Genomic DNA, 54998 nt, shown 5'->3' with positions numbered 1-54998 from the left:
AGCAGATACTTCCTCCGAGCTGGCGGATACCTGCTCCGTTGCTGCAGATACCGTTTGAATCGTAGCATTGATCTTTTGCATAAGCTCACTTAGCTGGTTAAAGGCTGAGCTCGCTTGTTGAACCATTTCCGTTCCCGAATGAATTTCACGGCTCACTTGGGTCACAGAGTCCACAGATTGTTGCGATACTTCTTGAATGGTAACCAAATAGTCGGAAATTTCTTGTGTGGCTTCTTTAGATTGCTCGGCAAGCTTGCGTACTTCTCCAGCTACTACGGCAAAGCCCCGTCCATGTTCGCCCGCACGGGCGGCTTCAATGGAGGCATTCAGGGACAACATTTGAATTTGCTTCGTAATATCGAAGATAGCCGAAACGATACTGCCAATGGCTTCTGAGCGCTCATTCATACTATGGATGTATCGAAGCGATTCATCGGCAGCATGTCCTACCTGTGACATTTGAGCTACAGCCTTTTGAGCGAGCGTATTACCGTTAACTGTTTCTTTTGTCGCTTCACTGATTTGATCGGATACATCATTGGCAGAGGAGGCAATGTGCTGAACACCTTGAGCGATTTCCTCCATAGCCTGTGCATTTTCAGCAGCAGCAGTAGCTATGCTGGTACTGCCCTTTGCTACTTCCTCTGCGGCAACTGTAGAATCCTGCACTTTTACACTCATAGCCTCAGTCCGACGAAGTAGCTCGTCCGATCCTGCAACAACCGCACCGGATGTAGAAAGCACATGGCCGATCATTTCTTTCAAGTTATGAGACATGGATTGGAAGCTGCGGGCAAGTTGGGCAATTTCATTAACTCCATGAACCTTGGCTTCTTGTGAAAGATCACCTTGAGCAATTTTTTGGCTATGACGAACCAATTCAGCAATGGGTTCTACAACTTTACGTATCACGAGGGTAGAAATAATTCCGCCCAGCAGGAGCGTTGCCACTGTAATACCTATGCAAATCCATAGAATTTGTTGGGATTTTTCTTGTACAAATCCGACGTCTTCGTTCACACCCAGAACTAGATTACTACCTGATATAGCAAAGAAGGCGGTTTTGTGTACTCCGTATGAATCGCTGTAAATTTCACTGATATTCATCTCGCCTTGTTTTGCTTTTTTAATATCCTCAACAGGAATGAGTGCATCCTTGACCTTGTATACTGATTTTACATTCCGTGCGACGACTTCGGCTTTATCATCCTTCACTACCGCGATATATGCGGATTCTAATTTGAGGGTATCGACCTTGTCCTGAAGATAGGATTCCATCTGTATAGCGGAGCCGGAATCAGAACCGCTTCCTTGCCCAGCCTGAACAGCTAAGGAAATATTGAGATCCTGATACACATTTTTAGCTCCAATTTCTAGCAATTGGTCTACCTGAGGCATGACACTGTTATTAATGATACTCATGGATATTGCATAGAAACTGATGCTGAACAAAAGGGACGCAAAGAGCTGAATCAGCAAAAACATAATTCGTAATTTCGCGCCAATGGAACGATTAAAACTCTTCATGAAAAATCTCCTCTCACATGATGGTAATAAAATCAGACGAATTCCCTGCTTGAAGTAGGCCGCTTGTCCAATAGATACTTGACACGCCATGATCTACTTGTGTTCCTTTCCTTGCTTGAAGAAAAGACTGAAAATGTTCGGATTCTATGTATATTTCAGCTGAATTCAAGGGACAAGAATGTGAAAGGGAAGTAATCCATGATTTACTAAAAAGTAGGTTAGACCTATTTTACATAATTAACAGACGGTTGAATAGTCATATTTGCCCAAAAACAAACAAAAAATATATAACTATGGTCTTAGGTGTTTAGATGTAAGTTTGATGTAAATTATCAGGTGCATAAAAACGAATAGATTACTCCTTCTTTAAAACTATTGTAAAAAAGAAGTGATATAAGTAGCATAAGGAATACGGCTTTTTTACAATATTCTTCTAAGCTTGGTTTGTAAGTTCGAAAGTGGTCTTCAATATACATATAAAAGGGGAAAAGGTTGTTATGAATCGGGATTTACTTTCCAAAGAAGTGGTTTCGCAGGTCAGAGGAGAAGATACACAGGAGCTGACTTCCGGCAGTTATAGAGCTGCCACAGGGAGAAATCCGATAAGTCGACTATTAGATTATGTATCAGGCGTATTTACTCCGATCCTGCCGGCAATGATTGGTGCGGGAATGATCAAAGTAATTATATTAGTTTTAATGTCCTTCGGTTTATTGTTGTCTGATCCGCAGATATATACTATTTTAATGGCTATCAGCGATGGGATATTTTATTTTTTACCTATTTTTGTTGCGGCAAGTGCGGCAAGAAGGCTGCGCAGCAATGTGTTTGTTGCAGCAGCCATCGCAGCATCCGTATTCCATCCCCAATTAACAAGTTTACTCCAGTCTGGTGAGGAGGTACGTTTTGCCGGTCTGCCAGTTATAGACCCACAAGCTGCTTCATCTATAGTACTCATACTTGTTGTTGTCTGGATAGCATCGTATATCGAAAAATGGTTAGACAGGTATATCCCTTATTCACTTAAATTAATGGTTGTCCCGACTTTGACACTGATGATCACTATACCTTTAATGGTGTTCGCTTTCGGGCCACTGTGGAGTTATCTCGGCCAACATGTATCCGATGGACTAGGCTGGTTGTTTGACAATGCAGAAGTATTTACAGGGTTGTTGCTCGGAGGCACGATGTCTTTGCTTATTATTGCAGGTATGCAATATATAATGCTACCGATTATGATCAGCTCGCTGACAACATTGGGTTATGATCACCTTTTTCCCGTGGTCATTGCAGCGGCTTTCGCTCAGGCTGGCGCAACATTTGGCGTATGTGTTAAATCCAAAAATGCCAAAGTCAAAACGCTGGCTGCGTCCACAGGTTTGTTGGCCATGCTAGGAATCATTGAACCGGCCATGTATGGTGTCAATATCCGTTTCAAAAAACCGTTAATAGCAGTTATGATCGGTGGAGCCGTTGGTGGGGCTTGTATGTGTCTGTTTGAAACGGAGCTTACTAGTATTGGTGTCTCTGCTGGGCTGCTCAGCTTACCTTTATTTTCTGATACCACGCTTGTGTACGGTATTGTGGGTATGCTGATTTCGTTTGTTACAGCTGGCGTAATTACGTATTTTATGGGCTTTGTGGATGAAAAAGATGAGCATTCGCAAGGAGTATCTACATCTGGCATGAATGCTTCTCCGAACTCGGTTGTGGAAAAGAGCCCCGGCAGCTAAGTTGAATACATGTCGTTCTGTTCAGGACAAAAAAACAGCAAGCCCTCGAAAGATGAAGGCTTGCTGTTTGACGTTTCGATAAAATTCAAAGTTGAAGCTGCTTAATTATTTTATTGTTATAAAACCTACAAAAATAGTTGGTTTTGTGATATAGTAATCTTCGGATTGAAGATCACCTTATAAAACATATTAAGTATAAGTTTGGAGGAAATAATACATGGATACCTTCTTTATTATTTTAAATGTAATCGTGCTTCTTTTGCTGCTAGGCGTATTGGTCTGGATGCAGAAAAAGCACATCTCCTTTACAAAAAGGGTATTTGCCGGACTTGGCTTCGGACTGATCTACGGGGCTATTCTACAATATGCTTATGGGGCAGGCTCAGAGGTCATTACAAAATCGGTTGATTGGTTCAACCTCGCAGGTAACGGTTATGTCCGTTTGCTGCAAATGGTCGTTATTCCGCTTATCATGGTGTCGATTATTTCGGCTATTATGAATTTGAAGGGAAGACAGAACCTTGGCAAAATCAGCGTCTCCATTATTGCAGTACTACTGATTACAACGGCAATTGCTGCTTCAGTTAGTATTGTAACCAGCCTGTCGTTTGACCTAAAGGCAATTGAGATTCAAGGTGGGGAAAAGGAACAAGCACAGGGCTTGAAGATGGAAGAGCGCCTTGGAACAGTTCAGGACATGACCATTCCACAGCAGGTGCTGGAATTTATTCCTTCAAATCCTTTTGAGGATATGACGGGAGCACGTCGTACGTCGACGCTGGCGGTGGTTATTTTCTCGGCCTTTATCGGGGTGGCTGTACTCGGATTGGATCGTAAAAAACCGGAACAGGCGCAAACCTTCCGTAAGGTGATTGATGCAGTGTACGCTGTAGTGATGCGGATTGTAACGCTGGTGCTGAGATTGACTCCTTACGGTATTTTAGCACTGATCACTAAAGTAGTAGCTACGACCAATCCAGATGAAATTTTGAAGCTAATCAAGTTTGTGCTCGCTTCTTATGTGGCTCTGTTGGTCATGTTTATCATTCATCTTATTTTGCTGGCCTTGTTCGGCTACAATCCGGTGACGTATGTGAAAAAGGTATTGCCTACACTGGTTTTTGCTTTTACTTCTCGTTCCAGTGCGGCGACCATTCCATTAAATGTTGAAACACAAACGAAAAAGCTTGGTGTATCCGACGGCATCGCGAATCTGTCTGCGACCTTGGGAGCGACTATTGGGCAAAACGGCTGTGCTGGTATTTATCCGGCAATGCTGGCGGTTATGATTGCTCCAACCGTGGGTATTGATCCAACGAGCTGGGATTTTATCCTCACGCTGATTCTGGTCGTTACGGTCAGCTCGTTCGGCGTGGCGGGTGTAGGCGGTGGTGCCACTTTCGCTTCCCTGATCGTGCTTTCTACCATGAATCTTCCAGTAGCATTGGCAGGATTGCTTATCTCAGTCGAACCGTTGATTGATATGGGACGCACAGCGTTAAATGTCAATGATTCTATTACTGCAGGTCTCATTTCAGGCAAGGTGCTCAAGGAGAACGATCAAGACGTATTCAATAATCATGGTATGGATTTGGATGCAACGGCACACTCTTAAGTAATGATAAATGAAGGGTGTACGATCAGTCTCATATCACATCTGTAGCCTATATAACACACGTACTGTATGTACGCTGTACAAAGAGCCGGCCATAAGGTCGGCTCTTTGTATTGAGTTTAGGGCAGTGTAAATTATGGCTGTTCACAAATCCTAATCTATGATACATTAAAATAATGTTTTTCCGGCTTGCTTCGGATGAACCGCGGTTCGCAACCATCCCGCGCTATCAAAACTAGGAGGATTTCATGTTTAATCTGTTATGGGGGGCAGCTTTTGTCCTCGTCAATTTTATGTTCTTTTTGTTATGTTTTCGGTTGTTCGGTAAAAAAGGGCTGTACGCCTGGATTGGTGTTGCTACTGTACTGGCCAACATTCAGGTAACCAAAACGATTGATCTGGTCGGCATTACCACGACATTGGGAAATACGATGTATGTTTCTATGTATATGGCCAGCGACTTACTGAATGAAAAATATGGTCCTAAAGAAGCGCGTAAAGCTGTGTGGTTCGGCTTTTTCACTCTGATTATGACGACGATAACGATGCAGATGGTGCTGCAGTTCCAGCCTACTGCAACGGATTTTGCCCAGACACCGATGCAACAGCTGTTCGGATTGTTGCCAAGACTTGCGCTTGCCAGCTTGACAGCCTATGCGGTCAGTCAATTGCTGGACGTGCGTCTGTACGCCTGGATTCGCAAGTTCTTCCCGGAACGTCATCAGCTTTGGATTCGCGGCAATGGCAGCACGATGATCAGCTCGTTTATAGATACGCTCATTTTCTGTACTATTGCCTTTTACGGTTATGCGTGGGGGATATGGCTCGAGATATTATTCACCACCTACATCTTAAAATTTGTACTGACCGCGGCGGGTACACCCATTTTGTACATCGCACGCAATTTCCGCTTTATAGAAGAGGAGGGGCAAACCCTCAAGCCATGATGGCTTGGGGTTGCCCCTCCTTTTTCATCCTTTTTTACATACCAATATAATGAATAGCGATGGGTTTATCCGAGCACTGTCAGTTCTTTTGGAAAAGAGGTAAGCACTTCAACACCATTAGAGGTGACCAAAACGTCATCTTCAATCCGCACACCGCCGAGGCCTGGCACATAGATGCCGGGTTCGATGGTGAACACGAAGCCTTCATGAAGCAGATCGCTATTGCCTCCGTGTACAGATGGATATTCGTGAACACTCATACCAAGGCCGTGTCCAACTCGATGGTTAAAGGCAGGGCCGTATCCAGCGGCTTCAACAACAGCCCGTGCTGCCTGATCTACGGATGCGCAGGAAACTCCCGGGCGAATGGCGGCAATCCCCGCTTCGTTCGAGCGAAGAACCGTATCATAAATCGTCTCCAGCTCAGCCGACAGCTTTCCAAAAGCAAAAGTACGCGTAATATCCGAAGCATAACCATCGGAATATACGCCCATATCAAACATGAGCAGATCGCCAGGCTGTAGCTTGCGGGTGCCCGGAACACCATGAGGCAAGGCTGTTTTAGGTCCAGACAGCACTGTCGTGTCAAAGGACGGGCCATCCGCGCCGATTTTTTTCATCTGGTATTCGATTTCGGCCACCAGCTCGACTTCCGTCACTCCTTCGCGCACATGGGTGAGGCCGTGGCGAAGAGCATCTTCCACCAAACGAGCTGCATGTTTCAGACGTTGTACTTCCTCAGGAGTTTTTCTCACACGCATTTCTTGAAGCACAGGACCCAGATCCACATATTGAGCCGCGCCAATAGCAGTATGTAACTGTTCATAACGGAGGACGGAGACGTGCTCCTTTTCCAGCGCGAATGTTTTCACTCCGGTGCCTGTACGTTGACGCAACAGATCATATGGATTGTCCGTATCGGTGTGGGTGGATATACGAGTCACAGAAGAAGCAGCTTTGGCGGCTTCTGCATCCAGAGCGGGTACGATCAGTTCTGGTTCTTGGTCTCGAAGCAGCACGAGACCAAGAAAACGCTCATGCGGATCACTAGCAAAGCCCGTCAGATAGTAAATATGTTTGGGATCGGTCACAAGCAGGCCATCCCAAGATTGTGATTTCAGTTCATCATATAATCTTGTAATTTTATCATTCATAGAGTCTCATTCCTTTCTGTCCATGTATTCATTATAGCTCTTATTACATCATAATTTATAGCTTTGAATGGCTTACTCTCTTGCCTGACTTAATGTTTGCAGACGTGCTTGTACGTTCTGATCATAGTAGCCGCCATGGTAGCAGATTACCTTTTCAACATCCAATACCGTCAGCTTTTCGAGGCTCTTCAGAGCCAATGGCATATCCGGCGTAGCCGACTCAGCAGGACCGACCAGTTCACCTTCGACTACCAGCAGTTCATCTGCTGCCAATAGTAGCTTTTGTGCGGGCACATACAAGCTGATATGCCCGGGCGTGTGACCGGGTGTATGAATAATCTGTATGCCCCCACCATAAGGCAGATGCTCACCGTCCTCAAGAATATGAGCAAAGCGCAAATCTGGCAGGCGGCGAATCATATCCTCTGCTTGCTGCTTGAGCACAGTATCCATTTGTTTAATCCGTTCCGACGTCAGCTTCACAAACGGTCGCTCCCCTGTCATATAAGGAACGTCATCCTTATGGGCTAACAGGGCAGTATTCGGCAGCAGATCCAGCAGTGCATGAACATTTCCGATATGGTCAATATCCTGATGTGTTAAAATAATTCTTTTCACGCGGCTGATATCCTCACCCACATCTGAGATAGCCTTGCGTAATAGCTCAAATTGGCCGAGCATTCCCGTGTCAATCAGTGTAAGTCCATCCTCGTCCTTGAGCAGTACAGGATAAATAGTCGTTTTTCCAAAAAAAGATTCCATAGGTATTTCCAAAATCAAGAGTTGAGTTCCAATATTCATATTAAGCTGCTTCAGAATCCTTGACTCCGAAACATACCTCCCGTCTCATCGTGTTAAATCGCTTTCCCCGTTTTTATTTTTCCTTATCTTCAAGCTCTATTATAAAACCCTTTGGGACTAATCCGCAAAACAACTCGATATGGCTGATCGGGCGCTTGTCTTGTACAATAAATAAATCACACCATAGGAGGCGGATACGAATAATGAATCAGGACCAATCTTTTTCCATTGAATTTGCGTGCAGAGAGGATCTTCCCGATATTGTGGATATTTATAATTCTACGATTGCAGGACGAATGGTTACCGCAGATCTGGAACCGGTGACAGTGGAGAGCCGCATTCCATGGTTTGAGGCTCATCAGGAGAACCACCGCCCTTTGTGGGTTTTAAAGCAAAAGGGGACAATTGCCGGTTGGGCCAGCCTTCAGTCCTTTTATGGGCGTCCAGCTTATAACGGTACAGCAGAAATTAGTATTTACGTCCATGAGGATTCTCGTGGAACCGGAACAGGAAGTCGACTGGTACAGCATTTGCTAAATGAATGTCCGAGACTGGGGATTACAACGTTGTTGGGATTTGTTTTTGGTCATAATGAGCCAAGTATTGGGCTGCTGCGGAAGTTTGGTTTTGAGCAATGGGGGTACTATCCGCGTGTAGCTGTGCTGGACAGCATAGAGCGAGATTTGGCGATATTGGGCAAGCGAGTGGATGAATAATAGCTTATGACAGTTAAATATTTTTTGTAATGTGTACAGAAAAAGGCTGTTTCCAAAATCGTCTCATACACTGCGGATGATTTTGGGAGCAGCCTCTTTTATTTTGCTATTTTCATCGCTTTTAACGCTGAGGTCTAAAACGTATGTTGTGAAAAATTTGATTAAGCACCTCAGACAGCACCAAACCGACAGCAATAGCTCCTGCGATCATCAGCGTGCTCATGGCCAGCTCTAGTGCCTGAGGATAATGTTGTTGTACGAACTGGCGCATGGCATTATAGGCCATTCCCCCTGGAACGAGCGGAATCATGCCTGCCACACTGAAAATAATCACAGGCATTTTGTACAGCCGCGCAAAGCCTTGACTGACGATGCCGATGAGGATCGTTGCCAAAAGGCTGGCGCTCACAGGTCCCATGCTGTCCGTGGTTGAATAATAGACCAGCCAACCTAGCATACCAACAAAACCACATTGCAGCAGCGAGCGCCGGGGGGCGTGGAAAAGTATGCCGAAACCAGCGGTGGCAATAAAGCTTGTGAATAATTGTGCAAGCATAGACTTGAATCTCCTCCGAATCACATATAAGAAATGATAACCGCAACGCCAGCTCCAATGCCGAAAGACGTCAGGCAAGCATCGGCTCCCTTGGAAAGACCCGAAACAAGGTGCCCGGACATTAAATCACGAATGGCATTTGTAATTAACAAGCCTGGAACCAGTGGCATGACGGAGCCAATTATAATTTTATCCATCATCTGTCCCCAGCCTATTATCGTTAACAGAGCCGCCAGCAAGCCGATTAGAAAAGATGCAGAAAACTCTGAGAAAAACTTGACCTTAACGAGCCTGTGAAAATACTGTACGGCTGCAAATCCGATACCGCCGCATAACACAGCTGCGGGGAAGTCTCGCCAGACACCACCAAACATAATCATAAAGCAACCGCTGGCCAACGCAGCAGCCATCAGCTGTACACGGTTGGAATAGCGGAGGGGGCCACGCTCAATTTCCGCAAGCTCCTTGACGGCAGCGCGGGGAGACAAATCACCTGTGCTGATTTTACGTGAAATGGAATTGACCTCTGTCACCTTGTGCAAATCGGTGGTCCGCTCTACGATGCGGATGAGCTTGGCAGGCTCCGAATCATTAATGGCAAAAAAAATCCCAGTTGGTGTTACATAGCTATGGGACTGGGATATGCCATAGGCTGAAGCAATGCGGGACATCGTGTCTTCAACACGATAGGTTTCGGCTCCATTTTGCATCATCAGTTTGCCCGCCAACAGACAAACTTCAATGATTTCAGGAGTAGGATAGGAATGATTATTCATACTCGCTCTCTTTCATTCGTACCGGGCCGTTCGACCCTATTATTTTCATTTATTGTAGCACAAAAAGCCGCCTTTTCAGAGGCGGTTATGTTAGGGGGAATCGAAGTTTTCGTCAAGATTCTATCATATCGGGAATAACGGTATAGTAGGACTCTTCCAGATATGTTGCGGCCTCAGATAGGCCCATCAACTTAAGCTGTCCAGCTACAAAAGCACGAAGGGCAGAATGGGTGAACAGATGCCGTGTCTGGGCATCCCGAATAAAGGCCAGTCTGGCTTCACGCGAACCGTTATAGAACAATTCACGCACAGCTTCGCCTTGTTGTTCCCAAAGGAAAGGCTCCGTTACGGTCAAGAGGGTACTTTCCATAGAAGAGCTATGCTTCGCGGAAGAAGATACCTGAATGCCCAAGCCGTTCAGCGTAGGAGCTGCTTCATTGTGCTTCCGTTCTGCTCGCAAGCTGTCGATATAGGCAGCCATATCCTGAATCGGTTCGATACCAAATCGTTCCCGAAAGCATTCGCGTACAAACGCGGTACGTTCATCTACAAGCTGAGGCAGTCGCTGACCTGCATGTCCAGAATAGTCGTCTCCGCTGGCGTAGTATCGTTTTAATGAACTGTTCTCTGTATAAACAACGCTTAAAAAATCCTGCAAATGACGGGCAACCACCCATACACCCGTCCAATCGACGGGAGATACGCATACGATAGGGGCCTGTGAAAGGTCCTTTTCAAGACCAAAATCCGTTAAAAAGCCATAATGTATTCCGTCCACTCCTGCGTGGGCAAAAGGAATAACATCTGGTGGTGTAGCCATATATCGTGGCGCGCGGCCCTGCTCCATAATCAATCCCAAATCAAAACTCAGAGAATGCCGGTTCGCTTCGAGCTCCTTTTCAAATTCTATAAGTGCCTCAATCAAAGGTGTAGCTGATCCATAGGCTAGGTTAGAACCGGAATCCATCGTGTATGCCTCCCTTATCCAATACATCCATTAAAGCGTTCATCCCTAAAAGGTACGTGATTTTACACGAAATGTAAACCTGTATGACGAATATTTTCAAAAATGTGACCTTTTACCCGTGTGTTGTCAAATAAAACGCTTTCGAGCAAAGCAGGACAAGATACCTATGTTAGCTCGGTAGAGAAGTAAAGTGGGTTTGCGAAAATGCGGTCTTTTCAGTGTATGTTAGCAACCGTGAAGTGTGATTGCAGGATGCGCAGTGTGAAGGACAGGGTGCAACGTAGCAGGCCAACGGGTATAATATCAGGACAAGGTGAAAAGGAGCGTCATCCGAAGATTTAACAGAAAGAAGTGGGCATATGAACTTGCAAAAGAAGGCTGTATTTTTTGATGTAGATGATACGATGTACGATCATTTGCACCCTACACGCGATGCATTGCGTACAGTATTAGGATTGAATGAGCGTTTTCCTTATGAGAAAGCCTACCATCGTATTCGCTATTACAGCGACGCACTATCGGCTAAAGGAGGACTATTGGAGGGGAAGGCAGGGCCGGATGAACTGGATGAGATGAGGGAAGGCCGTTTCATTCTGGCTTTACAAGAATTCGGGGTAGAAATCACCCGTGAGCAGGCAGTACATGTTCAGCAAGAATACTTGGATCGTCAGTACCGAATTGAGCCTTTTGAGGGGGCTACCTCGTTAATAAATGAATTGAGCTCAGCTGGCTTTTTGGTTGGATTGATTACGAATGGTCTTGAAGAGCACCAGATGAGCAAGATCAAGGCCATGGCGTTGGAAAATCATGTTGCGGCAGAGCATATCTTTGTATCTGGGACCGTTGGCTATGCCAAGCCTGATCCGCGCATCTTCGAAGTAGTGAATGAGCGGACAGGAACGTTAGCAGAGCATTGCTGCTACATTGGGGATTCCTGGCGTAATGACGTGGCGGGAGCTATAGCTGCAAATTGGCAGGTGATCTGGTTCAATCACAGGAATGCTCTCCCGGAAACTGATGTGCTGGGGGACTATAAAACAGCAGCAAGCTATGCAGAGTTAAGAAGGTTGCTGCTGCCGGACGCTCGTTAGACACGGTACATACCGTATTTTTTTAAAGAATTAACCTATTTTGAAGCCATTCCAAAAGATAAACCGTAATACTATTTATCTGTTATAGAACTAACTTCATTGGTAAAGGTTTAGAACAGAGAAGGAGGGGATCGCGCATGGTAGAACAATGGAGGCAGGCAGAAGACATCATAAGTCACGTGACCGTATACAGTACAGAGGATAATGATCCGGTTACCATTAAAACAGCTACTCAAGACGTCCGCTGTATTGGCATCGGGACAGATGCGGCCGTATTTACGCTCGATACGTTGCCAGGCTACGCGTTCAAGGTGTACTCAGACATGGCGATCGAGAAGAAAGATGCGGAGGCCGACGTATATGAGCGTTTGCGAGGGTCTGACTTTTTTCCTCATTATTACGGAAAAGGCGACAAGTATATTGTCATAAGTTATGAATCTGGTATTACGCTGCTGGATTGTTTGCTGCAAGGAATTCCTGTGCCAGAGCAGGTCATTCTGGATGTGGAAAAGGCGAGGGAATTTGTCCGGTCCAAGGGGCTGAATCCCCGTGATATTCACCTCAAGAATGTACTTATGCAAGACGGGCGTGCCAAGGTATTGGACGTATCGGAATACGTGAAGGAAGGCGATGACAAGCGCTGGGAGCATTTGGTGTGGGCATATCATACGTTTTATTCCGGTATCTCGGAGGTTAAAGTGCCCTCATGGATTTTGGATACGATTAAAAAATGGTACTACAAGTTGGATAACTCCAACTTTAATCTGGAGGAGTTTGCTCAGCGTGCCAGCCAATTGTTCTCTAAATGGAGGTCATAACCGCTGTAAAGATAACGGATATGAAGTTTGATCTCTCGATAGCAAAAAGGATTGCACCCGCATTAGGGGAGCAATCCTTTTCTTTTATCTGAAATCCCGAGGCACTCTTCTGGCTGTACCGCTCGCAATCGCGGCTTGGATTACCTTTTCACGTACCCGCTGAACCGCACTCTCGTTAAATACACCTGGGATAATATACAACTTGTTTAGTTCTTCAGGACGGATCGTGCCTGCGATGGCCTCTGCGGCCGCCAGCTTCATCTCTTCGTTGATTTCACGGGCACGGCAGTCGAGCGCTGCTCGAAAGATGCCAGGGAAACAAAGTACATTGTTAATTTGGTTGGGATAGTCCGAACGTCCGGTGGCGATGACACCTGCAATGTCCTCGACGTCCTCTGGCGCAATTTCAGGAACCGGGTTAGCCATAGTGAACAGCACCGGGGCTTCTTTCATACGTTTCACGTCTTCTCGTTGCAGTATTCCACCTGCCGACAGACCGATAAACACGTCAGCGTCCTTCAGAACCTCGGACAGCGTGCCCGACAGCCGATCAGGGTTGGTATGCTGTGCATACCAGTTCCACATTGGATGCTCGTATGTTTCATCAGCTGTAAGAGCCCCATGGCGATCTACGCCAATGATGTTGACAGCCCCTGCAGATAGCAAAATTTTGGTGCAAGCCACACCCGCAGCCCCGATACCACAGACGACAATTTTGACGTCAGACAGGGCTTTGCCGACAACTTTGAGCGCATTGATCAGCCCTGCGTATAAAACGACAGCTGTGCCGTGCTGATCGTCATGAAAAACAGGTATGTCCAGCTCTTTACGTAACCGCTGTTCAATCTCAAAGCATCGTGGCGATGAAATATCCTCCAGATTAATACCGCCAAAAGCTGGGGCCATTTGCTTAATGGCCTTAATGATCTCTTCGGTGTCCTGCGTATCCAGACAGATTGGAAAGGCATCGACGGAGCCGAGCTGCTTGAACAGCATGGCTTTGCCTTCCATAACCGGCATGGCTGCATAGGGACCGATGTTACCTAGCCCGAGGACAGCGCTTCCGTCAGAGACGACAGCGACCGTGTTGCGCTTGATCGTCAAACGGAAAGCTTTGTCGGGTTCCTCGTGAATCGCCATGCATACGCGTGCCACATCGGGGGTATATACCCGGGATAAGTCATCGCGGTTTTGAATTGGGACTTTGGGCTGCATTTCAATTTTGCCCCCGAGGTGTAATAGGAAGGTACGATCAGAGATGGATAATACCTTAACACCTTGTGTTTTTTTAATTCGGGCAATCATACGGTCGATTTCTGCTGGATCGGCAATGGTCACCGTAATATCCCTCACGGTGACCTTCTCAGAGGTGCTAATGACGTCAATGGCAATCACATCTCCGCCATGTTCGTTTACCAGCGTAATCAATTGACCAAATTGGATGTGCCCGGTGGAAATTTCCAATCGTAAAATGATGTTTTTACCGCCAATACCGCCTTGCATACAAATTCCTCCTTTGTTTTCCATAACAAAATCATACGTAGGATCAATTGATTGCGCTTACAATAAGAAGCGGATGTAAAATCCATGCTGTTATTTTAAATTAGTGGTTTCTTCCCCTATCATAGTGAACAATCTCTCGCTTGTACAGATCAAGTTGAGTAATATCTATTATTTTGTATTTAAAAAAGGACGAAAGCCCGGCTATATTCCAGTCCAAGCGATCCTCCTTTTTTCAATGAAATGATCTATTTTATTTTTACGCATTCGATCTGTTATGTCATATTTTTACCGTAGTAAATTTCGTCCATTTCGATTTTGAGACGTGTTGATATATTTTGTTGCTCTTTTTCACTCAGGCTTTCCTTGGTGTAGCCGAACAGGTAATTGTCCAGATCGAATTGTTTTAGCTTACATTTGGTATGGAAAATATTTTCCTGATACACATTCACGTCGATCATGTCATACTGACTGCGCACTTCGTCCGGAATATAGTTTTGAATGGAGGCGATATCATGGTCGATGAAAAGCTTATGTCCATTCGTATCACGTGTGAAGCCGCGCACCCGATAATCAATCGTCATAATGTCGGTGTCGAAAGAATGAGTCAAATAGTGGAGTGCCTTGAGCGGGGAGATTTCCCCACAGGTAGAGACATCAATATCTGCTCGAAACGTACTGATCCCCTCGTCTGGATGATATTCCGGGTAGGTGTGAACCGTAATGTGGCTTTTATCCAGCTGTATCACGACAGATTCAGGTAGGGGGCCGGGTGACTCGGCATAAGATTCAGTCGGTACCTCCACAATGGGTCCTTCTGATATAAGTACGGTCACGCTGGCTCCTTGAGGTACATAATCCTGCTGGGCTACGTTGAGCACATGGGCGCCGATAATGTCAGATACATTTTTTAAAATAGCTGTCAGTCGATCTGAGTTGTATTGTTCATCAATATATGCAATATACGCCTCGCGTTCTTCTTTGGTTTTGGTGTAACAAATATCGTACATGTTGAAGCTCAATGATTTGGTCAGGTTGTTAAATCCGTGCAGGGTAATCCGCTGTTCCGGTGTTATGGTCATAGGCTATTTCCCCTTATAGTCGCAGTATTCATACATAATATTCCCAACACGCCTTTTCATATACCGATTCATAAAATCAGTTCTGTAACTGTTAGATTAAAGGCTTGAACAAGTATGTCTTACCCGTTTGGCATAATTAAAAACAGGTAGGGGAGTGGCTTTGTTTTTACATGTATGGAAATTTTAATGTATATATACTTTATTTCTTACTCAGTAATTTTTAAGTAACAGGACTTATAATATGAACTATGTATACGAAGAAGGAACTGAATGGACAGAGGAGTCGTAGTAAGACATAAGAACCGGGTTAGTTATTGCATTAATTCATTAATTTAATGTGTTTCACCTTCACAATGCCGAAAGCTTAACCGAATATGATTATAGACCCAAAAAAATAGTGATTTTGTATATTGCGAAAATCGAGAAAAGCAACTTCAGCTAATAATATGCGTATAATGAAATAAACGTAAGAAGCTGAGAATTATGAAGTTAAAGTGAATTTTGATAGCAAAATTCATTTTATAAACCGATCAAATATTACTATAAGGATTTTACAAAATTCGATTCCAGTCGCTCCGAAGTGCAAGTTATAGACGAACTAAACCATTTCGATCTATATGTTGTTCATTGGAATTTGCTTATTGGATTTTTGCAAAATCCTCTACTGTAAAAAACGGTGGAAGGAGTATCAAGATGCTGGCTTTGTCCGATCCGGCCTGGACTCTACTCCAAGGCCCCTACGGTTCCTCTCAATACGTCCCAGAAATGTTGAAACAGCTCCAAGCCGGATATGACGGCGAAATGGCTGACACCTTGTATTGGGAGGAACTGTATCACCAAAATACATTGTATACTTGTACATTTGCGGCTGTTCCTTACCTTGTAGACATTGCGTTAAAAAGTTCTGATATAGGGATTCGTGCAGATATATATAACATTTGCGGAATATTCGAAGCGAAGAATAACAATCCCTTACATACCAAAGTTCCATTGGAATTTACAAGGGATCAGGTGAAAGTGGATTCTAGTGTGGCTGAATATATTTATGCGCAATATCGGTGTGCCATTGTCCGACTTGCAGAATTGACTGAAGAAATGGTGCTCTATGCGAAAGAACACGAAGGAGATGTAGGTAAACGCTATGTTCTGGCTGCGGGTGCCGCTTTTCAGGGATATCGCTGTATAGCTTATATGCTACAAAGCTTCGATACAGGTGACGAATATACGCTGGATTGTCCGCATTGCGGTACCCCGCTCTATATTTGGCCTGATGAACAGAATGACACCCTGGTTGTCTATGATAAGGACCCTGTAAATTCAGACAATTTGGTTCCCCACCCAATCCGCCCCCGTTCATTGGACCATAAAGGTGCTAATATACAGTGGTTACACGAATATGCCCAAAAAATTGAAGAGAACAAGTTTCTTGCTCAATTACCCTATTTAATCGGTTGGCTAGATTGTCCAGTGTGTAATACGCCCATATATATATGGGATGAGTTGATGAAAATGGCTGATGGTGTTCGGAGGTATACCGCTTAATCAATCAAAAAAGGGTGCTGTTTTCTACAGCCCCCTCATTTCCTCTTCTACTTTTCCATCTAATCTCCGTATGCTTTGCTCAATTCTACTCCCGAAACGGATTCAAAAAAGTTTTAGGAATGTCGGATTCAAAACGCAGCAATACTCCGGTGACGGGATGAATAAATGACAATACCCTCGCATGTAGGCCAAGGCGCCCAATCGACTTGGATTTGGAACCGTATTTTTTATCTCCAACAATTGGATGACCGATATCCTCCATATGTACGCGGATTTGATTTTTGCGTCCGGTTTCCAAACGTACTTCCAGCAAAGAAAAATGACGATTGGCTTGAAGCAGCTTGTAATGAGTGACTGCGTGCTGTCCGTCATTCGGATAAGGACTGGAATACATTTTTAGCGTCTTGCTTTCTTTCAGCCATGAGGTGATTGTACCCTCAGCTTTTTTAACCTGTCCTTCTACAAGAGCAATGTATGTTCGTTCATACACAACTTCCTTCCACGCTTTTTGCATTTCCTGCTGTATGGCTTCGCTTTTTGCAAACATCATCACTCCTGATGTATCACGATCCAAACGATGCAGTACAAAAATACGATTGTACGGATGTTCGCGCCTCACATGGGCCGTAAGCTGGCGATAGGCTGTTACTTCCTGCTCCTGCGCTGAAGCCACGGACAGCAACCCGGCATCCTTATGGATAACGATAATGGCTTCATCCTCATGCAAGATACGTAGCCCAGTCAGTGGTACGACGGGAGTTACTTTTTCCTTGGAAAGCGCGACAGTCTGACCTTGCTCCAGTGGAAAATTGTGCACGGTACGTGGAATGCCGTTGACGGACACCTGCCCACGAGCCAGTGCTGATTTAATGGAGTTACGACCCATGCCAGTCACATGCTCTACTAAAAAGCTTAATAGCTCGGCAGGCTCCTGGACGATGTATGTTTTGGCAGGGGCTTTATCAAAAGCATTCGTTCTCCGTTGAGCTTCTGGTCTATGGGAGCCAGATCTTCCGGCAGGTTTATGACTGCGTTTGGAATGGCTTGCGTTTGACGTAGATTTTGTATGATTTTTCCGTTGGGGTTTCCGATTGTTCATGGGTTCTTTCTCCTTCTTGGAACCGTGTCTCTTCATAATTATGGACAAATTTGCGGCACCGTGTTCACTATATCATGAGAAAACAGCGAACGCCATAAGGGACTAAACCAGATTGGCAGTCTTCTAGCGGTTGAACATTACCCTGAACCCCGGTAAACTAAAGGTAACGAAAGAAAAGCCGATATGCGTCAAGGACGCTAGAAATATGAGGAGTTTTGAAACTATGAGTGTACAAGCACCAACATTGGAACGGGCGCAGGACTTGCTGCAAAAATTTTATGGCTATCCCGATTTCCGGGAGGGACAAAAGAAAATTGTGGCCAGTATGCTGGAGGGCAACGATACGTTGGGCATCATGCCGACAGGGGGCGGAAAATCGATATGCTACCAGATCCCCGCGTTGTTGCATGAGGGGCTGACCATTGTCGTGTCACCGCTCATCTCGCTGATGAAGGACCAGGTGGATGCGCTGACCACAATGGGGATTGCTGCTGCCTACATCAATAGTACGTTGAGTGGTCGAGAAGTGAATGATCGCATACGAGCCGCACGGAATGGTGACTTGAAGTTACTGTATGTCGCACCGGAACGACTGGAATTGGACTGGTTTCGCGATGAAATGGCCCAGTTGCCGATTTCCTGCGTTGCGGTAGATGAGGCTCACTGCGTATCCCAATGGGGCCATGATTTCCGTACCAGCTACCTGGCGGTGGCTCCATTCGTGGACGGGCTGTATGAACGCCCAATCGTGGCGGCGTTTACGGCAACGGCGACACCGCAGGTCATGGATGATATCGTGCGCCTGCTTCGTCTGCGCTCACCGGAGACGTTCGTTACAGGCCTTGGACGGCCCAATTTGGCGTTCAGTGTGCTGCGTGGGGAAGACAAACGCAGCTTTTTACTGAATTATACCCGTGAGCATGAGGGTGAATCGGGCATTATTTATGCGGCGACACGTAAGGACGTGGACGATTTGTACCAACGGCTACGTGACGCAGGCATGGCGGCTGGACGCTATCATGCCGGGATGACAGATCAGGAACGTGCAGATAGTCAGGAAGGGTTTCTGTACGACGATATCCGTGTCATTGTAGCAACCAATGCCTTTGGCATGGGGATAGATAAATCGAACGTACGCTATGTCATTCACTACAACATGCCTAAAAATATGGAGGCTTACGTACAAGAGGCGGGGCGCGCAGGACGTGATGGCGACCCGAGTCAATGTATTTTACTGTTCGGACCGCAAGATATTGTGACGCAGAAGTTTCTGATTGAGCAAAATCCACAGGATGAAGACCGCAAGCGCAACGACTACCGCAAACTCCAGCAGATGGTTGATTATTGCTACACGACTCGTTGCCTACGTACGGCACAGCTTGAGTATTTCGGAGAAGCGGAGGAGCATGAAGCTTGCGGCATATGCAGTTCATGTACAGATGAGCGGGAATTGGTTGATATGACCATAGATGCGCAGAAGATTTTTTCGTGCATTCATCGCATGCGGGAACGTTATGGGGTCTCGATGGTCGCTTCGGTGTTGAAAGGATCGCGTAACAAAAAAGTGCTGCAATATGGTTTTGACAGCCTGCCGACCTATGGCGTGATGGGCAACCGGACGGAAAAAGAAATTGCCGAAATTATCAATGTTCTTGTTTCGGAAGGCTATCTGATGTTGTCCGAGGGACAATATCCGGTTGTACGCTTGCAGCAGCTTGCGGCTGAGGTGCTGAAAGGCCAGCGAGAAGTCATGCAGCGTGTGGTGCGACATGCCACGGCTTTTGCAGGTGGAGCAGGTTCACGCGGACGACAGGGACGCGATGCATACCCGGCTGCAGTCAACGAAACCGTGTTCGAGCAATTGCGCCTGATCCGCCGCGATCTGGCCGCTCAGGAGCATGTACCGTCTTATATCATTTTCAATGATGCAACGCTGCGTGAGATGAGCGTAGCGAGCCCGCAATCCGAGGCAGACATGTTGCGGATCAAGGGTGTCGGCGAAGTAAAGTTCCGCAAGTACGGCAAGCCGTTTCTTGATTTTTTCCAAAATCAGGGGAGTATCGGGGGAACGGTAAGCGAGGACGAGATTTATGCAGACGATGTGTACGAGGATTTTGAATAGCTATACTAAGGTAAGGGGATATAACAGTTCATGCAAACTATAGAAGGTTGTGACCTATGAAAGTCATTTTATCAACGTTAAATGCAAAATATATTCATACCTCGCTGGCCATTCGATGCCTGAAAGCCTACAGTGAAAAGGACTTTGATATCGAGCTGGCGGAGTACACGATTAAGGACCCGGTGATGAACATCGTATCCGACTTGTTTCAACGCGGGGCAGATGTTATCGGCTTTTCCTGTTATATTTGGAACATTGAAGAGACGATTAAAGTCATTGATGTGTTGAAAAAGATTATGCCTGAGGTCAAAATTGTTCTGGGTGGTCCAGAGGTATCCTACGATACGGATCACTGGATGAAGCGTTTGGCGAATGTGGATTTTATCGTGGTTGGTGAAGGAGAGGAAACCTTCCATCAACTGCTGCAGGAGCTGGAAGGGGATGGCAAGTTCCATTTTGTGTATGGACTGGCTTACCGTAAGGGAGAAGAGGTTATTCAGATGCCCGGTCGCCCGAAAGCGGACTTGAACGAGCTACCGTCGCCCTATCGTTTTGCAGAGGATATACCGGAACTTGGGAAACGGGTTGTTTATTTTGAAACGAGCCGAGGCTGTCCGTTCAGTTGCCAGTTTTGTCTGTCGAGCATCGAAGTTGGGGTGCGCTATTACGATATCGAGCGTACAAAGTCGGATATTCTGTATCTGATCGACAATGGAGCCAACCTAATTAAGTTCGTGGATCGGACGTTTAACATTAAACGCGATTATGCGCTGGAAATGTTCAAATTTTTGATTGAAAATCACCGTGGTTGTGTCTTCCAGTTTGAGATTACGGCAGATATTATGCGTCCCGAGGTGTTGGATTATTTGGCGGAAAACGCGCCGCCGGGCGTGTTTCGTTTTGAAATCGGCGTCCAATCAACGAATGATCCTACCAATGAGTTGGTTAAGCGTCGCCAGAACTTTACCAAACTTTCCCGTACTGTTACCAAGGTCAAACAAAGCGGTAAAATCGACCAGCATTTGGATTTGATCGCCGGATTGCCTTTGGAGGACTACAACACATTCCGTAAAACGTTTAATGACGTTTTTGCGCTCGGCCCGGAAGAGCTTCAACTTGGCTTCCTCAAAATGCTGCGTGGCACCGGACTGCGTATCGACGCAGACAAGTATAACTATACGTATATGGATGTTGCGCCGTATGAAATGCTGAGCAATGACGTCCTTTCCTTTGCCGATATCGTCCGGCTCAAGCGCTTGGAAGATGTATTGGAAAAATACTGGAACTCTCATCGTATGGATCATACAGTTAACTATCTGATCGAGCGCGAATTCTCGTCCGCCTTTGATTTCTTTCAGGAATTCGGAGACTACTGGGAAGGACAGGGCTGGCAAAAAATCGGACATCAGCTCGAAGACTTGTTCACGCGTCTTCAGTCCTTTCTAGAATCGCGTGGAACAAAGCGAATGGATATGGTGCTTGGACTGATGAAGCTTGATTATTTCCTTAACCATAAATATAAGCCGCGTAAAATTTGGTGGGAGCATACCTTGGAGAAGAATGATTGGTCCAGCTATATGAAAATGGTTCTCCAGCATCCGGATGCGCTGTTGTCACCTGTGGTTGCAGATTTTGTGGCAGATGCGAGCAAGGAGAGTACAGGTGGGACGGATGTAGGCAGTCAACAGTCGCAGCCATACCGCGAGATTATTCCAGCCTTTGCTTCCTTGAAGCTGAGTGAAAAAGAACTGCAAAAGCACGCTGTGCTGGATGTACTGCCGTTCAGTTTGGATCATATTCTAAGCGGAGGAAGCCCATTGACAGCCGAAGGCCGCACCCTGCTGCTTGTAGTCTATCAGCAAAATGGACAGCAAAAACCGCTCTACTACACCATGCCGATCGGCAAGAATATCGCCGCCATTTAAATAAAAATGCCAGATGGCATCGACTTTGATATACCAAGAGTCGGTGTCTTTTTTTGTTTTATAAATAAATAGGCGCTCATTCCAAATTTTACATTCGCATAATCTATTGCTTTACGATGCTTTACAAAACAAATATATGATTACTTTATCATATATGAATATCAAATTTATTGGAGTGTGACCTTGTGAAAAAGCGTTCGATGAAAAAGAGTATCCTTGCTTTAGGTGCCATTACCGTTTTGAGTGCGCCATTGTTATCTGCTAATATCCCTAACGCTTTTGCAGCCTCATCTAATACCAAGTCTACTACCGCACAGGTATCCAAAGGACTGAAAACTTCGTCAGCGAAAGTCGATGCTCCTAAGAATGTCATTCTTTTTATCGGCGATGGTATGGGAGAAGCAAGTCGCAACGCGATTCGTTTGGCGACGGTAGGGAAATCGGGATTACTTGAAATGGATAACATGCCTGTAACCGGCCTGGTTAGTACAAGTTCAGGGGATAACCTGGTTACGGATTCCGCCGCGGCTGCAACTGCCATTGCAACAGGTGTGAAAACGTATAACGGCGCAATCGGAATGGATTTGAATAAAAAACCAGTGACAACGATTATGGAGCTGGCCAAAAAAGCAGGCATGTCTACAGGTGTCGTGACGACAAGCCAAGTGACAGACGCAACCGGTGCCGCCTTTGGTGCGCATGTCGAAAAACGCTCCGCTCAAAGCGAGATTGCCAAGCAGTACCTGGAGAAAAGCAAAGTGGATGTTATTCTGGGCGGTGGTGAGGATTTTTGGTACCCTGCCGGAACAGTAGGCAAACATCCAGATGCTCCGGCAGAAGATCCTGAGGAAGCTAGTAAGGGAACTCAAGGGAATTTGGTAGAACAAGCGAAGAAGCTGGGTTATAGCTATGTGACGGATCAGGCAGGAATGAAAGCAGCCAAAGGTTCTAAGTTGCTAGGACTGTTCGCCAATGAAGAGATGTTTCAAGCTCACAACAAGCTGGGTAACTCTTACAACCCAACGGTTTCTCTACCGGATATGACGGCTAAAGCGATTGATGTTCTTTCCAAAAACCAAAAAGGTTTTTTCCTGATGGTAGAAGAAGAAGGAACGGATGAGATGGCGCATGACAATGAAGGGGAGTTAACGATTAAGGCTGGGCAACAACTTGATAAGGCCGTTAAAGTAGCTAAAGAGTATGCCAAAGCGCATCCAGATACATTAGTGTTGGTGACGGCAGATCATGAAACGGGCGGTTTGGCGATTGAAGGCGAAGATGCGGAGGATGAATCCGGTGAAGGCATTTCCAAAGAGGATGGTCCTTTTACTGTAAAAGGCTCCGATGAGAAGTTTTATATCGACTGGACCACGGGTGGACATACATCTGTTGATGTGGCGTTAACCGCGATGGGACCTGGGTCTTCTCAGTTTAGCGGGAATTATCCGAATACTGCCATTCATGACAAGTTAGTAAAGTTGCTTCAATTAAAGAAGTAACATGGTGTGAAAGGAAAGCCGCCCCTTAAAAAGATTTGCCATATTGGCAATATGGTTTTTCCTGTGATAAACTAAAGCTAATAAGTATATACTGAAAAAGAGTAAGGATGCTGCCAACATCCTCACTCTTTTACAACAGCCGCTTATAAAGGCGGTGGCTGTAGGGTTGGATTAGTAAAATAGACCGCTAACCTTTTCCAGAGGGCGGTCTATTTCCTTTTGTTGAAGGAAAGAATCAAGATCACCAATGTCGCAAATTGAATCATCAACATCAATGTATCTTTAACCTCCACAGGCATCACCTCCTTTGCAGGAGACTAGCCGACCGCCCATCTAAGCCATTCTGTTGTTAGTTTATAGTATATCATATGGATAGTATTGCTAAAAAGGACAAAAATGAAAACGCCTGTTTCTAGGCGTTTTTTGTTTTTTCAAAAGATATATTTTTAAAGTTGAAAATTATTATGTAGTTCTTACCCAGTATAGGTGTTACGTAACTCATCTAAAATTTGCATAGCATCTTTGAATCCCTGTAAATATATTTGGTTCTCTAGAATAGATTGTAGAGAGATTTGGGCATCTTCATATAAAAACAGGGTATGTTCGAGATGCTCGGGAACGGATTCGCGGATTTGTTGAAAATACTGGTTGCTTTCCGTGGAAAATTGGTTGTATTCCGGGATAGTTTTAGAAAGATTGCTATACAATGTTTCTAATCGGTTTCTGATTATGGGTTCAACTAATATTTCTAAAGAATTAGACATGATTTGCAAACCTCCGGAGGGAAAATATTTTAATGTGTAATGACAAAATATCATGTAAATATTGTATCATTGCATAGCGATTTGGTATACCGAAAGGTGACATCATAGTGACGTCAAATCAATAGGAAATTTTAAGAAATATCGAATATTTTGTGAACATTCTTGATTTTACTTAAAATGATAAGCAAAAAAGAAAGTGATTGAGTTTACACAATTGTTTCTTTCGTTTCCTTCTATTTCTATAAAATGATCTTGGATGTTGATGATTTATGCGTGGATGAAGAATACCGAAAACGAGGGATCTCCCAACTATTATTGACCGCAGCTCAGCAACATGTACACTGACAGGATTCAAGGAATTGGGTATCGATAGGAAAGAATAATATTTCAGCACAAGAGAGTATGAAGGAAATCAAAATATCAATGATGGGGGATTTTACCGTTATGAGCTGATCCTATAGCTCTGTCCTGTCATGTGAGGAAATAAAGTCTATATAAGCTGAACTGAAAAAATGTACATGGAAAACGGAGTAGACGGAATGGTGCTGTACAAGCGAAGCGATCGCTTTAAAAGCTTTCCGTAGGAAAGCTCACTTCGGAAGCATCACCTCCCCGGATTTCTACCGATGAAGACTTTATTTCAGAAATCCGGGGGCGGTGGCGATGGGAAGCACCATCCGTCTACGTATGTTCATAATATAAGCAAATTTAAAAGTTATCTTAGTGCCACTCGTGTTCTACCTTTACTCCTCTGTTGTTTTCTTCCCCCATACAAATTTCATTATAAGAAATATAATTGTCAGCATGATGAGAAGCAATACCATCTGCAAGCCATAACGATGGATTAGTTCTCCTACTGCTTGTACATGATCGCCAAAGATACGTCCGAGTAGAAAGAAGATCAGCGTCCAGATCAAACCTGTTGAATAAGAGAAGAGGGCATAGCGTTTGAAACTCATTTTATTGATTCCGACAATATAAGGGATAATGTGACGGACGATCGGCAGCAAATAACTGATGCAAATAGTGAAGTTGCCATACTTATGTATCAATTTTTCCGAAAACGTAATGTACCTGTCCATTTTTTTCTTCCGACGCAAACGTTCTAGAATCGGTGTGCCCACGGTTCTCCCCAATACATAACCTAAGGACAAGCCTGATATAACCCCAAGATATACAATTAAAAAAGCGGGTAACGGGTGAAGTATGCCCATGCCTGTTACAGCCCCGCCAGTCATCACGATGACTTCATCCGGGATGGGCAGACCCACAATCCCAAGCCATAGAGAAAAGAATAATGCTGCATAGCCGTATTGTTCGATGATGGAAATTAAATATTCCACGTCCATACCCGTACTCCTTTCTTAGGTTTTCTTTCGGCATACATACACGAATGCGGGTGGAACATTTATTGGCACAAACTTGATTTCTTCAATATCAAACCATTCACCTAACTGCTGCTTCATCTGTTTAGAGTATTGAAAGGCCACAAACATTCCTCCATCCCTGAGCGATAGATGAATTTGTTCTACAATTTGATTCCGCATCGCTTGTGGAAAATTGAAAAATGGCAGCCCGCTGATTATGCAGTCAAGCTGTTCTATTTGGGCATTTTTCATAGCAAGCTGAAGCTCACGCGAGTCGGAATAGCACAGATAATTCGGGAATCTTCTTTTTAAACTCTGCTGCATGGTTTGGTCTTTCTCAAAGAGTAAAACCTTGGGGTGAAATTCAGCAGCAGACGGGATGTATTGGGTAATTGTCCCTGTTCCAGCACCAAGCTCGGCAACAGCATGAACTTCACTCCATGGAATGGATTCTATCATATTTTTAGCTAAAAATCTGGAACTTGGTGTTACACTACCCACGTATGCAGGCGAGTACAAAAATTTGACTAGGAACATAAGTCTCTCGTGAACCAAATGGCTAATACGGATCATACATCATTTCCCTACTTTCAATTTTTAAAATACGTTCATTTATTCTTTGCTAAGAGTAACAAATTATCCCTTTACTTACTCCTGTCTCAAGTAGGGTTGATCCCCCCGTCTTGCGGAGGGGATTTTCCTTGACTATGGTCTAGGAAATAATAAAAGGGTTACGGTATTAATGAGTCTGTATTTATTCAGTTATCATTCAGCATACCCTCAGGTTGCATTCAGATTTGCTACCGATGAAAGGTAGGTGGGCAGCTAAAAACATTATGTACACTGAGAGGGGATCTACTTTGTCACTATCCATTAACAGGCATCTCATCACGACTTCCTATGATCAATCGAATACGGTGAAGTCAAATGAGAATGGACTAAATACCACGGGTCATACCACACACAAGAAATCTAACGATTCACTCGAATTGAGCAAGGAATTCATGGAATACACGGGAGGAATGCAGGCTCCGCTTCCTACGGAAAACTACAGTAATGATTACAAGTACGATGACCAGGATATCATTGCACTAACTACAGACCAACAGAAAACGCTGTTGTCTGATCTGCAAAGTTACCTGATGTCTTCCAGTGCTTCCACTGATACAGATGAACTCACCAACAGCACGAAGAATCCGTTGGCTTCGGTTAGCGACTTATTAGCCGGTGTGGATCTTGCGACGGCAACAGATGAGGAAGTATCGGATCTATTCGATAAGATAGCAGAAACGATCCAAAATAATCGTCCTGCACCGCCGCCTGAAGGTGACCCGTCCCATCCTGAAATGGATAGCAGTGGTCTGCCTTCTATGATGCAGGCAATGGGTGGAATTATGCCTCCATTCGCATGGAATATCCAAGAGACTTCCAATCAAGAGGATAACAGCACTACATCTGAGAAAGAGCTTATAGTAGATGAAAAAAGATCCTTGCTGAGTGATTTGCAAAGCGTTCTGAGTTCCAGTCTTATATCCGGGTCAACAGCTTCGGACAAAGATCAGGAAACAGATCTGCTTTCTGCATTAAAAGACGCGTGGGGAAATACAGATGAATCGAATGCCACCGATGAAGAAATATCGGCTTTATTCGATAAAATCGCTAAGATTTTTGAACGATCTGTATCATCGTCGTCGTAGTCATTAGAGTGCAATGCCACAGCTTAGAACTGGTTAGCCCACACGTGTAAAACTCATACTTTTATAAAGGGGAAATCTCGTATGAACATTTCATCCACATCCAGCAGTTCAATATCTATTGCAAGCACTTCATCTTCATCCAGTACCAACGATACAGCTAGTCTGGAAAAGCAAAAAGCTCAACTTGAAGCGGAGTACAACAAGGTACAGCAAAGTAAGGATAATAAAGATACAAAAGAAACAAAAATGAAGCAGCTTCAGCAACAAATTAAACAGATTGAAGCTCAAATTGCACAGCAAAGTTTGCAATCCAGCGACACGTCAACTCCAAAAATGGAAAAGCCCGCTCCAAGTAACACGGAAACAAATCGTATCAACAGCGCTAACAGCAGTGATATTACGGGAGTTGGAAAATCACTGGATATTTCAATTTAATCATTCCATCTCTTCTCCTGTATGACAGAGGATGTATAAACGATAGCAGGTTCTCCGTTTCAGAGGGGCCTGCTTTTTTCGTTTACTAAATATTTTGCATGAATCCAGGGAGCGACTTTAATCAGCGATATTTAGATTAGAATAATTCTGTCAATCTAAATTGAATCATGTGACTAAACATAGAAAAGTATATACAATATATAACAGTAGGAAGATGAAAGTATTTTAACCCTATTATTTTCTATATTTTAAATCAGTAAGTGCTAGTAATCATTTCAAATTGGAGGATTTATGCCATGACGCTGGAACCTCAGATGAATCGAAGTAGTAGAGAGGAAGCGCGTTTAGTTAGGAACAAGTTGATTGAGTTTAATGCGAAACACGTCCCAGCAGATATTCGAACCCGATACGAAGAGATTAATCTTACGCTCAAAGATGAAGACGGTCAGGTCATGGGCGGTCTCCTAAGTGTACTATGTTGGAACTGGGTGGAGGTTGATATTTTGTGGGTAGATCAGCGTTACAGAGGAAAGGGCTACGGTTCACAACTGCTTGGTGAAATTGAACAGATTGCTAGAGATAAAGGGTGTAATTTTATACAACTGAATACGTTTACTTTTCAAGCGCCTAAATTCTATGAAAAGCATGGGTATGAAGTCGTTGGTGTCATTGACGATGCTCCGAGAGGCTTTAAACACTATTATTATAAGAAAAGTATCTACTGAGGACTCTATATATGCGTGTACAGATCAAGGAAATAAATAAAGATCAGCATATCATCATTCGTAGTATGGGCGAGGAAAAAGTATACGGCTACTGGACATATTTTTGGCATGAACTGACTTCCGGATATGCGTATGTTGTCCCGTATGAACAAAGCTTGAATAAGATGATTCCCGGTTGTGTAATTTCGGTCGAGACTTCTCAATCCAGTATAGAGGGGTTCAGAAGGCTTAAGTCTACTGAAGAGACAGGGATTTTTCGACCTCAACCAAAGCTAGGCGACTATTGGATTCAAGGAACGATACATCAAGTGATGCAGGGCGAAGCAGGCGAGATAGAATGTCTGGAGATTGTAGTAGGAGACACTACGTTTATTTTGGATTTTGAAGAAATAAATGGTGATGTCAACGTTAAAGCGGGCGACGGTGTCGCCATTGAAATCATAGGCCTACAGTTGTTTGACGAGGGACTGTGATCGTTCTATGGCGATGGATTGGAAAAAAGAGGTGACATATGTCTAATGATTATAGTAAATCGAAAACGTTGGGAGCTTTTCTGAAATCACGTAGAAATCGACTTCAACCAGAGCAGGCTGGCCTTAGACTTTCACAGGGTCAGCGAAGAACACCGGGGCTTCGCCGAGAAGAAGTTGCTCTGCTGGCAGGTGTCAGTGCGACGTATTACACATGGCTGGAACAAGGTAGAGAAGTAACAGCATCTAAGGAAGTTATCGAAAGTATAGGAGAAGCTCTACAATTAACTCATGATGAGAGAGCACATCTAATTCAATTGTGGAATCCCAATGAGACGGTTGCTATTTCGCCCATCCATACAACGCTGAATCCACAGTGGCAACATATTATTGATCAGTTGTCCTATCCTTCCTTCATCAGCAATGAGAAAGCGGAAGTGCTTGCTTGGAATAGCGCGGCGAATGAGGTCATTACCGATTTTTCTTCCCTGTCTATTTCTGAACGTGTCATGATTCGTTTATTGTTCGTGGATTCCGAATTACGTCGTCGGATGGTTAACTGGGAAGAATTTGCGTCCTATTCGGTAGCTGTTTTTAGAACCTATTATGACAAGTATTTAGGAGAACCTTGGTTTGAGGAGACGGTAGAACGGCTACGTGTGGAAAGTATGGAGTTTGACACCATGTGGAAGATGCAACATATCCAGCTCAAAAAAGTGAATCGGGTTTCCTTTCAAATCCCTGGCGCTGTGGAGGCAGTTTCCTATGATATTAATTCTTTAGCAAGCATTACGGACCAACCGGGTCTGCACTTTTGTATCTACACGCCAGTAAGCCAATCCTCTGCCTGGTAATCTTGTTACTAGTATAAACGTACTGTGGTTGCCTCCATATGGGTCCATTAGAATGAGTACATGTTCATTCCATCCATTTACCCAAAGAAAAGAGGGAACCATGATATGCTGAAAAGGAAATTGGGACATGAAGGGCTGGAGGTATCAGCTCTGGGCCTTGGCACGATGATGATGCCGAACAACGAGGAGTCGGTGCGTACACTTCAGGGAGCGCTGGACCTTGGTGTAACGCTGTTTGATACAGCAGATCTTTATGGTGAAGAATACGCACAGCAGAAGTTCGGCGGCAATGAGAAGCTGGTTGGACGTGCGCTCAAGGGTCGTCGAGAGGAGGCCGTGATTGCCACTAAATTCGGAATCACGCACACTCAGGGGCCCAAGGGAGATCCGGCATATATCAAAAAATCCGTGGACGCCAGTCTATTTCATCTGGGGATTGATTATATCGACCTGTATTATCAGCATCGAGTCGATCCCAATACTCCGATTGAAGAGACCGTCGGAACGATGGCCGATTTGGTTAAGGAAGGGAAAATCCGTTATATCGGCTTGTCGGAAGCGTCGGCTGAACAGATCCGCCGCGCGCATGCGGTGCATCCAATTAGCGCGGTAGAAACCGAATATTCCTTGTGGAGCAGAGAAGTGGAAGATGATGTTCTTCCACTTCTGAACGAATTGGGAATCGGCTTCGTACCCTACAGTCCACTGGGTCGAGGTTTCCTCACGGGACAGATCAAGAAATTTGACGATCTGCCAGAGGATGATTACCGCCGTCATTTTCCACGCTTCCAAGGCGAGAATTTCAACAAAAATCTAGAAGTTGTCCTCCTGATCGAAAAACTGGCTGCCCAAAAAGGCTGTACTTCTGCTCAGTTGGGGCTGGCATGGCTGCTGGCGCAAGGCGACCATATCGTTCCGATTCCGGGAACGAAGAGACTGGAAAGAGTGCGTGAAAATCTTGGTGCTCTACAGATCTCCTTGTCGGAAGCAGAGCTTCAAGAGATTGAGCGCATTTCGCCTAAAGGCTTCGCAGCAGGTTCTCGTTATCCGGGGCGTGTCTAGAAAACTGATTATTGGCATGATGGATAAGACCGTTCCTTTCTGGAGTCGCTTGGTAGTACCAACGGCTTTGCAGAAAGGCGGTCTTTTTTTTGCTGATTTTGACCGACTTAGGCATGAGTTTTCTAATCTAGTCTATGGTTAGAGTTATTGCGCTCTACAAAATAACGAGTTAAAGTATGGGAAATGCCATATTTAACCACAATATGTCGGTGAGAAAGTTAAAAGCTAGATCTTGAATCGTGAATAAAGAAAGGTATGATCGGATTGACAACAGAAGTGACACACAAAATATATACCATGTGTATGATTCAAGACGGAAGCAAGGTATTGCTTATGAATAGACCCAATCGAAAGGGGTTTCCGGGTTATATTGCTCCAGGAGGAAAAGTAGAGTTTCCAGAAAGCATTGTGAATGGGGCCATTCGTGAAGTAAAGGAAGAAACAGGCTTAACCGTAACGGAAATTGTATTTAAAGGAATCGACGAATATTGTGATCCAAGTCAAGGGCTGAGGTATATGGTCTTTAACTATTTGGCTACAGCCACTGAAGGTGAACTATTAAAAAATCCCCCTGAGGGAGAATTGCTGTGGGTCGATATGAAGGAGGCGTTAAATCTGCCGATGCAGGATTGGTTTAAGCGGAGATTTCCATTGTTTTTCGAGCCGGGAACGTTTGAGGTTAGTTTCGTTTGGCTGGCAGATACGGATGAAACCCTGGAAGCAACGATTAAGAGCTATGGTGTGTAGAGATGACGACGACCATTTATTTTTCGTCTAATCGGCTAGGCGAGGTAACAAATGACCAAATGCAAAGGATGCTGAATCGTTTTGATTTGGGACGTTTGCTGTCTTACGAAAAAACGGCAGAAGGTGTCCTAGGGCAAACCCTCTATGTTTCCTCAACGGCTGGGCAGTTTGTGCTGAAGGGGAACCCGCTTTTTCTAGGGCAATGGATAGAAGAAAAGTTTATGGTGGAGCAAATACAGACACGGACTTCAATTCCCGTGCCAACACCGTATCTTGTGGATCATACGGAGGACATTTTTGGCTGGAGCTATGCAGTTATGCCTCGTCTATACGGTCAGCATATACATACACCTGAGTTGCAAGCAAAGCTGACCTCGCTGGATAAACAGCAAATGGCTGAAATGCTTGCTAATGTTCTGTTGGAGCTTCATAGCTGGAAGGTTAAGAACAGTGGAGAGCTGGATACAACAACTCTAGCCATTCGTCCTTTTGATGTTTCTTATCGAATATGGTTGTATGGGCGAATTCGATATTGGCTAGAGGATGCCAAAAAATACTCGAACATTTCTGTACAGGATATGGAATGGGTAGAGGAAATATTGGAAGGCTCCCGTCAAGCATTCGATCAGCTGGAAGCTGCCACCTTTGTGACGGGGGATTTTAAACCGCAAAATTTTCTTGTACAGAATGGGGATAAGGGTTGGAGAGTCAGTGGTCTTTTTGATTTTACGACAGCCTATTTTGGGGATGGGGTTGCAGATCTTCCGAAAATAACCACCATGTATCTGGAGAATGGCGAAGAAGAGTTGGCAAAAGGTTTTCTTACTGCTTACGCACAAGGAATGGAAGCTAAAGAAGGATTTACTGAGCGTTTCCGGGTGCATATGCTGCATCAGCAGGTTCTAAACTGGGGATGTGCCAAAGCGATGAAGCAAGTCACCTGGGATGATAAGCTCTCTTTTGCAGATTGGGCGCAAAAGTTCATAGATATTGAGGTATATGAGAAATAGCAGATGAATTGAACGTTTAAAGAGGAGGCCGTGAGTGGATGCAGACCGTCAGATTGGTAAAGCCGGATCGGGGCTGGAAGGATGCTTATCTTTCATTTTATGAGGAATGGAAAAAGAGTCAGGAGCATATGGTGCCTTGGGTGATTTCTATAGAACCGTACGATTTTGAAGGTATGCTGACGGTTTTAAGTAATCAGGAAAATGGAATGAACCTATCTGAAGGCTGGGTCAAAAGCTCAACATACTGGCTTGTGAATGCGAATGAACAGGTTGTGGGAGCAGTGAATATCAGACATGACCTTAACGAACACCTAATGAATGCCGGAGGTCATATCGGTTACGGTATCCGTCCTTCTGCACGAGGGAACAGGTACGCTGTTACAATGCTGGCCTTGGCGTTAGAAAAAGCAAAAGAGCTGGGGATTTCCCGAGCCCTGGTCGTATGCGACTCCGATAATATTGCCTCCAAAAAAACAATCATACAAAACGGCGGAACGCCGGACAAGGATTACATAGAGGAAGACGGAAACCGTGTAAACCGGTTTTGGATCGAACTGTGAGTGAGAAAGAGGGGAACGCGAGAAGCTCATGAAATTATGGCCTGAATATGCGCAAAACATTATTGTTGGTGTTATTTTTGAAGGGAAATGGAATTGGTATGTGACGGAAAGAGAGTATTGGTTTTTGAATACCGAGATGGAGGAACGGTTTGGCATCTCTATTTTGGATGAAACCACAGTGGGAGCATTTTTGGATCACATCTGTGAATATAAGGTGGCTACAGGGGAACTAACTTCAATGCTTCAGTTGCTGGATGAGGCTATTCAGCATCAGGATGAATTGTTGGAGTTCTGTCCTGCTCTGTATATTAACTTTGACGAGAAAGTTCTCTATTCGCTATTTCCTGAGCCAGCTTCGTTTGAACACTATGTCCCAGCGGGGTGGAAAGGGGAATATCAAAACTTTTTGAACGAGGTACCTTCACCTGAACAGTATTGGATGATCGATGGAAGTAATTTTTTTGAGAAATTCACTTGATAGGACGAAGGAGGCTGTTAAGAATATGGATTCTTCCATGCATGAGTTTATAATCATATCCAAGCACAGAATGTACGATCAATATTTGGTAAAGTTGCGGGCATGCATTGTGCTTTTGGATGAACAGGTGCTATGGCGCGTCGGTGAGGCGGAAACGAACAGTATTGGTGGGATCATCAACCATATCATGGTGCATGTGCGCAGAAACGCAGTCAAGCTTATGGACCCGACGATTACATACAAGCAAGGAATGGAGGATAGCTTTATACCTTCCATGCAAAACAAGGAACAACTGATGGATGAGGTAGAAGAAGCTTTTTCATCCTTCTGTGCAGCAATCCTCGCAAAATTTACGAGAATAACGGAAGTAGTAGTTATATAAACCTATAAAATATAGTTCTAAGGTCACTAAAAACTCTGTAATGGTCATGTTTTTATTTCTTAATTGATATTGATAATTATTATCACTTATAATAGGAGCAGACATATTACGCTATGATAGGGAGAGTTGCAGAGTGACAGTATCCTTGGAATTATATGATGTAACGATCATCGGCGGTGGTCCTGCCGGTATGTATACCGCATTTTACAGTGGAATGAGAGATATGAAGACCAAGCTGATCGAAGCCAAGCATGAGCTGGGCGGGCGGATGCGCATATACCCAGAGAAGATGATATGGGATGTCGGGGGGGTTACCCCGGTTTTATGTGAAAAGCTGATTGATCAGCTGGAGCAGCAGGCGCGGACGTTCGAGCCTACCATTGTGTTGGGACAGCAGATCACTGGTTTGGATCGGCAAGAGGATGGCACGTTCCTGCTAACTTCTGCCACAGGGGAACAGCATTGGACACGCACGATCGTTCTGGCAGTAGGCTATGGAATTCTCAAAATGGCTAAGCTGGAGATTGAGGGGGCGGACCGCTATGAGGTTACGAACCTGCATTATACGGTACAAGAGCTAGAGCCATTCCGGGGCAAGCACGTCCTGATTTCCGGTGGGGGCGACTCGGCGGTGGATTGGGCGAATGAGCTGGAGTCTATTGCGGCGAGTGTGACCGTCGTACATCGTCGGGATCACTTTGGCGGACATGAGAAAAATGTAGCTCGTATGAAATCATCTTCGGTCCGTGTTCTCACACCATACGCGGTGAGTCAGCTACATAGCAACAATGGAGAGACGATTGAACAGGTGACGATCAGTCATGTAGATACGGACGAAATACAGGTGTTGAATGTCGATGCAGTCATCGTAAATCATGGACTAAAATCCGATTTCGGCCCGCTTCGGGATTGGGGGCTGGATATGGGTGAGTGGCATGCCCGAGTGAGCGAAAAGCTGGAAACGAATCTACCAGGGATTTTCGCGGCAGGCGATTTTGTTGAGTACGGAAGCAAGTTGTATCTGATTGCCGGTGCGTTCACAGATGCCGCCCTTGCACTGAACAGCGCGAAGCTGCACATTGATCCAGCAGCTGACAAAGCGGCATATGTATCTTCTCATAACAGCCGTTTTAAGGAGAAGAACCGCGAGCTTGGTGTCGTGGAGTAGAGTAAGATACGGAATTAAGTTAAAGAGGATCGGGTTTAGATAGACAAACGAAAAAGAACTTCCGCGACTACGATTGATGTGGTTTTGGAGGTTCTTTTTTTTGTCAGGTTACTGACTTCTCGTTCTAAAGGTTGGATACCATACACCCTATAGAATAAAATGAAGAATGATTCGTAGTAAGCAAATGGACAAGCATTAAAAAATTAAACGAACCTACCATAGAAAGTATGGACGGGATTGAAAGGTGACATATGAAGAGACGAACGGAGCAACAGGAAGCGATGATGGCAGATATTATTCAAAAGGCGGAGCCCTTTGTACAGCAGCAGTTGGAGCATGATCATAGTGGTCACGATTGGTGGCATATAGACCGGGTGAGAAAGCTGTCCCTTAAAATTGCTGCCAAAGAGGGCGCAGATTCGTTTATTTGTGAGCTGGCAGCACTGCTGCATGATGTAGCGGATGAAAAATTAAATGATTCCAAACAAGCCGGGCTAGATAAAGTAGAGGAGTGGCTGCGTCTGCATATCAGCGATCCGAATGTAATCACGCACGTGATGACTATTATAGCTACGATGTCCTACAATGGTGGACAAAACCCGCCTATGGAGACGCTGGAAGGTCAAGTTGTACAGGATGCGGATCGGTTGGATGCTCTTGGAGCGATTGGGATTGCAAGAACCTTTATGTATGCAGGCTCAAAAGGCAGTATGATGCATCACCCGGATAAAGACTTTTCACAGCATGAGTATCGTGCCGCAGGTAAAAGTGCCATATACCATTTTTACGAAAAGCTACTCAAGCTCAAAGATTTAATGAATACCACTTATGCCCGAGAGCTGGCGGAGGTCCGGCATCAATGGATGGAGATGTACTTGGAGGAATTTTATAGAGAATGGAATGTGGATGATAAATAGAGTGTTTTAATAAGGCTGTTCCTCTAACCGAGTATATCGGAGGGGAAACAGCCTTTATTTTTTATAAATGTCATATTGATATTATCGAAAATGTGTGTTATTTTATTGTTAATAACAAAATGATAATAACAAAATATTATAAACTATAAAGAAAGCGGGGAAACGGCTATGTTTGGATTTAATTTTGTTAAATTTCAGCCCAGTGAATATGTGATGAAGGTGAAAAACGGGAAGGTGGTTCGGGAGGGTGTTGGATTATCTTTTTATTATTACGCCCCGACCACCTCGGTCGTCGTCGTGCCCGTCTCTTCCATTGATGTACCGTTCATGTTTGAGGATATGACGAATGATTTTCAGGCGGTGACGGTGCAGGGGCAACTGACTTATCGAATTGTAGATTATCGGAGAACGACGCAGATTTTAAACTATACGTATGACTTGAAGGAACGACGCTATATTTCGGATGATCCGAGCAAGCTGGCCCAACGGGTGATTAACATCGCCAAGGTGCTTACCAAAAAGTATTTGGAGCGTGTCCCGCTCAAAGAAGCTGTTCAGTCCAGTGAACGTCTGGCCCAAAATATGACGAAGGATATTGCTCAGCATACGGAAATGGAAAAGCTCGGCATTGAGGTTATGGGGTTGTCGATTTTGGCGATTCTACCCAATAAGGAGACGATGAGAGCGCTGGAGGCTCAAGCGAGGGAAGAGATTCTTCGCAACGCGGATCACGCTTTGTATGAGCGTCGTAATGCATCTATTGAGCAAGAGCGGCGTGTGAAGGAAAACGAGCTGAACACCGAGATTGCAGTGGAGACGAAAAAGAAACAAATCCGCGAAACTCAACTCGATGCCGAGCGTTCTGTGAAGCAAAAGCAAAGCGAGATGAAAGAGGAGCAGCTACGATTTGACACGGCCTTGGAGGAGAAAAAGCGCGAGCTGATTGAGCTGACCGTAACGAATAAAAAGGCAGAAGCCGATGCCAAGGCCTACGAGCTGACAGCAGTCATGAAATCGTTGCAGGATGTTGAGCCGAACGTACTTCAAGCTATGGCCAACATGGATATGAGCCCGGATAAGCTAATTGCGATAGCATTCCAGGAGCTTGCAGAAAATGCAGGGAAAATCGGTCAGCTGAATATTACACCGGATCTGCTGCAAGGACTCATGTCAGATACGGGAGCAAACGGATCAGCAGGATCGAGAGGGTCTGGAGGAAGAACACGATGAGCAGCCGAATGACAGAGCAAAAGATCATTTTAGTGAAGCGTAAAACGCGACTGGAGGAACTGATTGTTCGATACAATACGGTGCAGCAGGCTCGCTTCTTTATGGAACGGCTGGGTGCGGATTTCAGTGATTATGTGCTGGAGGACGAAAATTACCGCAGGGCGGTGGCAACGGCTACGTCGGAGTTAACGGCCTTGGGTTGTGTTCAGATTGTGGAGCGGGAGCATGTGCCGAACTTTATTTTTGGTGAGCAGGATACAGTGGTGGTGCTGGGTCAGGATGGGCTGGTAGCCAACACGTTAAAATATTTGACCGAGCAACCGCTTATTGGTGTGAATCCAGATCCATTGCGCTGGGACGGGGTATTGCTGCCGTTTACTGTATCCGATCTGCGCTGGGTGGTGCCGGATGTATTCGTGCACAGACGGCCAATTAAGGAAGTTACGCTGGCTAAGGCCCAATTAAATGATGGCCAATCCTTGTATGCTGTAAATGATTTGTTCATTGGGCGCAAAACTCATGTCTCCGCGAGATATGAGTTAAGACTGGAGGATCAGGTAGAGCAGCAATCCTCTAGCGGCATTATCGTTTCAACCGGATTGGGAGCGACAGGCTGGCTGACCAGCGTGCTTGCTGGAGCGGCCGGGATTGTCGGCAGTGCTACACGGCATCCCATCTCGCTGACTCCAGGCCAGCTGATGCCAGGTGCAGCCTTCAGTCAGGAAGGGACAGTAGACGGAACGAGTCAGGATCATCGTGCAACCTGGAGTTTGCCATCACTTTATTTTACAGTGAGAGAACCATTCCCCAGTCGAACGACTGCTGCGGATCTTGTGTTTGGTCAGGTAGCAGCCGAAAAGCCGTTACGGATTGCATCGCAGATGCCGGAAAATGGAGTTATTTTCAGCGATGGAGTGGAAAGCGACTTTCTGGAGTTTAATGCTGGCATTGAGGCGACCATTGAACCAGCGGAGAAAAAAGGGCATCTGGTCGTGTAGAGGTTTGTACAGGACGGCAATGGGTAATTATGAGTAAGGTACAACCATCAGATGAAATTAAAAAAGGAGGAATCAACATGAGCGATCACACTCAAGACGAAGCGAAAATCCGCAACAAGAAGGACGAGGACGGAGATTCCTTGATGGAGAAAACGAAGCTGGAAAATGGCGTGGATATCGAGCCTGAGGCTGATGAATGGATTGCGAAGCCCTCACCAGTATCATACGATGATACGAACTCCTCTTCGAAGAAATAAGGCTCTTGTGTCCAAATAGAGCAGTGAAGCAAAGACAGATGACCCCTAATCGGGTCATCTGTCCAGAGTGTCGAGAAAGTCCAGAGGACTTTTCGACACTTCTATTTTTATATGGGGAGACGCATCTTTTAAAACAAAAATCGATTTAAAACGATCTGAGGACCCTAGTTTTTAGACCACTAAGACAGTTTTAAACCCCCTGCAAAAAAACAGGGGGTTTCTCGACAGCCTGGACAGATGACCCCTAATCGGGTCATCTGTCTTTTTTACATAGGTTAGTTGAATCTGGAATATACCTTCCATACGAGCTCACGACGGCTGCTTACATCTGTTTTCAAGAAAATCGCTTTAAGATGATCCTGTACCGTGTAGGCAGTAATATGAAGTGCGCTGGCCAGCTCCTTGGTCGAAAAGCCTTTAACAATGAGCTGGACAATTTGTCTCTCTCGTTCGGACCATGAGTACACCTCGGTCATAAGCGGCAGCATGTCAGTTGCTTTAGCAGCCTCAAACCATACGGCTAGCTGTTTCTGGCCCGTATGCTCCTGTCCGCCTTGCAAAAGGGTGGCCCTGATGGTTACCCATGGGGTTCCTGCGTCTGCGGAAGGGATACATAGTCGGGCTGGTGCAGTGGCAGTGGATAGCGCTCGCAAGCATACCGCCCGGACAGGAGCCGGAAGGCTGTCTTCATGGATTCCCTCCTGCTGCCGAAGCAGCTGTAGCCACTGCTCTGCTACTGTATTGGATGAGATCGGTTCTAGCTTATCAGAAAGTATGAGAACTCCTGGTTCAAGTTCATTTTCCGTAATCATGGCAGGGGCTGGAGATAGACCGACACTGGCCTGACGCAGATGGTAGGCAATGGATGGCGCTAACGCTTCAAGCAGTTGTTGCTCTTCCTCGCTGAATACAGGTTTTCCATGATGACGGAACAACGTAAGAAATCCCCAACAGCTCCCTTTGTACATAAACGGAACACGTAGCTCGTCCCCGAATCCAGCGGGTTGCAAAACATCTCTATATCGTGTGCTCCGATCCGGTTGGCCTTGTGTAGACCCATGTAGCGTGGCTACAGACTGTCCGTCTCGCACCAACTGATCATACTTCATCATATCGTCGTGCAGATATTCGTATTCTAGCAGTTTGTTATGAATGTCCTCCACACCCGATTCTATAAATGCCCCCGTGGAAAGCAGCGTACGCGGATCTACTGAGGTACAGCACGCCGCATCGAAAGCAACCTGAGTACGCAAGCGGTCGATTAGGGTGTGCTTGTACGTTAGGGATGAGGGGGCTTTTTTCCCCAGATCAATGATCTGCTGTCGAGCGTCCTTAAGCTGTGCAAATGGCGTGTAATGTGCGTTCATCATTTACTCCTATCGTGAAAGCTGGAGATTCTCAAGCACGATTATTAAATCCCACATTTATGGGATGGTGGATATTCGTATTGTCTTTATAATTGAGAATGATTCTTAATTAAATCAACAATAAACGAATGGTCTGAGAAGATCAAGGCTAAATGTTTGGAGGAAAGCACATATGAAACATACCCCTATTGGAAATACGGACTCAAATCAACCGATGAGCTGGAATCATCCGAATGTGCATAAGTACGCGGATACGATTGCTTTAAAAATACCTGGATATGCTCATTTGTACGAGATGACAGACTGTTTGATAACCGCACAGCTTGAGGCACAAGCTCATACTCGAAATATAGATCCAAATGTGCTAATTGTCGGTGCTGGAGGCGGTCAGGAATTGATAACGCTCGGAGGGCGCCATGAAGCATGGTCCTTTACGGCAGTTGATCCCTCTGAGCACATGCTGGATTTGGCACGTAAGCGTGTGACACATGCGGGCATCAGTTCAACAATATCGTTTGTTGCAGGTACGTTGGAAGAGTCATCCAGAGGACCGATCTATGACGCTGCAACCTGCCTGCTGGTGCTTCATTTTCTTCAGAGCTTGGAAAGTAAACAGGCATTGCTACGCCAGATATCTGCTCGACTCAAGCCGGGTGCACCTTTTTGTCTAGCTTCTATTAATGGGAATTCGCAGGAGCCTTCTTTTTCCATCCAAATGCAGGCGTGGAAGGGTCATATGCTGAGTCAGGGCATTTCACTGGAGGATTGGGAACGATTCGCTGCTTCCATCGGTCGTGAGTCAAACCCGGTGTCCAATGCGGCAATACAGGAACTGTTGATAGATGCAGGCTTTACCCATATCACCCGGTATTATGGCGCTTTTTTAATAAATGCATGGTTTGCGGTTAAAGAGGGAGAGACGACTTATGACAAAGGATAACATCATCACCATTGGCGGGTATGGCCATGTTGGAAAAATTATATGCACGGAGTTAAGTGAAATGTTTCCCGGCAAGGTATTTGCCGCAGGTCGTAGTCTGGAGCGGGCCACTGAATTTAGTAGACAATCGAATGGTGAGATACGGCCCTTGCAGCTAAATATTCATGAGCCGATGGACCCGTCGATATTAGAGCAAGCTAAATTGGTTATCATGTGTCTGGATCAGGACAATACGGCCTTGGTACGTGCCTGTCTACAACATGGGGTACATTATATGGATATTACAGCGAATGCGGCCTTTTTGAGTCAGGTGGAGCAGTGTCATCAAGAGGCCCGAGCTTATCAGGCCACAGCCCTGTTAAGTGTAGGATTAGCTCCGGGGCTGACCAATTTGTTAGCACTGCAAGCGACGCAGCTCATGGATCAGACAGATGAGTTGAACATATCTTTGATGCTAGGCTTGGGAGATCAACACGGTCAGGCTGCCATTGAGTGGACAGTAGATCAGATTCATGCCGATTTGGAGGTTATAGAACAGGGACGCCTGGTGACTCGAAAAAGCTTTACCGACGGCATAGTGGCAGACTTTGGTGCAGGAGTGGGGCGCCATCGGGCGTATCGATTTCCTTTTTCGGATCAGCAGACACTTCCTCGTACGCTCAAAGTTCCTACCGTTAGCACACGCCTTTGCTTTGATTCGCGCTTGACCACCCGGCTTCTGGCAGGGCTTCGAACGATAGGAGTATCAGGTTTACTCCGACAGCAAACCGTGCGTGATGCGGTGGTTCGCAGCTTTGGCAAGGTACATATAGGAGGGAATGCTGTAGCGGTCAAGGTAGATGCTCAAGGAACTCTCAATGGCAAAGAGACGAAGGTTGAATGCCGGCTAAGGGGCCACCATCAGTCTGATTTAACCGCTAAGGCAGCCGTCTTTGCAGCGCTCGCCCTGTACCGTTCAGAACTTCCATATGGTGTATTTCACATGGAGCAGGTTTTTTCGTGGAATCGCATGCAGGCTTGGTTGGGGCAGCAAGTATCCGTAGATATTCAGGTGAACGGACAGCAAGCATAGAAATCATATATTTTAATAAAGGACTCTCATATAATCCAAGCTTATTCAGCAATGTATTGCGGATAAGACTTGGATTTCTTTTCCTATTGAATTACACTAGAATGAAGTACATATTTTTGGAAAAGACCTAAGGGGATGATATGAAATGTGGAACCCCTATGAAAATAGCAGACAGCATACGCAGGAACGAGGGGATATTTTATGGAAGGCCCGCGCCGTGTTGGTAAAGTTGAAGTTACAAGCCTGGTAGGCCTCTTGACCAATCCGGTCAACTAGCTAGCTGCTGAGGAGTCGATAAGAGATGGATATCGCTTATATCATAGATTTATTACGTAAACACGATGTGACCTTAGCTCCAGGCTTATCCATGCAAGAGGTTACCGATGTCGAAGGCAGGTATGATATTCACTTCCCGCCCGATTTGAGGGAGCTTCTGATGAGTGTTCTTCCCATCGGTAAAAGCTTTATCCCTTGGAGAGATACGTCACCACAGCGGATGGGTGTAATTCGGCAAAGGTTGAATTGGCCGCTGGAAGGTATGATTTTTGATGTGGAGCAACATATATTCTGGCCTCCCGAATGGGGCGAAAAACCGACAGATTCGGCGGAAGCCGTTGATATATGTAAACGTGAGATTTTACGTGTGCCCAAGCTAATCCCGATCAACGGCCATCGATATATCCCAGAGCAGCCATCTGAAGAAGGAAATCCGGTATTTTCAGTGTATCAAACGGATATTATCGTGTATGGGGAATGTTTGCAGGAGTATTTCAAGCTGGAGTTTGGGGAGAAGCCTTATGAACAAATTGATTTTAATGCCGTAAAAAAGGTGCGTTTTTGGAGCAACTTTTGTGAGTGAGTGTCAGGAAGATGAATAAGTCGAAACGAAGGAAGGGGAGCATGATGTGAAGGTGGAGCAGGATTTGGAAGAAATCAAAGAAAGGTTGACCCAGATCGAGACCAAACTGGAACAAAAGTCGACCTCCAAGAGAATCTTGAAGTACATGATCATCATTTTCTTGTCTATTTTTTTTCTTTTATTTCTAATAGGAATTATTCAATTTGTTTCAACCTAATCGGTGCAAGAGGATGAAGGAAGGGAGCTATTTATGTCCATAGAAGCGATTATTTTTGATCTGGATAATACTCTTATTCATCGCAAACAGGCGTTTGCGGCATATACAGAGTGCTTTATAGAACGATTTATTGTGGCAGAAGAACCTGCGATCCGCGCGGCTGTCGTTGAACAGATACGTTTGGCGGATCAGGACGGATATCGGGATAAGATGGAACTGTATACTGAGCTGCATGCAGACTTGGAACTGAAAAATCCCGATACGTCAGTACAAGAGATGTTGGGCTTTTGGTATGGTGAATTTCATAAGTTTACGGTGTTGATGGACGGGGCCAAGGAAGTGCTGTCCGAACTGCGGTCGCGTGGCTTGAAGCTTGGTATTATTACCAACGGCTCACTCCATACGCAGCAAGCGAAAATCGACCGAGTTATGCTGAGGGATTATGTGGATTCTATTATCGTATCGGGCGGCGTCAACATCCAGAAGCCTAATCCTCGAATTTTCGAGTTGGCTCTGAATGAGCTGGGCATTGTCGATCCCGGCCATGCCTGCTATGTAGGCGATCACCCGACAAATGATATTCGTGGTGCACAAAGTGCAGGATTGCATACCATCTGGCTGGAAGGCTTTATGACGTGGCAGGAAACGGGCATTGTACCGGACTATCAGATTGGGAGTTTGCGTGAAATCACAGGTTGGCTGGATCGTCGCAGTTATTCAACGAATAAGGAGGAGGGTGCATCATGAGTATGGAGCAGCAACCGAATCCCATTCTCTTATCGTTCCCTGACCAATTCCAGACGGAACGATTGACCATACGCGCCCCGCAGTGGGGGGATGGGGCGGCAGTCAATGAGGCGATGCGAGAGAGTGCGAATGAACTGCGGCCTTGGCTTCCGTTTGCAAGAAATCTTCCTACGGCAGAGGAATCTGAAATCCGTTCGCGCCAAGCCAGACTTAAATTTCTGGATCGGTCTGATATGATGTTGTATATATTTGATACGGTTTCGGGAGAATTTGTAGCCAGCAGCGGTCTGCACCGTATTGATTGGGATGCACGAAGATTTGAAATTGGGTACTGGCTCAGAACATCATGGACCGGAGAAGGCATTATCACAGAGGCCGTGCACGGTATTACGAATTTTGCCATACAGCATTTGAATGCCAATCGGGTGGAGATTCGTTGTGATTCCAGAAACACACGCAGCGCCAAGGTAGCGGAACGTGCAGGTTTTACACTGGAGGGGATTTTAAGAAACGTCGAGTATGATGAAGAGGGAAGCATGGCACACCAAATGGTTTTTGCCAAGGTGCGTGGTATTGAATTCTAGTATCCTCACATGAACAGTTTGGAAGTTGCTGATGGTTTGTACGATATTACGGAGGCTCATTATGATTAATTATTTTATGAAAAATACAGACAAGTTAGTGTGCATACAATATGTCATCAGCAAAAGGTTCAGTAATCTTGCAAGCGCTATCCAAAAGAGGATGCTTTACGAATTTCCAGCAGCTTGGCGAAGATGTCCCAGCATTAGGACAGGTGATTTAGCATGAGGAGCGTTCGTAAGAGCGTCATTAGGAAGGCCAATCGGGAAATAAAGGCGAAATTCCGCTGGAAGGCCCGCGCTGCGTACCTAATTGCTGTGCTGGTCACGATTTTGTTGGGTTTGGGAAGCCGGGTTTTCTCCTCCCAGTTGCCTGAATTCGTTGCTAATCACTTTGGGGATGCTTTGTGGGCGTGCATGATTTATTTTGGGCTGAGAATGTTGTGGGTGAATCGTCAATTGTCTGTAGCCCTGTGGGGCAGCTTGCTGTTTTGCTTCGCCATTGAGTTCAGCCAGATGTACCAGGCTCCCTGGATTAACCACATTCGGGCAACGACGCTGGGCGGCTTGGTGCTTGGGAAAGGGTTTCTGACCGCGGATCTGATCAGGTATACAGTTGGCATTGTGGTATCCTGGGCGCTGGATCAAGGCTGTCAAAAGCTGGCGGGGAGCAATACACGTAGAGACAATGACAAACCACTCAAATAACCTGAAAAGCGAGGGTTGCGCTTGAAACAAAAGGGAAAGCGTCACAGGTTGTTCGGTAAGATGATTGGATTATGCGCAGGATTCAGCTTGTTGTTTGCAACCATACTTATCCCCGGGCAGGCACTGGCCGAAAGACAGCTTGCGGCGCCTCTTCGATTCGACTTTGGCCCAGGGAACGTAGCTGACGGCTACACCCAAGTCACTGCCAAGGATGTTTACACGCCTGAGCGAGGCTATGGATTTACCGATCTTTCCAAGGTGGATGAAGAGGATCGTGGTGGAAATGATGCTATACGCTCAGATTTTGTTCGTGTTCAAGGATCATCATTTGTTGTCAATTTACCACCTGCTGATTACACGCTTTCCCTTATTGCCGGAGATACTGCCGGAAACACAGACATTACGGTTAAAGCCGAGTCCATTGTCAAGGTAGAACCTACTACCAAAACAGCAGGACAATTTGTCGAGGCTGGATTTGAACTTGCACTCATCGATGGGCAGCTTGAATTGTATTTCTCAGGTAATGAAGCGAAGATTAACGCTTTGGTTATTACTCCAAAGGATGCTCGAACGGCTGGAGAACACCCTTCGGTATACCTTGCGGGAGATTCTACGGTTCAAACCTATAAATCCGCGATGAAGCCTCAAGCGGGCTGGGGGCAAATGATTGCTCCGTTCTTCACAGATGAGCCTATTTTTGTGAACCGTTCTATTGGTGGACGAAGCACGAAAACCTTTCTGGTACAAGGGCGGTTAGATGATATTTTACGCAATATCCGACCAGGAGATTATCTGCTCATTCAGTTTGGACATAATGATGCCGCGATCAACAACCAAGAGCGTTATGTTTCACCCGCGGATTACAAAGTTTACTTGAAAACCTACATCCAAGGAGCCATCCAACGCGGTGCAACACCTGTGCTAATTACTCCTGTTGGCCGCCGGGATTATGATGCGGCAAGTGCCTCGTTTCGGATTAGTTTCCCGGAATATGTGCAGGCCATGAAGGAAACAGCATCGGAGACAAATGTTGCACTGGTCGATCTTAGCCGCTTGAGTGTAGCGTACTACGATACACTTGGCCTCGAAGGAACACTTCCGTTATTTTTACATGTGGAGCCAGGGGTGTATCCTGCATTTCCTGATGGAGTGAAGGATGATACACATTTTCAGGAATACGGTGCGGAGCAAATAGCTCGGCTGGTAGCTCAGGGAATACGTGAGCTGAACATTCCTTTATCCTCTTATGTACAGGCGGAAGATTCGCAATAAAACATTATTTCCATAGTCATGGTATACTTAGAAAATAAGCTGGCCCTACCCAAAGATAGCATTGCTTAGGCTTGGGTAGGGCTTTAATGTTCTGGATCTTAAGGAGGAAGCGAGAATGACAGTCGCCCAACTTCATAATCTTATTAACGGTCAACTCCTGTACAATCAGCATCGGAGTTTATTTTATATGCGCGAGGGTTCTGTTCTGTTAGGACCTTCAACAGAAATGACGTACTGGCTGACGCAGAGAAGCTCGGAGCTGATCCTCATGCTTCAAAGCTTGAAGCGCCAGCATACGTATAACGCTTTTGTGACGGATGTAGCGGCTAAAATACTGTCCCAGTTTGTAAATACCAATCAGTATCTACATTTTCACACAGATCATGCGAGGGAGCTTACGGAGCTGTACGATCGACTCTTCACTCGGATTGAAAAGTTGTTCCAGAAAAAATCTATAGATATAGAAATCCTGGACTTGCTGCTTCAGCAGCATTACGGGCATTTGAGAGATTTTTTAACTCGTACCAATGGACGTGAAATGTTTGCTAAGTATGCAGAGTGTGAGTATACCTTTTGGATACCTTGTGAGGAATATACGCCGGAGTTGCAAGCTAATCTACTAGGATTGGACATTGCTCGTTTGCAAGAGCCTGTTCTAGATGTTGGTTGCGGATCTGAGGCACGGTTGGTTACTTATTTACGTGCCTATGGAATTGAGGCTTACGGAACAGATCGGCTGGCTGAAACAGAAGGTTGTGTCACTCGAGGAGATTGGTTAGAGACCACCTTTGGAGAAAGTGCATGGGGGACGATCATTTCACATATGGCATTCTCCAATCATTTTATACATCATCATCTGAAGGAAGATGGTAATATTCATGGGTACGCTCGCAAATATATGGAATTGCTTAGAGCCATTCGGCCAGGGGGGAGTTTTATTTACAGTCCGTGCCTTCCGTTTATGGAAGAGCTTTTGGATGCCCGAATGGGTTATCAAGTAGAGTATATCCAGTCATCTGAAGGTTACCGGGCCACGAAAATAACGCGTGTACATTCATAAGCGCGAGTAGTAGTCCATTCATTTGTCAGATTCATTCTTGGAATGGTAGTATAAGGACAGATATTACTCTATTTGGGATTCTGTTAATGATAAAGATTCTCATGAAGCTAATTAGACACCATTTTTTTTAGAGGATGATCATTAGCTGTATGGCTGCACTGAATAATAATAATTAGCTTACGGATAACGGAATTTTCAGGAAAGATTAAATCATATTTTCCTAAAAGCCGATATATGGGAATGAGGCGAGAACATACTGTTATTATACCCGCCCGAAAATGGAAGTATATAATTTGGGTTAGGAGAGTAGAAGAAGTGTCAGATCTGTATACGAAAAAAGAAGTAGAAGATTATGTAACGAACGTGGTTTTCGAACGACCTTTAGGTGTAAGCATTTCAGCCATTTTATTGATCTTTAATGGGGCACTTCTGTTGGTGACCCAGCTATTGACGCTTAATGCATTAAATGAGGCTTCTACGTTAGTAGGCATTTGTAGGGGCATGTTTCAAGGATTTATCGCGTTACTCGGTTTGGCAGGGACGACTGCTGGTGTCGGTATGTTATTTGGTAAGAAGTGGGCTTGGTGGCTGGCAGTATTTTATTTTACATATGAGACCATGCGTTATACGTGTGCAATTCTGTTTATTCCGGATGTCCCTCCAACGTTGGGCGGTGTACAGCTAAACCCTGCTCTATACTACGTAAAATATGGTATGCGTATTATTTGGAATTTGTTGTTTACGTTGTTCATGTGTCGTAGTAAAGTCACAGGTTTTTTTCAAACAAGTGGAATCAGCAAGTGGAGAGCATGTATTGTATTATTCTTCATAAATGGAGTGATGGTTGGGATTGGCTGGTGGCTGATAAGATAGGTTCTTCGATGTAAAGGAGGAGATGGATAATGTCAATGGAAACGTTTCCGATTTTAGAAACCGATAGGCTTCGTTTAAGACAGCTTATAGTAGGGGATGCGGCGGATGTGTTCGGCTATTTTTCCAAGGATGAGGTCACACAATATTATGACTTGGAAAGCTTTACAGAGGTAGAGCAAGCCGAAAAATTTATTCGTTCGATGCTAACCAGATATGAGAAGCAAGAGGGCTTTCGTTGGGGGATTACGTTAAAAGAAGCTCCTGAGCGGATCGTGGGTACAATTGGATTCCATAACTGGCACAAGGAGCACTCCCGTATTGAAATTGGGTATGAGCTGGCACCGGAATATTGGCGGCAAGGTCTGATGACAGAAGCGATGAAGGTGGTCGTGAATTATGGCTTTCAATTGCCGCAGGTTCATCGTATAGAAGCCTTCATTGATCCAGATAACGAAGGCTCCAAACGGCTGCTGCTCAAAAGTGGCTTTACTAAAGAAGGTCACCTAAGAGACTATTTTTATGAAAAAGGTCAGTTTGTCGACGCTGTTATTTTTGGCTACCTTCGGAAGGAGTTTTCCGTGGATCGGTAAGTTTACAAATATCCCTTGTCTCCGTATGGCTGGAGTCGATCAAGCCAGGTCTGCTCCAGCTTTGTCAGTGCATCTTTGACATCAAAGAACGCTGAGTCTTTTTTCTTCAAAACGTCCAGCACTTCAAATTCAAACGAATCTTCGCCATACTCATTCCATTCCTGTTGCAGTTGTTTATTCTTAAATCCACCCATGTTCAGCTCAAAACGCCGTCCATTCAGCGACTTTAAATTCGGCGTGGAAGAGACGAAAATTTTCCCATTACGTGTATTTCGAATGCAATAGATTCCTGCCTCTGTCTTCATCTCCATGTACTGCTGCACCAATTCTTTTCTTCGATTCATTGTCGAATCCTCCTATTGTATAAACGTTGAGATTCAAGATTCCTTCAACCAATATTCACTGCCATCCGGCTTACGATCCAATAGATTGTATTCAATCATATATCTTCGCACCGTGACATAATCGTCATATACTTCCTGTAAAATCGCATTGATATCCTTCTCATGATATATTTGTCCCTTTACAAAACGGCCCGCAATTTCACGCAGCACAATCAGCTTGTGCTTTTCTTGCATTTTAAAGGTCTTTAGGCGTCCGTCTGTCCCATTCGGAAAATACTTCGTGAGTACCTTCTGCCGCTCGTTTTCCGTAATGTTGTAGCGTTCGTCCACCATCCGTGCTTGTACTGGTACTTCTACAATGGCGGGTGCGTGACGGTCTTTCTCCTTTAGCAGCTCCATTAATGTGAGAAAAACCTTGGCCTGTCGTTCTTTTTCTTTGAGACCAAAGCGATGATTACGTATGGTGGATGCGCTACCGATTCCGGTTTCCTTTTGAATATCCGCATCGCCCATGCCTTGATAAAATAACTGAAGCAACCGATTCTGATGATCCGTCAGTCCAGTCAGCTTTTTGTCCAGACCGATCAAATAGTCAAAGACCGAACCGTACGTCCGCTCAATATGAAGTCGCATGTACCTCTCCGCGTCGTAAAATACCCCTTGATCCTGATATATGATGCCTTGCTCAAACCGCTGTCCGTCCAGCAGGCAAATTACCTGTTCTTCTTGGCGAATATATCCTCGCTTCAGTTCTTCGATTCCAGCATTCCAGAATAGTTCGGAATGATCCATTTTAGTAAACACCTCAATTAAATGATGATTATTTTATAGACAATATAACATTTTGTTTGTTTTAAATCAATGAGTGGATATTTATTTAGGGTCTCGACAATGTTCGCTATATACAAAAGAGACATCGGATTGTTATCATATGTAAATTATTGAATTGCATTAAGACTGGATAGTTGCTATATATTGTAATAAGGTGGGTTGGTAAACTATGAACAAAATGCGATTAGAAGAAGTCATAGAAAGTGGAGATTTAAAGGAAGCGGTAAGGATTATAGAGGAGATAGGTGAAAAGCTGGATTATACATTCACTCCAATATTATTGAGATATTTAGCAACGACGGATAGTGTATTGCTAAGAAATGTAATCGCCATTACGTTAGCTGATCTAGGAGACCGTGAAGCGGTGTTGCCTCTTATCGACTTGTTAAGAAATCCAAAGACCAAGGGGAATAGAGGAACACTGTTATATGCTTTAGAATTTTTTGACGTATCTACTCATGTTGTGGCGCTGGTAGATTTACTGGATGATACCTTTGAAGCGAGTAGACAATCTTATCAACTGATAAGTATCGTACAAGATAAAATTACTAAGGCGCAAAAGGACATATGTAGACAAAAGATAAGAAGAAAGCTAGCCGGTTATAAAAACAAATATAAGCGTGACTTTTTGCTGGAATCTTTAGAGCTTTTTACATGATTATTTTATTAGAGAGGTTTGGTTGGAGTGGTAAAAAAAGCTGTTTTATTCGTGATCATCATTGTAATTGCATATACAGTTGTATCCATTACAACAGGAAGTCCGATAGAAAGAGTCCAATTTCGGAGCAATGTTACTGACTACCTACATAAAACGTACACTATGAACTGGAAAATTGATTCAGTTGATTATGATTTTAAGAATGATAAATTTATAGCAAATGTGATCTCTGACTCAGGAATTTCTTTTTTGGTGGAAGAAGACTATTATAGGCAAATGATGGATAACTATGCCTCTTCTGTGTGGAGGGATGAGCTAAAGACGGCAGTGGCCCAAAAAGTAAAGCAAGTTACAGGATCAGATGCAGAAGTCATCATAAATGTTTCTCATATGGGGCGGGATGCTTTAACCTACCATGACGAGGTTCCAAGCTATTCTAAGGTTAGTCAAAAACTCTCCTCAGAAGCTTCAATTTGTATTAAAGGTAACTTTTCAGCCACTCATTATCTTCAAGAGATGTTGGAAATAAAGCAGTGGATTGTTGAAAAGAAGTATGATGCTTCGTTAACGTTTAAGTCTGAGAAGGGGAAAATTTATTTTGCAATACCTGCAGAAGATCTAAAGAAAATAAAAAGTGTAGAGGATCTCAATCCTTATCGGCTTCAAAATAATTGGTTATTCTACCCAAGAAGCTAAAAGTGATGCCTTAAAATGCTACATTCCTTAAAATTATTGTGAGGAGGTATGATATAAAATGAGGCCGAGATTTGCTGTCATTGACGATGAAAGTGGGCTCACAGTTGGTTATTGTAGAGATGTGGTTGGTTTAGCGGGTGATATCATTGTCGAAACATATGAAAAGATCATTTTTGAGCAATTTGTATTTAACGAAGAATTCATAGAAAACATAACGAAGTTAAAACAATCTATATACAACTTGTACATTGCTATTTTAAATGATGAAGAAACAGTGATCTGCATCTAATCATTTTGCCAGACTGGATAAACGAGGAGAAGTCTACACCTTGGACGGTGAATACATATCTGATTTTACAACATTTTTCATAGCACTTGGTGAAGCGATTAATGGGCCCGGAGGGTACTATGGATTTAGCTTGGACAGTATATCGGACTGTCTCTGTGGAGGTTTTGGGACAGTAGGACCGTTCACGATCCATTGGAAAAACGTACATTATTTCTTGGAAAGATTCGAGGAAGAATGGGATCAAGAAGAGAGAGGTTATAGATTTTTACCACAGCAATATTTTACGGAGCATCTAACGATCTTAGTATCAGGTGGTGTTACCGTGAATTTTTCTTCGAATTAAGATAGCAAAGCATGAAGGGAATTTTTAAAATGGAATATAAATTAATGCAACCACCTTTTGTCATGAAAGAATACTCTGAAATGAGTAAAAACGAAGCAAAAGAACATTTTAATTGGTTTAAACGACAAATACCTTCACGTTTAGAGCAACTTGGCGCATTTTCACAGATACATCTGGATTATAGTGATCGTTCGCTTATAGACATTTGGGAATGGTATCTAAGAAATGTACAGATTCAAAATAAAAGTGCTTCGGAATTAGAAGAGGAGCATTCAGAAACTGAAGAATGGTTGAAGGGCTATATATATGATAAAAAACTTGATACAAAGTCTCAAGCTTTTACACTGGATATTGCCATTTATCTAGGAGAGGTTGTAAAAAGTAATCATAGTGGATTGGACTGGGGAGTTGTTTTTAAACCTAAGTCGTATGTTAGCGTAAATCGTCCTGTTATCACTGGTTTGACTAGGCAAAAAGATATGGATGTGATCATGATCGTAACGAATAAAATGTTTGCAGTATTAAAGGGACAACGTAACCTTAATGCATTATTTGATATTTATCATACATGGGAAGAGTTTATTTGAAATCGCTAATAGGAATGGTTTAACGATGATCGAAATCATTTGAATGGGAAGATCGGTAAAAAAGTATTTTGGAGATTATACAAAGAACAGAGGGCCGTAAGCATGTTAACGGCTCTCTTCGTCGTCTTCTGGCAAGTATTCGATCAGTTCACCAGGGAGTACGCCAAGGGTTCTACAAAGTGTGTTCAAGGTTGGAAAGTCAATTCGGGCGTTTGCGTTGGAGGCCAAAGCTTTAATCGTATTCCTATTAATTCCTGTAATAGAAACAATATCTTTCTGTTCGAGTCCACGGTCCTTCATAATTTTATCAAGAGAAAATCTAATCATAACAATTCCTCCAAAAAGTAATCAAGTAAACTAGTTGACATGTATGAAATATAAGTGTATATTTGTAATTAAGTAATCTAGTTAACAAGATTATAAGTAAACTAAGTTGATGCCTTCATAGTATCAAAATGCTTTAAATTTAGCAACAGTCACTATTTTGATAATCCTAAAACAATTAATGCGTGAGGAGGCTTAAAAATCGTATAGAAGTTTCCTTATAAAATTCATATAACAACGTTATATAATAATTTTGAGCGGTTTTTAAAATGGATAAATTGTAATACAGGTTAATATTTCATCGAACTAAGCTGTGATAAATGAACAAAGGAATGGAGCGAGGATGTATGACAGAATGGGTAATGGGATTGGAACGGGTATCCATGATTCAGGGGCCATATGATTTACCTCATATGTATGAGATATGCGAGGGGATTCTGTATGACCATCAATATTTCTTTTACCTCGAAAATGGCATACTGTGTTTGCGCCATGTGAAGAAGGTGGAGCAATCATATCATACGCATCTTTACCTAGATGGAGAGAGCGGAGGCTTGCAACTGGCAGAGGGTGTACAAGGGGAAGTTATGCAAGTTGTTACGGAGATCATCGAACGCTTACGCGCTAAGGATGGACTGACATTTTTATTCGATGAACTGCTGTGGCTACATGGGAGGGGCCCCATTGAATTAAACCTTTTCAATAAGAAGGATGAAGTGACCCCGAGTGGCAGACAACTTGCTACGAAATAAATGATTCTTATGCTCTATATCATGGAACTTGTAGAAAAAAAATTATGATTTCAGTGAATGTACCAGTTGTTGACTGATAAAAATGAGCGGATACCGAATCAATATGGTCAATTCCACTACAACAGCATCACCAGAGGGAGTAAATCCAAAATCACCTCCCAATAATATGTTTTGCTGCTGCTTTGATGAAGGAAATTCCGGTTCATCCAAGCCATATTGTTCTTTGATTCTCTCTTTCGTTTCATGATCTATGACAAGGTTATCCTGTGCAAAGGTATAGAAGATAGGAACACTTAACTGTATTAAAAGAAGTAATGCAACGGGTATAAGCACTTTTTTGCTTTGCATGGTTAGCTCCTATGATCTCTGTTTTTGACCTCTTAACTTTTGTATCTACCATAATGAAAACAACTTAAAAATGCAACGGAAGGATGAGAAAATAATCCCTTTACAGGATTTTATGACCAGAATATAATGGTAAATAACAGCATCGATCTACATACACTTGGTTATCGGGGTATAGCGCAGCTAGGTAGCGCGCACCCTTGGGGTGGGTGAGGTCGTGGGTTCGAATCCCGCTACTCCGATTTCAATCAAAATGTCCTGTTGATGCAGCTAATGCGTCTGCCGGGCGTTTTTTTTGAATATTACATACCCTATCGGTCTATGTATCTACTGGGTTGTGACGAGCTAGTCGTATGCAACCAACGTATGTACTTGTGGAGCATTTGAGAGGAGATATGATGAAGCCACCTCTGCACTGGATTCGGAGGCAGAAGTGGCAACTCAACAATGCTGGCGGAATGGTCTGCTGTTTGACTTTTTTAATTTGCCTATAAAGATTCCTGAAGGGTCTTGGAAGAAGTGCTGTAATCAGCATAACGGGGAAGCACAATAGTGTAGTATATTCCTACAATAACGGTACAGACCCCAACTAATAAAAACAAGAGCTCAATTGAAATAAATGAAGGAAAGCTTATAGCAATGAAACCTAATGTAAGAGATTGGGACAGCATCATTAACGGATTAATCAAACCTTGCACACGTCCCATCATTTGAGGATCTACAATACGAGGAAGCCATCCTCCTATGCCAATGTTAATGAACGGAAGTATCAGTGCAATGACAAAATTGATAATCAGAAAAGCGTAGATGTGGTTAACAAATCCAAGTATGCACATACCTATTCCGGCTACCAGAACTCCCGCTGCAATCATTTGGTGTAGCTTTAGCTTGGCGGAGATGAGAGAAGCGATTAGGGTACCAAGCAACACACCAGCTCCAAAAATAATACCTG

64 protein-coding genes and 1 tRNA gene (2 of these 65 cut by a window edge) are annotated in these 54998 nt (G+C 44.4%); 46 read left to right on the top strand and 19 right to left on the bottom strand.

Annotation, left to right across the window (positions count from 1 at the left end):
- Nucleotides 1-1527 carry the 5' portion of a methyl-accepting chemotaxis protein gene (locus ACL9RM_RS17950; protein WP_250267812.1) on the bottom strand. 174 nt of this gene lie to the left of the window's left edge, so 1527 of the gene's 1701 nt are visible here — the first part of the coding sequence; it begins with the start codon at nucleotides 1525-1527; the stop codon falls past the left edge of the window.
- A gap of 497 nt (nucleotides 1528-2024) precedes the next feature.
- Between ACL9RM_RS17950 and ACL9RM_RS17945 the strand changes: the two genes are divergently transcribed.
- From ACL9RM_RS17945 to ACL9RM_RS17935, 3 genes are all read left to right on the top strand, one after another.
- Entirely contained in the window at nucleotides 2025-3260 is a 1236-nt protein-coding gene (locus ACL9RM_RS17945) for a PTS transporter subunit EIIC (RefSeq protein ID WP_250267814.1), read from the top strand.
- A 217-nt stretch (nucleotides 3261-3477) separates the two neighbouring features.
- Complete coding sequence (locus ACL9RM_RS17940; protein ID WP_061829066.1) at nucleotides 3478-4875, top strand: L-cystine transporter; 1398 nt, start codon at nucleotides 3478-3480, stop codon at nucleotides 4873-4875.
- Nucleotides 4876-5123: 248 nt separating this feature from the next.
- Nucleotides 5124-5822, top strand: coding sequence for a queuosine precursor transporter (locus ACL9RM_RS17935; protein WP_069291426.1), 699 nt, complete (start codon nucleotides 5124-5126; stop codon nucleotides 5820-5822).
- A 65-nt stretch (nucleotides 5823-5887) separates the two neighbouring features.
- Here the strand turns inward: ACL9RM_RS17935 and ACL9RM_RS17930 are convergent, their stop codons facing one another.
- Both ACL9RM_RS17930 and ACL9RM_RS17925 read right to left on the bottom strand, forming a co-directional pair.
- Entirely contained in the window at nucleotides 5888-6976 is a 1089-nt protein-coding gene (locus ACL9RM_RS17930) for a M24 family metallopeptidase (protein WP_250267821.1), read from the bottom strand.
- 72 nt (nucleotides 6977-7048) lie between these two features.
- A complete protein-coding gene (locus ACL9RM_RS17925; protein ID WP_250267823.1) occupies nucleotides 7049-7777 on the bottom strand; it encodes an MBL fold metallo-hydrolase in 729 nt (242 codons plus the stop codon).
- A gap of 203 nt (nucleotides 7778-7980) precedes the next feature.
- Between ACL9RM_RS17925 and ACL9RM_RS17920 the strand changes: the two genes are divergently transcribed.
- On the top strand, nucleotides 7981-8493 hold the full coding sequence (locus ACL9RM_RS17920) for a GNAT family N-acetyltransferase (RefSeq protein ID WP_061829070.1): 513 nt from the start codon (nucleotides 7981-7983) through the stop codon (nucleotides 8491-8493).
- Nucleotides 8494-8614: 121 nt separating this feature from the next.
- On the opposite strand, the gene ACL9RM_RS17915 is transcribed toward ACL9RM_RS17920, so the two are convergent.
- The 3 genes from ACL9RM_RS17915 to ACL9RM_RS17905 form a co-directional block, all read right to left on the bottom strand.
- A complete protein-coding gene (locus ACL9RM_RS17915; RefSeq protein WP_103047615.1) occupies nucleotides 8615-9049 on the bottom strand; it encodes a threonine/serine exporter family protein in 435 nt (144 codons plus the stop codon).
- 20 nt (nucleotides 9050-9069) lie between these two features.
- Entirely contained in the window at nucleotides 9070-9825 is a 756-nt protein-coding gene (locus ACL9RM_RS17910) for a threonine/serine exporter family protein (RefSeq protein ID WP_250267825.1), read from the bottom strand.
- A 112-nt stretch (nucleotides 9826-9937) separates the two neighbouring features.
- The gene (locus ACL9RM_RS17905; protein WP_250262103.1) at nucleotides 9938-10792 is read right to left on the bottom strand and encodes a hypothetical protein; all 855 of its coding nucleotides are present in this window, start codon (nucleotides 10790-10792) and stop codon (nucleotides 9938-9940) included.
- Between the two features lie 359 nt (nucleotides 10793-11151).
- On the opposite strand from ACL9RM_RS17905, the gene ACL9RM_RS17900 reads away from it, so the two are divergent.
- Entirely contained in the window at nucleotides 11152-11883 is a 732-nt protein-coding gene (locus tag ACL9RM_RS17900) for an HAD family hydrolase (protein WP_250267827.1), read from the top strand.
- Nucleotides 11884-12020: 137 nt separating this feature from the next.
- Nucleotides 12021-12701 (top strand): serine/threonine protein kinase, encoded by a 681-nt coding sequence (locus tag ACL9RM_RS17895; RefSeq protein WP_250267829.1) that lies wholly within the window; start codon nucleotides 12021-12023, stop codon nucleotides 12699-12701.
- Nucleotides 12702-12785: 84 nt separating this feature from the next.
- On the opposite strand, the gene ACL9RM_RS17890 is transcribed toward ACL9RM_RS17895, so the two are convergent.
- Both ACL9RM_RS17890 and speD read right to left on the bottom strand, forming a co-directional pair.
- A complete protein-coding gene (locus tag ACL9RM_RS17890; protein ID WP_250267830.1) occupies nucleotides 12786-14204 on the bottom strand; it encodes an NAD-dependent malic enzyme in 1419 nt (472 codons plus the stop codon).
- A 272-nt stretch (nucleotides 14205-14476) separates the two neighbouring features.
- Entirely contained in the window at nucleotides 14477-15283 is an 807-nt protein-coding gene (gene speD / locus ACL9RM_RS17885; protein WP_250267831.1) for an adenosylmethionine decarboxylase, read from the bottom strand.
- Nucleotides 15284-15976: 693 nt separating this feature from the next.
- Between speD and ACL9RM_RS17880 the strand changes: the two genes are divergently transcribed.
- Nucleotides 15977-16825: a hypothetical protein gene (locus ACL9RM_RS17880; protein WP_250267832.1), complete on the top strand. Its 849-nt coding sequence runs from the start codon at nucleotides 15977-15979 to the stop codon at nucleotides 16823-16825.
- A gap of 85 nt (nucleotides 16826-16910) precedes the next feature.
- Here ACL9RM_RS17880 and ACL9RM_RS17875 read toward each other — a convergent pair whose 3' ends face one another.
- Nucleotides 16911-17924 carry an RluA family pseudouridine synthase gene (locus tag ACL9RM_RS17875; protein ID WP_061829078.1) on the bottom strand — a complete coding sequence of 338 codons (1014 nt, stop codon included), beginning with the start codon at nucleotides 17922-17924 and terminating at the stop codon, nucleotides 16911-16913.
- Nucleotides 17925-18147: 223 nt separating this feature from the next.
- Between ACL9RM_RS17875 and recQ the strand changes: the two genes are divergently transcribed.
- The 3 genes from recQ (at nucleotide 18148) to ACL9RM_RS17860 (ending at nucleotide 23470) form a co-directional block, all read left to right on the top strand.
- Nucleotides 18148-20046, top strand: coding sequence for a DNA helicase RecQ (gene recQ, locus ACL9RM_RS17870; protein ID WP_165176242.1), 1899 nt, complete (start codon nucleotides 18148-18150; stop codon nucleotides 20044-20046).
- Nucleotides 20047-20102: 56 nt separating this feature from the next.
- Nucleotides 20103-21971, top strand: a complete 1869-nt coding sequence (locus tag ACL9RM_RS17865; protein ID WP_165176240.1) for a B12-binding domain-containing radical SAM protein — start codon at nucleotides 20103-20105, stop codon at nucleotides 21969-21971.
- A 185-nt stretch (nucleotides 21972-22156) separates the two neighbouring features.
- Complete coding sequence (locus ACL9RM_RS17860) at nucleotides 22157-23470, top strand: alkaline phosphatase (protein ID WP_250267833.1); 1314 nt, start codon at nucleotides 22157-22159, stop codon at nucleotides 23468-23470.
- Nucleotides 23471-23679: 209 nt separating this feature from the next.
- On the opposite strand, the gene ACL9RM_RS17855 is transcribed toward ACL9RM_RS17860, so the two are convergent.
- Both ACL9RM_RS17855 and ACL9RM_RS17850 read right to left on the bottom strand, forming a co-directional pair.
- Entirely contained in the window at nucleotides 23680-23769 is a 90-nt protein-coding gene (locus ACL9RM_RS17855; RefSeq protein WP_414126429.1) for a putative holin-like toxin, read from the bottom strand.
- A 174-nt stretch (nucleotides 23770-23943) separates the two neighbouring features.
- A complete protein-coding gene (locus ACL9RM_RS17850; RefSeq protein ID WP_235307835.1) occupies nucleotides 23944-24234 on the bottom strand; it encodes a hypothetical protein in 291 nt (96 codons plus the stop codon).
- 213 nt (nucleotides 24235-24447) lie between these two features.
- Here ACL9RM_RS17850 and ACL9RM_RS17845 point away from each other — a divergent pair, with 213 nt between their 5' ends.
- The gene (locus ACL9RM_RS17845; RefSeq protein ID WP_414126432.1) at nucleotides 24448-24579 is read left to right on the top strand and encodes a GNAT family N-acetyltransferase; all 132 of its coding nucleotides are present in this window, start codon (nucleotides 24448-24450) and stop codon (nucleotides 24577-24579) included.
- Nucleotides 24580-24977: 398 nt separating this feature from the next.
- Here ACL9RM_RS17845 and ACL9RM_RS17840 read toward each other — a convergent pair whose 3' ends face one another.
- Nucleotides 24978-25583, bottom strand: coding sequence for a DedA family protein (locus tag ACL9RM_RS17840; RefSeq protein WP_250267834.1), 606 nt, complete (start codon nucleotides 25581-25583; stop codon nucleotides 24978-24980).
- 15 nt (nucleotides 25584-25598) lie between these two features.
- The gene (locus tag ACL9RM_RS17835; protein ID WP_250267835.1) at nucleotides 25599-26174 is read right to left on the bottom strand and encodes a class I SAM-dependent methyltransferase; all 576 of its coding nucleotides are present in this window, start codon (nucleotides 26172-26174) and stop codon (nucleotides 25599-25601) included.
- Between the two features lie 287 nt (nucleotides 26175-26461).
- Between ACL9RM_RS17835 and ACL9RM_RS17830 the strand changes: the two genes are divergently transcribed.
- The 17 genes from ACL9RM_RS17830 to ACL9RM_RS17750 all read left to right on the top strand — a co-directional run bounded on the left by ACL9RM_RS17830 (nucleotide 26462) and on the right by ACL9RM_RS17750 (nucleotide 38591).
- Nucleotides 26462-27298 (top strand): hypothetical protein, encoded by an 837-nt coding sequence (locus ACL9RM_RS17830; protein ID WP_250267836.1) that lies wholly within the window; start codon nucleotides 26462-26464, stop codon nucleotides 27296-27298.
- Between the two features lie 81 nt (nucleotides 27299-27379).
- Nucleotides 27380-27733 carry a FlxA-like family protein gene (locus ACL9RM_RS17825; RefSeq protein WP_250267837.1) on the top strand — a complete coding sequence of 118 codons (354 nt, stop codon included), beginning with the start codon at nucleotides 27380-27382 and terminating at the stop codon, nucleotides 27731-27733.
- 296 nt (nucleotides 27734-28029) lie between these two features.
- Complete coding sequence (locus ACL9RM_RS17820; protein ID WP_250267838.1) at nucleotides 28030-28458, top strand: GNAT family N-acetyltransferase; 429 nt, start codon at nucleotides 28030-28032, stop codon at nucleotides 28456-28458.
- 11 nt (nucleotides 28459-28469) lie between these two features.
- On the top strand, nucleotides 28470-28931 hold the full coding sequence (locus ACL9RM_RS17815; RefSeq protein ID WP_250267839.1) for a hypothetical protein: 462 nt from the start codon (nucleotides 28470-28472) through the stop codon (nucleotides 28929-28931).
- Nucleotides 28932-28969: 38 nt separating this feature from the next.
- Nucleotides 28970-29782, top strand: a complete 813-nt coding sequence (locus ACL9RM_RS17810) for a helix-turn-helix transcriptional regulator (protein WP_250267840.1) — start codon at nucleotides 28970-28972, stop codon at nucleotides 29780-29782.
- Nucleotides 29783-29887: 105 nt separating this feature from the next.
- A complete protein-coding gene (locus ACL9RM_RS17805; RefSeq protein WP_250267841.1) occupies nucleotides 29888-30844 on the top strand; it encodes an aldo/keto reductase in 957 nt (318 codons plus the stop codon).
- Nucleotides 30837-30986 (top strand): hypothetical protein, encoded by a 150-nt coding sequence (locus ACL9RM_RS17800; RefSeq protein WP_250267842.1) that lies wholly within the window; start codon nucleotides 30837-30839, stop codon nucleotides 30984-30986. Before ACL9RM_RS17805 ends, ACL9RM_RS17800 begins: the two co-directional genes overlap by 8 nt.
- A gap of 113 nt (nucleotides 30987-31099) precedes the next feature.
- Nucleotides 31100-31591, top strand: coding sequence for an 8-oxo-dGTP diphosphatase (locus ACL9RM_RS17795; protein ID WP_028542993.1), 492 nt, complete (start codon nucleotides 31100-31102; stop codon nucleotides 31589-31591).
- 2 nt (nucleotides 31592-31593) lie between these two features.
- Nucleotides 31594-32601 carry a phosphotransferase family protein gene (locus ACL9RM_RS17790; protein WP_250267843.1) on the top strand — a complete coding sequence of 336 codons (1008 nt, stop codon included), beginning with the start codon at nucleotides 31594-31596 and terminating at the stop codon, nucleotides 32599-32601.
- Between the two features lie 38 nt (nucleotides 32602-32639).
- Nucleotides 32640-33161, top strand: coding sequence for a GNAT family N-acetyltransferase (locus tag ACL9RM_RS17785; protein WP_061829090.1), 522 nt, complete (start codon nucleotides 32640-32642; stop codon nucleotides 33159-33161).
- Between the two features lie 28 nt (nucleotides 33162-33189).
- Complete coding sequence (locus ACL9RM_RS17780) at nucleotides 33190-33639, top strand: hypothetical protein (RefSeq protein ID WP_061829091.1); 450 nt, start codon at nucleotides 33190-33192, stop codon at nucleotides 33637-33639.
- A 25-nt stretch (nucleotides 33640-33664) separates the two neighbouring features.
- Nucleotides 33665-34021, top strand: a complete 357-nt coding sequence (locus ACL9RM_RS17775; protein WP_231109405.1) for a hypothetical protein — start codon at nucleotides 33665-33667, stop codon at nucleotides 34019-34021.
- A 133-nt stretch (nucleotides 34022-34154) separates the two neighbouring features.
- A complete protein-coding gene (locus tag ACL9RM_RS17770; protein WP_250267844.1) occupies nucleotides 34155-35189 on the top strand; it encodes an NAD(P)/FAD-dependent oxidoreductase in 1035 nt (344 codons plus the stop codon).
- Nucleotides 35190-35440: 251 nt separating this feature from the next.
- Nucleotides 35441-36106 (top strand): HD domain-containing protein, encoded by a 666-nt coding sequence (locus tag ACL9RM_RS17765; RefSeq protein WP_250267845.1) that lies wholly within the window; start codon nucleotides 35441-35443, stop codon nucleotides 36104-36106.
- A 168-nt stretch (nucleotides 36107-36274) separates the two neighbouring features.
- On the top strand, nucleotides 36275-37336 hold the full coding sequence (locus tag ACL9RM_RS17760) for an SPFH domain-containing protein (protein WP_250261995.1): 1062 nt from the start codon (nucleotides 36275-36277) through the stop codon (nucleotides 37334-37336).
- Nucleotides 37333-38334 carry a sugar kinase gene (locus tag ACL9RM_RS17755; protein WP_250267846.1) on the top strand — a complete coding sequence of 334 codons (1002 nt, stop codon included), beginning with the start codon at nucleotides 37333-37335 and terminating at the stop codon, nucleotides 38332-38334. Before ACL9RM_RS17760 ends, ACL9RM_RS17755 begins: the two co-directional genes overlap by 4 nt.
- Before the next feature lie 77 nt (nucleotides 38335-38411).
- Nucleotides 38412-38591 (top strand): hypothetical protein, encoded by a 180-nt coding sequence (locus tag ACL9RM_RS17750; RefSeq protein WP_013309345.1) that lies wholly within the window; start codon nucleotides 38412-38414, stop codon nucleotides 38589-38591.
- A 275-nt stretch (nucleotides 38592-38866) separates the two neighbouring features.
- Here ACL9RM_RS17750 and ACL9RM_RS17745 read toward each other — a convergent pair whose 3' ends face one another.
- The gene (locus ACL9RM_RS17745) at nucleotides 38867-39958 is read right to left on the bottom strand and encodes a LuxR C-terminal-related transcriptional regulator (protein ID WP_250268895.1); all 1092 of its coding nucleotides are present in this window, start codon (nucleotides 39956-39958) and stop codon (nucleotides 38867-38869) included.
- A gap of 172 nt (nucleotides 39959-40130) precedes the next feature.
- Here ACL9RM_RS17745 and ACL9RM_RS17740 point away from each other — a divergent pair, with 172 nt between their 5' ends.
- The 11 genes from ACL9RM_RS17740 to ACL9RM_RS17690 all read left to right on the top strand — a co-directional run bounded on the left by ACL9RM_RS17740 (nucleotide 40131) and on the right by ACL9RM_RS17690 (nucleotide 48877).
- Nucleotides 40131-40898 (top strand): class I SAM-dependent methyltransferase, encoded by a 768-nt coding sequence (locus ACL9RM_RS17740; RefSeq protein ID WP_250267847.1) that lies wholly within the window; start codon nucleotides 40131-40133, stop codon nucleotides 40896-40898.
- A complete protein-coding gene (locus tag ACL9RM_RS17735; protein WP_250267848.1) occupies nucleotides 40885-41970 on the top strand; it encodes a saccharopine dehydrogenase family protein in 1086 nt (361 codons plus the stop codon). The genes ACL9RM_RS17740 and ACL9RM_RS17735 overlap by 14 nt, the downstream gene beginning before the upstream one ends.
- A gap of 301 nt (nucleotides 41971-42271) precedes the next feature.
- Complete coding sequence (locus ACL9RM_RS17730) at nucleotides 42272-42829, top strand: hypothetical protein (RefSeq protein ID WP_061829100.1); 558 nt, start codon at nucleotides 42272-42274, stop codon at nucleotides 42827-42829.
- A 46-nt stretch (nucleotides 42830-42875) separates the two neighbouring features.
- Nucleotides 42876-43046 (top strand): hypothetical protein, encoded by a 171-nt coding sequence (locus ACL9RM_RS17725; RefSeq protein WP_250267849.1) that lies wholly within the window; start codon nucleotides 42876-42878, stop codon nucleotides 43044-43046.
- A gap of 33 nt (nucleotides 43047-43079) precedes the next feature.
- Nucleotides 43080-43793, top strand: coding sequence for an HAD family hydrolase (locus tag ACL9RM_RS17720; protein ID WP_250267850.1), 714 nt, complete (start codon nucleotides 43080-43082; stop codon nucleotides 43791-43793).
- Nucleotides 43790-44377 (top strand): GNAT family N-acetyltransferase, encoded by a 588-nt coding sequence (locus tag ACL9RM_RS17715; RefSeq protein ID WP_250267851.1) that lies wholly within the window; start codon nucleotides 43790-43792, stop codon nucleotides 44375-44377. The genes ACL9RM_RS17720 and ACL9RM_RS17715 overlap by 4 nt, the downstream gene beginning before the upstream one ends.
- A 222-nt stretch (nucleotides 44378-44599) precedes the next feature.
- The gene (locus ACL9RM_RS17710; protein ID WP_235307856.1) at nucleotides 44600-45082 is read left to right on the top strand and encodes a DUF2809 domain-containing protein; all 483 of its coding nucleotides are present in this window, start codon (nucleotides 44600-44602) and stop codon (nucleotides 45080-45082) included.
- Nucleotides 45083-45142: 60 nt separating this feature from the next.
- Nucleotides 45143-46354 (top strand): rhamnogalacturonan acetylesterase, encoded by a 1212-nt coding sequence (locus tag ACL9RM_RS17705; protein WP_250268896.1) that lies wholly within the window; start codon nucleotides 45143-45145, stop codon nucleotides 46352-46354.
- A gap of 115 nt (nucleotides 46355-46469) precedes the next feature.
- Complete coding sequence (locus ACL9RM_RS17700) at nucleotides 46470-47414, top strand: class I SAM-dependent methyltransferase (protein WP_414126428.1); 945 nt, start codon at nucleotides 46470-46472, stop codon at nucleotides 47412-47414.
- A 315-nt stretch (nucleotides 47415-47729) separates the two neighbouring features.
- The gene (locus ACL9RM_RS17695; protein ID WP_069291458.1) at nucleotides 47730-48287 is read left to right on the top strand and encodes a hypothetical protein; all 558 of its coding nucleotides are present in this window, start codon (nucleotides 47730-47732) and stop codon (nucleotides 48285-48287) included.
- A 29-nt stretch (nucleotides 48288-48316) separates the two neighbouring features.
- Nucleotides 48317-48877: a GNAT family N-acetyltransferase gene (locus tag ACL9RM_RS17690; RefSeq protein WP_414126427.1), complete on the top strand. Its 561-nt coding sequence runs from the start codon at nucleotides 48317-48319 to the stop codon at nucleotides 48875-48877.
- Between the two features lie 2 nt (nucleotides 48878-48879).
- On the opposite strand, the gene ACL9RM_RS17685 is transcribed toward ACL9RM_RS17690, so the two are convergent.
- Nucleotides 48880-49221: a GIY-YIG nuclease family protein gene (locus ACL9RM_RS17685; RefSeq protein WP_069291460.1), complete on the bottom strand. Its 342-nt coding sequence runs from the start codon at nucleotides 49219-49221 to the stop codon at nucleotides 48880-48882.
- A gap of 33 nt (nucleotides 49222-49254) precedes the next feature.
- The gene (locus ACL9RM_RS17680) at nucleotides 49255-50013 is read right to left on the bottom strand and encodes a DUF2087 domain-containing protein (protein ID WP_069291461.1); all 759 of its coding nucleotides are present in this window, start codon (nucleotides 50011-50013) and stop codon (nucleotides 49255-49257) included.
- Nucleotides 50014-50221: 208 nt separating this feature from the next.
- On the opposite strand from ACL9RM_RS17680, the gene ACL9RM_RS17675 reads away from it, so the two are divergent.
- The 5 genes from ACL9RM_RS17675 to ACL9RM_RS17655 all read left to right on the top strand — a co-directional run bounded on the left by ACL9RM_RS17675 (nucleotide 50222) and on the right by ACL9RM_RS17655 (nucleotide 52625).
- Nucleotides 50222-50710 (top strand): HEAT repeat domain-containing protein, encoded by a 489-nt coding sequence (locus tag ACL9RM_RS17675; protein ID WP_250267853.1) that lies wholly within the window; start codon nucleotides 50222-50224, stop codon nucleotides 50708-50710.
- Between the two features lie 162 nt (nucleotides 50711-50872).
- Complete coding sequence (locus ACL9RM_RS17670) at nucleotides 50873-51406, top strand: hypothetical protein (protein ID WP_336077399.1); 534 nt, start codon at nucleotides 50873-50875, stop codon at nucleotides 51404-51406.
- 58 nt (nucleotides 51407-51464) lie between these two features.
- A complete protein-coding gene (locus ACL9RM_RS17665) occupies nucleotides 51465-51695 on the top strand; it encodes a hypothetical protein (RefSeq protein WP_235307861.1) in 231 nt (76 codons plus the stop codon).
- Nucleotides 51696-51735: 40 nt separating this feature from the next.
- Nucleotides 51736-52038 (top strand): barstar family protein, encoded by a 303-nt coding sequence (locus tag ACL9RM_RS17660; protein ID WP_250267855.1) that lies wholly within the window; start codon nucleotides 51736-51738, stop codon nucleotides 52036-52038.
- 29 nt (nucleotides 52039-52067) lie between these two features.
- The gene (locus ACL9RM_RS17655; protein WP_250267856.1) at nucleotides 52068-52625 is read left to right on the top strand and encodes a hypothetical protein; all 558 of its coding nucleotides are present in this window, start codon (nucleotides 52068-52070) and stop codon (nucleotides 52623-52625) included.
- Nucleotides 52626-52730: 105 nt separating this feature from the next.
- Here ACL9RM_RS17655 and ACL9RM_RS17650 read toward each other — a convergent pair whose 3' ends face one another.
- The gene (locus ACL9RM_RS17650) at nucleotides 52731-52952 is read right to left on the bottom strand and encodes a helix-turn-helix domain-containing protein (RefSeq protein ID WP_235307864.1); all 222 of its coding nucleotides are present in this window, start codon (nucleotides 52950-52952) and stop codon (nucleotides 52731-52733) included.
- A gap of 344 nt (nucleotides 52953-53296) precedes the next feature.
- Between ACL9RM_RS17650 and ACL9RM_RS17645 the strand changes: the two genes are divergently transcribed.
- On the top strand, nucleotides 53297-53701 hold the full coding sequence (locus ACL9RM_RS17645) for a hypothetical protein (RefSeq protein WP_235307865.1): 405 nt from the start codon (nucleotides 53297-53299) through the stop codon (nucleotides 53699-53701).
- 42 nt (nucleotides 53702-53743) lie between these two features.
- Here the strand turns inward: ACL9RM_RS17645 and ACL9RM_RS17640 are convergent, their stop codons facing one another.
- A complete protein-coding gene (locus ACL9RM_RS17640; RefSeq protein ID WP_076158061.1) occupies nucleotides 53744-54049 on the bottom strand; it encodes a hypothetical protein in 306 nt (101 codons plus the stop codon).
- A 165-nt stretch (nucleotides 54050-54214) separates the two neighbouring features.
- Between ACL9RM_RS17640 and ACL9RM_RS17635 the strand changes: the two genes are divergently transcribed.
- A tRNA-Pro gene (locus ACL9RM_RS17635) sits at nucleotides 54215-54288 on the top strand.
- 246 nt (nucleotides 54289-54534) lie between these two features.
- Here ACL9RM_RS17635 and ACL9RM_RS17630 read toward each other — a convergent pair.
- Nucleotides 54535-54998, bottom strand: the end of a protein-coding gene (locus ACL9RM_RS17630) for an MFS transporter (RefSeq protein WP_250267857.1). Its footprint extends 808 nt past the window's final position; the window shows 464 of its 1272 coding nt (coding positions 809-1272); the start codon falls outside the window, past its right edge; its stop codon occupies nucleotides 54535-54537.

It is taken from the genome of Paenibacillus sp. S29, from assembly GCF_049319765.1.
GTDB classification, from domain to species: domain Bacteria; phylum Bacillota; class Bacilli; order Paenibacillales; family Paenibacillaceae; genus Paenibacillus; species Paenibacillus polymyxa_B.
The sequence above is the reverse complement of the archived record's forward strand: the minus strand, read 5'-3'. Positions and strand labels throughout refer to the sequence as shown.

What these genes read in the sequence shown, in the direction of transcription:
- ACL9RM_RS17930 (WP_250267821.1), bottom strand. Translation starts at nt 6,976, where the DNA reads ATGAATGATAAAATTACAAGATTATATGATGAACTGAAATCACAATCT.
- ACL9RM_RS17760 (WP_250261995.1), top strand. Translation starts at nt 36,275, where the DNA reads ATGTTTGGATTTAATTTTGTTAAATTTCAGCCCAGTGAATATGTGATG.
- ACL9RM_RS17765 (WP_250267845.1), top strand. Translation starts at nt 35,441, where the DNA reads ATGAAGAGACGAACGGAGCAACAGGAAGCGATGATGGCAGATATTATT.
- ACL9RM_RS17645 (WP_235307865.1), top strand. Translation starts at nt 53,297, where the DNA reads ATGACAGAATGGGTAATGGGATTGGAACGGGTATCCATGATTCAGGGG.
- ACL9RM_RS17815 (WP_250267839.1), top strand. Translation starts at nt 28,470, where the DNA reads ATGCGTGTACAGATCAAGGAAATAAATAAAGATCAGCATATCATCATT.
- ACL9RM_RS17740 (WP_250267847.1), top strand. Translation starts at nt 40,131, where the DNA reads ATGAAACATACCCCTATTGGAAATACGGACTCAAATCAACCGATGAGC.
- ACL9RM_RS17875 (WP_061829078.1), bottom strand. Translation starts at nt 17,924, where the DNA reads ATGAACAATCGGAAACCCCAACGGAAAAATCATACAAAATCTACGTCA.
- ACL9RM_RS17680 (WP_069291461.1), bottom strand. Translation starts at nt 50,013, where the DNA reads ATGGATCATTCCGAACTATTCTGGAATGCTGGAATCGAAGAACTGAAG.
- ACL9RM_RS17895 (WP_250267829.1), top strand. Translation starts at nt 12,021, where the DNA reads ATGGTAGAACAATGGAGGCAGGCAGAAGACATCATAAGTCACGTGACC.
- ACL9RM_RS17755 (WP_250267846.1), top strand. Translation starts at nt 37,333, where the DNA reads ATGAGCAGCCGAATGACAGAGCAAAAGATCATTTTAGTGAAGCGTAAA.
- ACL9RM_RS17730 (WP_061829100.1), top strand. Translation starts at nt 42,272, where the DNA reads ATGGATATCGCTTATATCATAGATTTATTACGTAAACACGATGTGACC.
- ACL9RM_RS17640 (WP_076158061.1), bottom strand. Translation starts at nt 54,049, where the DNA reads ATGCAAAGCAAAAAAGTGCTTATACCCGTTGCATTACTTCTTTTAATA.
- ACL9RM_RS17675 (WP_250267853.1), top strand. Translation starts at nt 50,222, where the DNA reads ATGAACAAAATGCGATTAGAAGAAGTCATAGAAAGTGGAGATTTAAAG.
- ACL9RM_RS17890 (WP_250267830.1), bottom strand. Translation starts at nt 14,204, where the DNA reads ATGCAAGGCGGTATTGGCGGTAAAAACATCATTTTACGATTGGAAATT.
- ACL9RM_RS17795 (WP_028542993.1), top strand. Translation starts at nt 31,100, where the DNA reads ATGATCGGATTGACAACAGAAGTGACACACAAAATATATACCATGTGT.
- ACL9RM_RS17835 (WP_250267835.1), bottom strand. Translation starts at nt 26,174, where the DNA reads ATGATCCGTATTAGCCATTTGGTTCACGAGAGACTTATGTTCCTAGTC.
- ACL9RM_RS17780 (WP_061829091.1), top strand. Translation starts at nt 33,190, where the DNA reads ATGAAATTATGGCCTGAATATGCGCAAAACATTATTGTTGGTGTTATT.
- ACL9RM_RS17715 (WP_250267851.1), top strand. Translation starts at nt 43,790, where the DNA reads ATGAGTATGGAGCAGCAACCGAATCCCATTCTCTTATCGTTCCCTGAC.
- ACL9RM_RS17655 (WP_250267856.1), top strand. Translation starts at nt 52,068, where the DNA reads ATGGAATATAAATTAATGCAACCACCTTTTGTCATGAAAGAATACTCT.
- ACL9RM_RS17775 (WP_231109405.1), top strand. Translation starts at nt 33,665, where the DNA reads ATGGATTCTTCCATGCATGAGTTTATAATCATATCCAAGCACAGAATG.
- ACL9RM_RS17925 (WP_250267823.1), bottom strand. Translation starts at nt 7,777, where the DNA reads ATGAATATTGGAACTCAACTCTTGATTTTGGAAATACCTATGGAATCT.
- ACL9RM_RS17900 (WP_250267827.1), top strand. Translation starts at nt 11,152, where the DNA reads ATGAACTTGCAAAAGAAGGCTGTATTTTTTGATGTAGATGATACGATG.
- ACL9RM_RS17850 (WP_235307835.1), bottom strand. Translation starts at nt 24,234, where the DNA reads ATGTCTAATTCTTTAGAAATATTAGTTGAACCCATAATCAGAAACCGA.
- ACL9RM_RS17810 (WP_250267840.1), top strand. Translation starts at nt 28,970, where the DNA reads ATGTCTAATGATTATAGTAAATCGAAAACGTTGGGAGCTTTTCTGAAA.
- ACL9RM_RS17945 (WP_250267814.1), top strand. Translation starts at nt 2,025, where the DNA reads ATGAATCGGGATTTACTTTCCAAAGAAGTGGTTTCGCAGGTCAGAGGA.
- ACL9RM_RS17865 (WP_165176240.1), top strand. Translation starts at nt 20,103, where the DNA reads ATGAAAGTCATTTTATCAACGTTAAATGCAAAATATATTCATACCTCG.
- ACL9RM_RS17650 (WP_235307864.1), bottom strand. Translation starts at nt 52,952, where the DNA reads ATGATTAGATTTTCTCTTGATAAAATTATGAAGGACCGTGGACTCGAA.
- ACL9RM_RS17880 (WP_250267832.1), top strand. Translation starts at nt 15,977, where the DNA reads ATGCTGGCTTTGTCCGATCCGGCCTGGACTCTACTCCAAGGCCCCTAC.
- ACL9RM_RS17745 (WP_250268895.1), bottom strand. Translation starts at nt 39,958, where the DNA reads ATGAACGCACATTACACGCCATTTGCACAGCTTAAGGACGCTCGACAG.
- ACL9RM_RS17855 (WP_414126429.1), bottom strand. Translation starts at nt 23,769, where the DNA reads ATGCCTGTGGAGGTTAAAGATACATTGATGTTGATGATTCAATTTGCG.
- ACL9RM_RS17705 (WP_250268896.1), top strand. Translation starts at nt 45,143, where the DNA reads ATGATTGGATTATGCGCAGGATTCAGCTTGTTGTTTGCAACCATACTT.
- ACL9RM_RS17735 (WP_250267848.1), top strand. Translation starts at nt 40,885, where the DNA reads ATGACAAAGGATAACATCATCACCATTGGCGGGTATGGCCATGTTGGA.
- ACL9RM_RS17690 (WP_414126427.1), top strand. Translation starts at nt 48,317, where the DNA reads ATGTCAATGGAAACGTTTCCGATTTTAGAAACCGATAGGCTTCGTTTA.
- ACL9RM_RS17935 (WP_069291426.1), top strand. Translation starts at nt 5,124, where the DNA reads ATGTTTAATCTGTTATGGGGGGCAGCTTTTGTCCTCGTCAATTTTATG.
- ACL9RM_RS17685 (WP_069291460.1), bottom strand. Translation starts at nt 49,221, where the DNA reads ATGAATCGAAGAAAAGAATTGGTGCAGCAGTACATGGAGATGAAGACA.
- ACL9RM_RS17700 (WP_414126428.1), top strand. Translation starts at nt 46,470, where the DNA reads ATGACAGTCGCCCAACTTCATAATCTTATTAACGGTCAACTCCTGTAC.
- ACL9RM_RS17750 (WP_013309345.1), top strand. Translation starts at nt 38,412, where the DNA reads ATGAGCGATCACACTCAAGACGAAGCGAAAATCCGCAACAAGAAGGAC.
- ACL9RM_RS17785 (WP_061829090.1), top strand. Translation starts at nt 32,640, where the DNA reads ATGCAGACCGTCAGATTGGTAAAGCCGGATCGGGGCTGGAAGGATGCT.
- ACL9RM_RS17720 (WP_250267850.1), top strand. Translation starts at nt 43,080, where the DNA reads ATGTCCATAGAAGCGATTATTTTTGATCTGGATAATACTCTTATTCAT.
- ACL9RM_RS17790 (WP_250267843.1), top strand. Translation starts at nt 31,594, where the DNA reads ATGACGACGACCATTTATTTTTCGTCTAATCGGCTAGGCGAGGTAACA.
- ACL9RM_RS17665 (WP_235307861.1), top strand. Translation starts at nt 51,465, where the DNA reads ATGAGGCCGAGATTTGCTGTCATTGACGATGAAAGTGGGCTCACAGTT.
- ACL9RM_RS17820 (WP_250267838.1), top strand. Translation starts at nt 28,030, where the DNA reads ATGACGCTGGAACCTCAGATGAATCGAAGTAGTAGAGAGGAAGCGCGT.
- ACL9RM_RS17910 (WP_250267825.1), bottom strand. Translation starts at nt 9,825, where the DNA reads ATGAATAATCATTCCTATCCTACTCCTGAAATCATTGAAGTTTGTCTG.
- speD (WP_250267831.1), bottom strand. Translation starts at nt 15,283, where the DNA reads ATGACCATAACACCGGAACAGCGGATTACCCTGCACGGATTTAACAAC.
- ACL9RM_RS17805 (WP_250267841.1), top strand. Translation starts at nt 29,888, where the DNA reads ATGCTGAAAAGGAAATTGGGACATGAAGGGCTGGAGGTATCAGCTCTG.
- ACL9RM_RS17670 (WP_336077399.1), top strand. Translation starts at nt 50,873, where the DNA reads ATGAACTGGAAAATTGATTCAGTTGATTATGATTTTAAGAATGATAAA.
- recQ (WP_165176242.1), top strand. Translation starts at nt 18,148, where the DNA reads ATGAGTGTACAAGCACCAACATTGGAACGGGCGCAGGACTTGCTGCAA.
- ACL9RM_RS17710 (WP_235307856.1), top strand. Translation starts at nt 44,600, where the DNA reads ATGAGGAGCGTTCGTAAGAGCGTCATTAGGAAGGCCAATCGGGAAATA.
- ACL9RM_RS17825 (WP_250267837.1), top strand. Translation starts at nt 27,380, where the DNA reads ATGAACATTTCATCCACATCCAGCAGTTCAATATCTATTGCAAGCACT.
- ACL9RM_RS17915 (WP_103047615.1), bottom strand. Translation starts at nt 9,049, where the DNA reads ATGCTTGCACAATTATTCACAAGCTTTATTGCCACCGCTGGTTTCGGC.
- ACL9RM_RS17920 (WP_061829070.1), top strand. Translation starts at nt 7,981, where the DNA reads ATGAATCAGGACCAATCTTTTTCCATTGAATTTGCGTGCAGAGAGGAT.
- ACL9RM_RS17940 (WP_061829066.1), top strand. Translation starts at nt 3,478, where the DNA reads ATGGATACCTTCTTTATTATTTTAAATGTAATCGTGCTTCTTTTGCTG.
- ACL9RM_RS17840 (WP_250267834.1), bottom strand. Translation starts at nt 25,583, where the DNA reads ATGGACGTGGAATATTTAATTTCCATCATCGAACAATACGGCTATGCA.
- ACL9RM_RS17905 (WP_250262103.1), bottom strand. Translation starts at nt 10,792, where the DNA reads ATGGATTCCGGTTCTAACCTAGCCTATGGATCAGCTACACCTTTGATT.